Consider the following 55,012-nt stretch of genomic DNA (forward strand, 5'->3'; position numbering starts at 1 on the left):
GCGCGGGGGCGGGTTGGGCGACGGGTTCTTCCTTCTTGCCGCAGCCGGCGACGAACGCGGCGGCCAGGGCCAGGGCCAACAAGCGCTTCTTCATGTCCACACTCCAGTCGAGAGTTTGAGGGGGTAAACGCAGAACGATTGCCAAGCAACAAACAGGCCGGTGCGGACTTGACCCACCACGACGCCCCTGGATGCTCGCGTGGGATTCTAGGGCACCCCCCGCTCAGGTTTTGCCTTGCCGTCGCAAATCTGCCAGCGTGGCGTCGAGCGCGGTGCGGATGAGGCGGATCATTTCGTCGATATCGGCGCGGGTCATGACCAGCGGCGGGGCGATGATCATGCGGTCACCGACGGCGCGCATGACGACCCCCGTGTCGAAGCAGTGGCCGCGGCAGGTCATGCCCACGGCCCACTCCTCGGGAAAGCGCGCCAGCGTCGCCTTGTCCCGCACCAAAATGAGTCCCGCCACCAGGCCGCAGGTCTCGGCCACGCCGACCAGGGGGTGGTCGGTCAGCTCGGCAAAGCGCTGCGCCAGGTAGGGGCCGGTGTCCTCGCGCACGCGCTGGGGCAGCGCCTCGGCGGCCATGAGGTCCAGATTGGCCAGCCCCACCGCGCAGGCCACGGGGTGGCCGCTGTAGGTGTAGCCATGGGTGAACTCGCCGCCGCTGTGCAGCACGCGGGCGATGCGCTCGTTGACCAGCACCCCCCCCAGCGGGATGTAACCGCTGGTCACCGCCTTGGCAAACGTCACCAGATCGGGCCGGGTGCCAAAGCGCTCGTAGGCAAACCAGTGGCCCAAGCGGCCAAAGGCGCAGATCACCTCGTCGGAGATGAGCAGGATGCCGTAGCGGTCGACGATGCGCTGGATTTCGGGCCAGTAGGTCTCGGGCGGGATGATGACGCCGCCGGCGCCCTGCACCGGCTCGGCGATGAAGGCCGCGACCTTGTCCGGGCCGACCTCCAGGATTTTTTCCTCCAGCCAGCGCGCGGCGCGCACGCCAAACTCGGCCGGCGTCTCGCCCGGCTCGCGCAGATCCCAGTAGTAGGGCTGCTGGATGTGGACGATGCCGGGGATGGGCAGGTCGCCCTGTTCGTGCATGCCCCCCATGCCGCCCAGCGACGCCGCGGCGACGGTGGAGCCGTGGTAGGCGTTCCAGCGGCTGATGATGACCTTGCGCTGCGGCTGGCCCATCAGATCCCAGTAGCGGCGCACCAGGCGCACATTGGTGTCGTTGGCCTCCGAGCCGCTGCTGGTGAAGAAGACGTGCGAAAACCGCCGCCCGTCCACCGGCGGGGCCAGTTCGGACAGCCGCGCCGCCAGCCGCACCGCCGGCTCGGTGGTGGTCTGGAAAAAGGTGTTGTAGAAGGGCAGCTCCAGCATCTGGCGGTAGGCGGCCTCGGCCAGCGGGCGCCGGCCGTAGCCCGCGTTGACGCACCACAGGCCGCTCATGCCGTCCAGGATGCGGTGGCCCTCGGAGTCCCAGATGTAGATGCCCTCGGCGCGGGTGATGACGCGCGCGCCCTTGGCCGCCAGCGCCTGGTGGTCGGTGAAGGGGTGCAAAAAGTGCGCGCTGTCCAGCGCCTGCAGCTCGCGGGTGTGCGCGCTGGGCTGGGGCAGGCGGTCGGCGGGGGCATTCATGGGTGGACTCCTCGGGATGGTCGGTGCGGTCAGACGTGCAGCAGCAGGTGCTCACGCTCCCAGGGCGAGATCACTTTCATGAACTCCTCGAACTCGAGTTCCTTGATCTCGGTGTAAATCGTGATGAACTCCTCGCCCAGCACATGGTGCAAGTCGGGCTCGCGGCGCAGCCAGTCCAGCGCCTCGCCCAGGCTGCGCGGCAGCGCATAGGCCGAGAGGTAGGCGTCGCCGCGCATCTCGGGCTTGGGCTTGATCTTGTTGACGAGGCCGAGATAGCCGCACGCCAGCGTCATGGCCATGGCGACATAGGGGTTGGCGTCGGCGCCGATGACGCGGTTTTCGACGCGGCGCGCCTGCGGCGGCGCGATCGGCGAGCGGATGCCGACCGTGCGGTTGTCGTGGCCCCACTCGATGTTGATGGGCGCGGCGGTGTGGCGCGCCAGCCGCCGGTAGCTGTTGACGTAGGGCGCCACCAGCGCCATCGCGGCCGGGATGTAGCGCTGCAGCCCGCCGATGTAGTGCCCGAAGGCCTCGGACGGCGAGCCGTCCTCGTTGCTGAAGATGTTGCGCCCGGTGGCCTTGTCCACGATGCTTTGGTGGATGTGCATCGCGCTGCCCGGCTCGCCCGCGATGGGCTTGGCCATGAAGGTGGCGTACATGTCGTGGCGCAGGGCGGCCTCGCGCACGGTGCGCTTGAACAAGAACACCTCGTCCGCCAGCGCCAGCGGGTGGGAGTGGAAGAAGTTGATCTCCATCTGCCCGGCGCCGACCTCGTGGATCAGGGTGTCGACGTTGAGCTCCATCTTGTCGCAGTAGTCGTAGATCTCCTCGAACAGGGGATCGAACTCGTTGACCGCGTCGATGGAGTAGGCCTGGCGCGAGGTTTCGGCGCGTCCGCTGCGGCCGATGGGCGGGTGCAGCAGGGTGTTGGGGTCGGTGTTGCGCGCGGTGAGGTAGAACTCCAGCTCGGGCGCGACGACCGGCTCCAGGCCCATCGCCTCGTACAGGCCGCAGACGTGGCGCAGCACGCTGCGCGGCGCGTAGGGGATGAGCTTGCCGCTGTGGTCGAAACAGTCGTGGATGACCTGCGCGGTCGGGTCGCTGGCCCACGGGACGATGCGCGCCGTGGTCGGGTCCGGGCGCAGCTGCATGTCGCGGTCGGTGGGCTCGATGACGTCGTAGTACGGCCCGCTCTTGGGCTGCTCGCCGGTCACGCTCATGGCCACGATGGCCTGAGGCAGGCGCATGCCGCGGTCTTCGGTGAATTTCTCGCGCGGCAGGATCTTGCCGCGCGCCACGCCGGTCAGGTCGGGGACCAGGCACTCGACTTCGGTGACGCGCCGCTCGTTGAGCCACTGCTCGAGATCGTTGAAGGATTTGAGGTCTTTGGAACTGCTCATGGGTTGCTCCGTTGCCCGGGGGGTGGCGCCAGGGCCGGCAGGGCCTGCGGCGCCCGCGGGGGTTGCCCGGTCATTCTGGCCTCAAGCATGGCCGAAAACCAGAACCGGGCCCAGGGAACAGCCTAAGGGAGTTCGGGCGCGGCGGCAAAGGCGCGCGCATCGGCCTCGCGGCGCGCGCGGCGCTGGCGCAGCGCCTCGCCAAAGGCGCGGAAGATGGCGCTGGACAGCGGGTCGTCCCAGCAGCGCCACTCGGGGTGCCACTGGACAGCCAGCGCAAAGGCGTGCGCATGGTCGAATTCGACGGCTTCGATCAGCCCGTCGGGCGCATGCGCCACGGCCCGCAGGCCCGGCGCCAAACGGCGGATGCCCTGCCCGTGCAACGAATTGACGCGCACCGTGGGCGCGCCACCCGCCAACCGGTACAGCAGGCTGTCGGGCTGCAGCGTCACCTCGTGGCGCGGGCCGTACTGTTCGTCGAGCGGGGCGGCTTTGGGCTCGCGGTGATCCAAATGCCCGGGCAGGGCGTGGACCGCTTGGTGCAGGCTGCCGCCGAGGGCGACGTTGATCTCCTGAAAGCCGCGGCAGATGCCCAGCAGCGGGATGCCCCCGGACAGCGCATGGCGCACCACGGCCAGAGTGACCTCATCGCGCGCCTCGTCCAGCGGCAGCGACGGGTCGGCCACCGGCTCGCCAAAGTGACGCGGGTGCACGTTGGAGGGCGAGCCGGTCAGCACGACACCATCGACCAGCGCCAGCAGCCGCGCGACCTCGCTGGCGTCGGCCAGCGGAAACATCACCGGCTGGGCCTGCGCGCCCACCTTGACCGCGCGGGCGTATTTGTCGCCCAGCAGCAAAAACGGCATGGCGTGGTCGTGGTCGCCGAGCAGGCGGTGGTCCGCCGGCATCCAGACGAGGGGGGTGGACGGGAAGGCAAGCATGTTCAGAACCATTCTGGCGGCCGATTGGGTGCACAATTGGTGCCATTTGACCCCACGGCATGGGGCCAATTGACCGGGCGCAACGCCGGTGCCAGGACGTTTTCGTATGACCCAATCCTCCGCCCTGCTGGCCGATTTTTTGCTGACCGAAATGGCCCGCCCCGACGGCCCGGCCGGCCCCGGGGGCGGACTGCCGCTGAACCGGCGGCTGTACGAGGCGCTGCGCCGCGCCATGCTGGACGGGCGGCTGTCCGCGGGCGACCGTCTGCCCTCCAGCCGCGAGCTGGCGCAGGATCTGCGGCTGTCGCGCAACACCGTGGTGGCGGCGCTGGAGCAACTGGGGGCCGAGGGCTATCTGATCAGCCGGGTGGGCAGCGGCACCTATGTGCACGACCAACTGCCGCAGACTGTCCCGGTCGCCCGGCGCGGGGGGGCGGGTGCCACCACGCGGCTGCCGGGCCTGTCGGCGCGCGGACGGGTGCTGGCCGAGCACTACGGCGCGCGGGAGCTGGAGATCCAGCCCTTCACCCCGGGGACGGCGGATTTCAGCGCCTTTCCGGTGGCGCTGTGGCAGCGGCTGCAAAACCGGCACTGGCGCAGCGCGCGGCCCGAGATGCTGGACTACACCACCTCGGGCGGATACGGGCCGCTGCGGCGTGCGGTGGCGGACTATCTGCGCGTCTCGCGCAGCGTGCGGCTGGACCCGGAGCAGGTGCTCATCACCACCGGCACGCAGCAGTCGCTGGAGCTGTGCGCGCGGCTGCTGGCCGATGCGGGCGACACCGTGTGGATCGAGGACCCGGCCTACTGGGGCGCGATCAAGGCCTTCACCGCCTGCGGGCTGCGGCTGCAGCCCATCCCGGTGGACGCCGAGGGGCTGGCGCCCCCGGCGACGGCCGACGCCACGCCCCGGCTGATCTATGTCACCCCGTCGCACCAGTACCCGACGGGCGCGGTGATGTCGCTGGTGCGCCGGCGTGCGCTGCTGGCGCAGGCCGCGCGCGCCGATGCCTGGGTGCTGGAGGACGACTACGACAGCGAGTTTCGCTTCGACGGCGCGCCGATCGCGTCGCTCGCCGGACTGGACGACGACGGCCGGGTCTGTTACCTGGGCACGTTTTCCAAGGTGCTGTACCCGGGGCTGAAGCTGGGCTATCTGGTGGCCCCGCGCGGCCTGGTGGAGGCGTTTCGCCAGGCGCACTACGACCTGCACCGCCCCGGCCAACTGCCGCTGCAGGCAGCGCTGGCGGAGTTCATCGAAATGGGCCACTTCGCCGCCGCGCTGCGGCGCACGCGCCAGACCTACGCCGGCCGGCGCGCGCAGTTGCTGCACGCGCTGGCCCCGCTGCTGGATGCCGAGGGCGTGCACATCACCGGCGCGGCCCAGGGGCTGCACCTGTGCCTGCGGCTGCCGCTGACGGTGGACGACCGCGCCGTGGCGGACACCCTGGCGGCCGAGGGCATTTCGGTGCGGCCGCTGTCGGCCTATTGCCTGCAGCGGCGCGACCTGCGCGGGCTGCTGATCGGCTATGGCTACGCCCAGCCGGCGCAAATCGAGCCGAGCGCGCGCCGCATCGTGGCGGCGGTGCAGCGCGCGCTGCGCTGAGCGCCCCGCGGACCGGGCGGGCGCTCAGTGCCCCAGCGCATCGCGCCAGCGGTGCCACGCCATGCCGAGCGCCAGCACCGGGGTGCGCAACCACGGCCCGCCCGGAAAGACGTGGTGGCGCAGCCGCGCGAACAGATCGAAGCGCTCGGACTGCACCGTGATCGCCTCGGCCACCAGGCGCCCGGCCAGGCCGGTCAGCGCCACGCCGTGCCCGCTGAAGCCCTGCAGGTAGTACATGCGCTGCCCCACGCGGCCGAAGTCGGGGGCGCGGTTCATGGTGATGTCCACGAACCCCCCCCACAGATGGGCCGTGGGCGTGCCCGCCAGTTGCGGAAACACCGCCAGCAGGCGCTGCTGCATCGTCTCGCGCAGACGCGGCGGCGTCATGGTGGTGTAGCTGACGCGTCCCCCAAACAGCAACCGGTCGTCGGCACTGAGGCGAAAGTAATCCAACACCACGTTGTTGTCGCAGACGGCCGCGCGGCCCGGGATCAGGGACGCGGCCAGCGCGCGCGGCAGCGGCTCGGTCGCCAGGATGTAGGTGCCCACCGGCATGATGCGCGGGTGGATGTCGGCCAGCACCCCGGGGCCGTGTTCGGCCAGGGTGCAGTTGCCGGCGACGACGGCAAACTCCGCCTCCACCACGCCCGCATCGGTGTGGGCCGCCACGCCGTCGGCGTGGCGCTGCAGCCGGCGCACGGGGCTGTGTTCGTGCAGCACGGCCCCGGCCGACTGGGCCGCGCGCGCCAGCCCCAGCGCGTATTTGAGCGGGTGCAGATGGCCGGAAACGGTCTCGTACGCCGCAGCGACGTAGCGCGGGCTGTCGATGTGGCGGCGCACCTCGGCCCCTTCGGCCCAGGTCGTGGCCAGTCCGTAGTCGCGCGCCAGCGCCTCCATCTCGGCGCGCAGCGCGCGGGCCTTGCGCGGGCGATCGGCGACGTACAGGTAGCCGTGCTCGCGGTCGCAATCGATGCCGTGGCGCGCGATGCGCTCGTCGATCAAACGCACCGCTTCCAGCGACCCCTCCCAGGCGGCGCGGGCGGCGGCCCGCCCGAGCTGGCTCTCGAACACGCCCATGCCGCAGGCATAGCCGACGATGGCCTGGCCGCCGTTGCGCCCGCTGGCACCGGCGCCGATGCGATCGGCCTCCAGCAGGACCACGCGGCGCCCGCGCTCGGCCAGTTCCAGCGCCGCGCTCAGGCCCGCAAAGCCCCCGCCCACCACCACCACGTCGGCGCGCTGGCGGCCGGCCAGCGCGGGCTGTGCCGGTGGCCGCACCACGCTGGCTTCGTAGTAGCTGTCGGTGTTGAGCTGGGTGTCGGAACGCAGCAGGGAGGGGCGCAGCATGGGGCGGAGGAGTCATCGGCCCGACAGGGGCCCGGCGGGCAGGGACGATACCGCGCCCGCCCCGCGGGCCAGGGTGCCAATCGGCCCGGGCGGCAAGGCGCCAACGCCCCGGCCGTCACCGCGCGAGCGCCTCGCGGCGGCCGGCGTCTGCCTACGTCCGCAGCAGCGTCGCCGTCTCGTGCGTCAGCTCGTCCAAAAAGGCCCGCGTGCGCGCCGGCAGGTGGCGGCGGCTGGGCAGCGCGGCGTAGAGGGACCAGTGGTCCGTGACCCAGCCGTCGAGCACGCGCACCAGCTCGCCGCTGGCCAGCCGGTGCGCGACCAGATCCAGCGAGACCGCCAGAATGCCGCCGCCCTCCAGCGCCATGCGCAGCAGCGCCTCGACATGGTTGCTGCAGGCGACGGGCTCCACCGCCACCCGGCTGACGGCGTCCGGCTGGTCGGCGCGCCACAGGGTCCACGCGTGGGCGTGCTGCCCCGGGGGGCGGTAGCGCAGACAGTGGTGGTGCATCAGATCCTCGGGCCGGGTCGGCCGCCCGACGCGCTGCAGATAGGCCGGCGCGGCGACCAGCGCGCTCACCCCGCTGGCGATGCGGCGCGCGATCAGGCCCGTATCCACCGTGCCTTCCACGGTAAACAGCGCCACGTCGTGCTCTTCCACCGAGGGGACGGCGTAGCTCTCGACATCCACCTCGACGCGCAGGGCGGCGTGCCGCGCCGTCAGCCGCGGCACGACCGGGGCCACCAGCACGCTGGCCAGCACCGGCGTGGCCAGCACCCGCAGCACACCGGCCACCGTCTGGCTGCGCTGGCTCACCAGAGCGTCGGCCTCGTCCAAATCGGCCAGGATGCGCCGCACCCGCTCCAGATAGGCGGCGCCCTCGTCGGTCAAGGCCACGCGGCGCGTCGTGCGCTGCAGCAGGCGCACGCCCAGTTGCGCTTCGAGGTCGGCGACCATGCGCGTCACGCTGGCGGCCGACAGATCGAGGGCGCGCGCGGCGGCGGCAAAGCCACCGGCATCGGCCACCGCCTGGAAGACGCGAAGGGATTGAAGCCGGTCCATGGGTAGATTGTCGATGTTTATTTCTAAATCTGCAATATTGCATTGTTGGCAAAGAGGTTTATCGACAAATCTTTCGTTAGTACAGTTCATTCCACGGGCTGCATCAACGGCCCTCTCCAGCAATCTCTCTCTGTCCAGACGAAAGGAAACGCCATGAACCGCTTCTCTCTGCGCACCCTGATCGCCACCTCGCTGCTGGCCGCGACCGCCGCCGCATCGGCCGCGAGCTTCCCCGTCGCATCGGGCGAGTTCTCCGCCGCCGACGTGGCCGCCTCGAACACGGCCCAGCCGGTGCGCGCCGCCCGCGCCACGACCACCGAAGGCCGCACCCGCGCCGAAGTGCGAGCCGAGTTGGAAGCCGCGCGCTGCCGCGGTGAGCTGCCGTTCGACGGCGAGACGGGCCGCACCTACCGCGACGTCTTCCCCGACCGCTATCCGCTGCCGGGCTGCCGTTGACGCCGCGGCACACTGTCATCGGTCTGTCACGCCCTCGGTCGAAGATGGCGGCCTCTTCACGCAAGACGACGACGCACCATGGCCAAAGACTTCGACCTGATGGAAGACTCCAACCGCAGCGCCAACCCGACCATCCACGAGGTGTCGGACCCGGCGCGGCGCATTTTCGTGCGCGGCGCGCTGGCCAGCGCCACCGCCGCGCTGTTTGGCGGCGGCCTGCTGGCGGGCTGCGCCAGCACCGGTGGCCCCAACGCCGCGGCCCTGGGGCGCGGCATCGGCTTTGCCAGTGTGCCGATGCGCGACGTCGACGAGGTGCTGGTGCCCCCGGGCTACACCGCGCGCGTGCTCAACCGCTGGGGCGATGCGGTGGGCGTGGCCGGCAAGATGCCGGCGTTCAAGACCGACGGCTCCAACACCGCCGAGGAGCAGGCCCTGCAAGCCGGCATGCACCACGACGGCATGAGCTACTTCCCGCTCGATGGCAGCAAGCGCGGGCTGCTGGCCATCAACCACGAGTACACCGATGACGGCCTGCTGCACCCGGACGGCATGAAGACCTGGAGCGCCGAGAAGGTGCGCAAGGCGCAGGCCGCGCACGGCGTGTCGATCATCGAGATCGAAGCCGGCCCGAACGGCTGGCGCCAGGTGCTGCCGTCCAAGTACGCGCGCCGCATCACCGCGACCACGCCGATGCTGATCAGCGGCCCGGCCGCCGGCCACACCTGGATGAAGACCGCGGCCGACCCGACGGGCACGCGGGTGCTGGGCACGATCAACAACTGCGCCAACGGCCAGACGCCCTGGGGCACCTACCTGACCTGCGAAGAAAACTTCATCAACTACTTCCACGGCCCGGACCAGCCCGATGCGCACGGCAAGCGCTGGGGCCTGAAGAAAGACGGCGCCGGCTACCGCTGGCACGAATTCGACGAACGCTTCGACGCCACCCGGCACCCCAACGAGCCGAACCGTTTTGGCTGGGTGGTCGAAATCGACCCGATGGACCCGACCATGACACCGATCAAGCGCACGGCGCTCGGCCGCGCGGCGCACGAGGGCGCCGCGGTGGCGCTGACCGACGACGGCCGCGCCGTGGTGTACATGGGCGAGGACGCGCGCTTCGAATACATCTACAAGTTCGTCAGCCGCGACCGCGTCAAGCCGGGCGGCTTTGCGGCCAACCGCGACCTGCTCGACCACGGCACGCTGTATGTGGCCAAGTTCAACGCCGACGGCAGCGGCGAATGGCTGCCGCTGGTGCACGACCGCGGCCCGCTGACCGCCGCCAACGGCTTTGCCAACCAGGGCGCGGTGCTGATCCAGGCGCGGCAAGCCAGCGACGCCCTGGGCGCCACCAAAATGGACCGCCCGGAATGGACCGCCGTGGACCCGATCAGCAAAGAGGTCTATTGCACCCTGACCAACAACAGCAACCGCGGCCGCGACAAGAGCCCCGGTGCGGATGCGGCCAACCCGCGCGTCAACAACACCATGGGCCACATCATCCGCTGGAAGGAAAGCGGCGACCTGGACGCCACCCGCTTCACGTGGAACCACTTCGTGATGGCGGGCGATCCGTCGCTGCCGCGCGCCGAGGCCAAGGGCAACATCCGCGGCGACATCTTCGGCAGCCCGGACGGCCTGTGGGTCGATCCGCGCGGCGTGCTGTGGATCCAGACCGACGTGTCCACCTCGACGCTGGGCAAGGGCGACTATGCCAACCTGCCCAACAACCAGATGCTGGCCTGCGACCCGACCAAGGGCGAGATCCGCCGCTTCCTGGTCGGCCCGCGCGGCTGCGAGGTCACCGGCATCGCGATGACGCCGGACCTGCGCACGATGTTCATCAACATCCAGCACCCGGGCGAAAGCCCCAGCGAACGCAGCGACCCGGACGCGCCGACCAAGATCTCGCGCTGGCCGGACGGTGGCCGTCCGCGCTCGGCCACCGTCGTCATCACCAAGAACGACGGCGGCGTCATCGGCCTGTGACCACCGGGCGGACACCCGGTCCGTTCGCCCCGATCTGCTGGCCCCTCGGGGCCGGTTTTGTTGAGGAGCCCAATCCCATGCGTTTTCCCCTTTTGCCCCTGGCGTGGCGCGGCGCCGTCGCCGCCACGGCCGTGCTGCTGGCCGGCACCGTCGCGGCCCAGACCGTGCGCTTCGTCGCGCTGGGCGACATGCCCTATGGCCCCCCTGACAAGAGCTATCCGCCCTACCGCGCGCTGATCGAGCGCGTCAACGCGCTGCAGCCGGCCTTCACCGTCCACGTCGGCGACTTCAAGGCCGGCTCCACGCTGTGCAGCAACGAGGAGTTTTCCGCCCAGCTGGAGCACTTTGGCCGCTACCGCGGTGCCGTGGTCTATACCCCGGGCGACAACGAGTGGACCGACTGCCACCGCGCCAACAACGGCAGCTACGACCCGCTGGAGCGCCTGGCCACGCTGCGCCAGCGCTTCTACACCCCCGGCCGATCGCTCGGCCAGCAGCCCATCGCGGTGGAAAACCAGTCCACCGTCATGCCCGCCTTCGCGCCCTATGTGGAAAACCAGCGCTGGTGGGCCGGCGACGTGCTGTTCGTCGCCGTGCACATCGTCGGCAGCAACAACAACTTCGAGACACGCGACCCCAAGGCCGTGGCGGAGTTTTTCGAGCGCGACCGCGCCAACGTCGCCTGGCTGCGCGCTGCCTTCGAGCTGGCGCAGCAGCGCAACGCGCGCGCCATGGTGGTGGCCATGCAGGCCGACCCGTTCGACAACCAGCAGCCGGTGGAGACGTTCCCGCGCCACTCGGGCTTTGCCGCCAGCATCGGCGACACGCTGGTGCCGCTGGCGGCGCAGTGGGGCCGTCCGGTCCTGCTGATCCACGGCGACAGCCATGTGCTGGCCTTCGACAACCCCTTCAAGCACCAGAAAAAGCCGGTGCTGAACCTGACACGCCTGCAGGTGCCGGGCGCGGCCGACGTGCGCGCGGTGGAGGTGAGCGTCGATCCGGCGTCGTCGCAGCCGTGGACCATCCAGGTCTTTGACGCCCAGCCTTGAGGCGCGTGTGAAGCCCGATGACGTTGTTTATGAACAACATTCGGGTCATCACGAATTGACTTCACATCACCGTCATCAGGGGCCGGTGCAATAGCCCCTGTGGTTCGGCCCTCCGGGCCGCCCATCCCCAGTTGCAGCCCCCCCATCCGGGGCTGCCGCTTTCTGGTTCAACCCTAGGAAATCCGACGATGAAAAAATCCCTGATCGCCCTGGCCGCCCTGATGACCACCGGGGCCGCCCTGGCCCAATCCAACGTCACGCTGTACGGTCGCGTGGACCTGTCGGTGGGCAACCTCAAGGACAAGGTCAAGAACACCTCCACCACCCAGATGTTCCAGGGCGGCGACGGCGGTCTGACCACCTCGCGCTGGGGCCTGCGCGGCACCGAGGATCTGGGCGGCGGCCTGAAGGCGGCCTTCAAGCTGGAAAACCGCTTCAACCCCGACACCGGCGCGTCGCAAGACCCATACTTCAAAGGCGAATCCAGCCTGTCGCTGATGGGTGGCTTCGGCGAGGTCAAGCTCGGCCGCAGCAACACGGTGTACAAAGACGTGCGCGACCTGGGCGAGAGCCGCGATGTGTTCGACTCGGCCTTCACCGCTTCCAGCAACGGCGTGTTCAAGTCGGGCGGCGACTATGCCTCGCGCGTCGACAACAAGATCAGCTACTACAGCCCCAACATGGGCGGCTTCTACGCGGGCATCGACGTCTCGCTGGACGAGAAGGCCGGCGTCTCCCAGGACAAGTACGCCTTCAAGGCCGGCTACAAGCAAAAGGAATTCGAGGTCGCTCTGGCCCACCAAAACGAGAAGGACAAATCCGACAAGTACACCGCGCTGGCCGCGATGTATGACTTCGGCAGCTTCTCGGTGTCGGGCGCATACAACCAGCGCAAGGGCAGCGCCGCCAACGGCGACGACAGCGAATACGCGCTGGGCGTGACCGTGCCGGTCGGGGCCTGGGCCTTCTCCGGCGGCTATGCCTACAGCAAGACCAAGGACTCGGCCGGCGGCGCCAAGAACGGCAAGGCCAGCGGCTTCGCCCTCGGCGCCACCTATGCCCTGTCCAAGCGCACGCGCCTGTACGCCGGCTACCGCGACGTGGAGGTGAAGAACAACGTCGGGGCCAAGACCAAGGACGAGCGCCTGGTCGCCTTCGGCATGCGCCACGACTTCTGAGCGCGGCCCTGTCCGCACACGGGCGGTGACGGGCCGCCCGATCTCTCCAAAAACGCTCCTTGGGACGGGCTTTCTGCGGAAAGCCCGCTTTTTTTCTCAGGACAGGGCACGCTGGCGCCACGCGGCCAGCGCCCCCAGCCACAGCGCCCCCGCCGAGAACACCAACCCCCGCTCCAGCCCCCCGGGGCCGTCGCCGATCCAGCCCACCACGGCCGGGCCGACGATCTGGCCCGCCGCAAACACGATGGTGAAGGCGCTGATGCCCGCCGCCCAACGCGCCGCGGGCAGGTTGTGGCGCACCAACGCCGTGGTGGACGCAACCACGGACAAAAACACCGCGCCAAACAGCAGGCCCGACGCCAGCAGCACCGGCCAGGCGTGGGTCAGGGCCGGCAACACCGTGGCCAGTCCGAGCAATGCATTCAGCCGCGCCAGGGGCTGTCCGTCGCGGTGCCGATCCAGCAGCCCGGCCCACAGGCGCGACGACGCCATCACCGCCACCCCCAGCAGGGCATAGAACAGCGTGATTTCAGCCGCAGGGGTGCCGCGGTCGCGCAGCAGCGCGACCACGAACGTCATATAGCCGATGTAGCCCACCCCAAACAAGGCGTAGCCCGCCAGCGAGGGGGCAAACGCCCGCAGCAGCGCCCCGGTGTGGGCCGGCCCCCCGGCAGCGGCGGGCGCCGGCGAACTGGCCGGCGCCGGCGGGGCGGCGCCCCTCAGCCCCAGCGTGCCCAGGCCGCGCCAGGCGTGGACCAGGCCCCCGGTGGCCGCCAGACAGGCCACGGCCAAGGCCCACCAGGCCCACGCCCAGGCGTGCGGCCGATCCGCCGCCCAAGCCAGCACGGCCGGCACCGCCAGCGACGACAGCACGATGCCGCTGCCCACGCCACCATAGTACAGGCCCAGCATCAGGCCGGCATGGCGGGGCCAGACACTGCCCAGCCGGGCCGCCAGCAGCCCCCCGGCCACGAACACCCAGGCACTGGCGATGCCCGCCAGCCAACGCTGGATCAGCAGCGGCCCATCGGCCGTCAAAAAACCGCTGCCCGCCATGAACAGCGCCGCCAACGCCGACCCGCCCAGCAACACCGCCGCCGGACCATGGCGGCGCATCAGCGCAGGGACGGTGAGTGCCCCGACCAGATAGCCCACCGCATTGGCCGTGTTCATGGCGCCGGCGAGCAGATAGCTCCAGCCCAGATCCGCGCGCATCGGCGGCAGCAGCAGGCCATAGGCAAAGCGGGTGATGCCCAGTGACACCGCCGCCCCCAGCGACAGCCACAGCGCGAGCACCAGACCGCGGCGCAACGGCACCGGGCAAGCGGATCCCTGTTCGAGGCGAGACATGGCCCCGCATTGTGACGCGGGCCTTTCTATCCTGTCACACCATGCGCGACACCCGAATGCCCTCCCCTTCCGCCCCCGTATCCGCCGAGCGCCTGGCGGCGCTGCAAGCCGCCGAGCGCGAGCGCTTCCTGGCCGAACACCCCCGCTCGCGCGTGCTGGCCGGGCGCAGCGCGGCGCACTACCTGTTTGGCGTGCCGCTGCACTGGATGCGCGACTGGCCCAACCCCGTGACGCTGTTCGTGCGCAGCGCCCACGGGGCGGAACTCACCTGCGCCGACGGGCATGGCTACGCGGACTTTTGTCTGGGCGACACCGGGGCGATGTTCGGCCACTCCCCGGCCCCGGTGGCGCGCGCCATCGCCGAGCAGGCGGCGCACGGGCTGACCTGCATGCTGCCCACCGAGGCGGCAGCGGGCGTCGGTGAACGGCTGGCGCAATGCTTTGGCTTGCCGTTCTGGCAGTTGGCCCTGTCCGCGAGCGACGCCAACCGCTTCGTGCTGCGCTGGGCGCGCGCGGTCACCGGCCGGCCGCAGTTGTTGGTGTTCGATGGCTGCTACCACGGCGCGGTGGACGACACGCTGGTGGACCGCGACCCCGCGACCGGCAGCACGGTGCGCCGGCCATCGGTGCTCGGCGCGGTGCACGACCACCCCGATTTCACGCGGGTCATCCCCTTCAACGACCTGACCGCGCTGGAGCGCGCGCTGGCCGATGGGCAGGTGGCCGCCCTGCTGGCCGAGCCCGCGCTGACCAACTTTGGGCTGGTGCCGCCCGAGCCCGGCTTCTGGCCGGCGGCTCAGGCCCTGTGCCGCCGCTACGGCACCCTGTTGGTGCTGGACGAAACCCATACCCTGTCCAGCGGCGTCGGCGGCCATGCGCGGGCGCACGGGCTGGCACCCGACGTGTGGGTGGCCGGCAAGGCCGTCGCCGGGGGCGTGCCCTGCGCACTGTACGGCGTGACCGCCGATCTGGCGGCCCGCATGCAGGCGGTCAAACAGGGTGCACCCGAGGGGCACAGCGGCATCGGCACCACACTCACGGCCAACGCCCTGGCCATGGCCGCGCTGGATGCGGCCTTGCAGCATTTGCACACGCCAGCCAGCTATGCCGCCATGAACCGCGTCGCCGATGCACTGGAAGCCGGCTTGACCGAGCGCTTGCGCGCCCGTGCCCTGCCCTGGACCGTGACACGGCTGGGCGCCCGGTTGGAACTGCAGTTCATGCCCGAGACGCCGCGCAACGCCGACGATGTGCGCCGCCATGCCCAGCCGGCGCTGGAAGCCAGCCTGCACCTGTTCCTGCTCAACCGCGGGGTGCTGCTGACCCCGTTCCACGGCATGATGCTGTGCTCGCCGGCCACCTCCCCGGCGCATGTGGATCGCCTGCTGAACGCCTTCGACGACTGGCTGGCCGCCCTGGGTTTGTGAGGTCACGCCCCGAGGCCGATGGGCGCCGGGGCCACCTCCAGAATGCGGCGAAACAGCCGCTCGTAGGCCGGATCGGGCGCATAACGGCCCGTCAGCGGGTCGCGGTTGGCCTCGAACGCCTCGTCCAGCGCCCGCCAGTCGGCTTCGTCGAGCACGCGCTGGGCCGCGGGCAGGATTTCCTGCTCCTCCAGCCGCATGTGCTCCAGATAAAACCCGACGTAGCGCTCGCAGGCCTCGACGAAGGCGGCCTGGCGGTCGTCGCCCAGCCATTCCCAGGCCAGCAGCCGGTGCTGCAATTCGCGCACCTGCGACTCGCCCTTCATGTGGTCCTGCTCCAGCCGGGTGATGACGGGCAGCACGGCCGGCTCGCGCTTGGCCACGCGCGGAAAGAGCAGATCGGACTCTTTCGGATGGTGCAAGCGCTCCGGAAACTCGTCGATGTAGAACAGCATCGCGCGCAGCGTGTCGAAAAAGCGCGCGCGGTCATCGCCCGGGCCGCGGCGAACCAGCCACAGCAGGGACTGCAGCATGGCGGCCAGGGCCGCGTGCTCATCGCGAATGGTGCGCAGGGCGCTCGAGGGGTGCATGGGTGGCCTCCTGCCCAAAACATGGTCGATCTATCCCCAGACCGACGCTGGCCAAGCATGCCGCCAAACGCCCCCCCTGATCTTGACGCACGTCAAGACGGGGAAACCGTCTGGGAAATCGCGGTTACATGCGCGGGGCGCCAGCGCGTCAGCCACAAGGCATTGGACACCACGCTGACCGAGCTGGCCGCCATCGCCGCACCGGCGAACACCGGGTCCAGCACACCCAGCGCCGCCAGCGGGATCCCCGCGACGTTGTAGACGAAGGCCCAAAACAGGTTTTGCCGGATCTTGCGCACCGTTCGGGCCGAAATATCCAACGCCGCGGGCACCAGCGCCGGGTCGCCGCGCAGCAGCGTGATGCCGGCGGCGTGCATGGCGACATCGGTGCCGCTGCCCATGGCAATGCCCACATCGGCCGCCGCCAGCGCCGGCGCATCGTTGATGCCGTCGCCCACCATCGCCACGGCGCCGCCGCGCGCCTGCCAGCGCCGCACCACGGCGGCCTTGTCGGCGGGCATCACCTCGGCCTCGACCTCGCCGGCCTCGGGTCGCAAGCCCAGGCGGCGCGCCATGGCCTCGGCGGCCGCCCGCTGATCGCCGGAGATCATGACCACCCCCAGGCCCCGCGCACGCAGCTCCGCGATGGCCTGGGCGGCCCCGGGCTTGGGCTCGTCGGCAAAGGCCAGCAGCGCCAGCGGGCGCCAGACGTCACCCTGCTGCCAGGCCAGCACGGCCAGCGTGGCCCCGGCCGCCTGCTGCTCGGCCATGGCCGGTGCCCAACCGTCCGGCAGCCCGGCCCCTGGCTGCAGAGGGCAGCCCAAATCGGCCATCCAGCCCGGGCTGCCCAGGGCCAGGGTCACGCCGTCGACCGTGCCTTGCACCCCGCGACCGGGCACCGTCTGGGTGTCGGTGGCGGGGGCTGGCAACGCCTCCCCCCATGCGGCCAGCACCGCCTTGGCCAGCGGGTGGCTGCTGCCCATCTGCAGGGCGACGGCAGTGCGCAACGCGGCCGCTTCGTCCACGCCGGGGGCGGGCACCAAAGCGACCAGGCGCGGATGCCCGACGGTGAGCGTGCCCGTCTTGTCGAAGGCCACGGTGCGCACGCGCTGGGCAACCTCCAGAGCCTCGGCGTCCTTGACCAGAATGCCATGACGGGCCGCCGCCCCCGTGCCGGCCATGATGGCCGTGGGGGTGGCCAGCCCCAGCGCACACGGGCAGGCAATGACGAGCACCGCCACCGCATGGAGCACCGCCTGCTCGCCATCGGCCCCCCCGACGGTGACCCACAGCACCCCCGTGGCCAAGGCCACCAGCACCACGATGGGGACGAACACCGCCGCCACCCGATCCACCAGCCGCTGCACGGGCGCCTTGTGCGCCTGCGCATCCTGCACCAGGGCGATGATGCGCTGCAGCACCGATTGCGCGCCGATCGCGGTGACCCGCACCTCGATCGCCCCATCGCCATTGAGGCTGCCGCCGGTGACCACATCGCCCACCGCCTTGGCCACCGGCAGCGGCTCGCCGGTGAGCATGGATTCGTCCACCTGGGTGCGCCCCTGCGCCACGATCCCATCGGCCGGGATGCGCTCGCCCGCGCGCACCAGCACACGGTCGCCGGGCAGCAGTTCGGTGACCGGAACGTCCTGCATCGATTCGCGGCGCACGCCATCGGGCAGCAGGTGGGCCATCGGTGGCTGCAGCGCCTGCAAGGCGCGGATGGCCGCCGTGGTGCGGCGTTTGGCGCGCGCCTCCAGCCACTTGCCCAGGCGCACCAGCGTGATCACGACCGCAGCGGCTTCGAAGTACAGGTGCGGCATCTCGTCCGGCGGCGTGTGCCACCACAGCCAGACGCTCATGCCCCAGGCCGCCGTCGTCCCGAGGGCGACCAGCAGTTCCATGTTGCCGCTGCCACTGCGCAGCGCATGCCAGCCTGCGCGGTAAAACCGCGCACCCAGCCCAAACTGCACCGGGGTGGCCAACAGAAACTGCCACAGCGCCGGGACCATGAGGTGCACGCCAAACGCCATGGCGATCATCGGCAGCACCAGGGGCGCCGAGAGCACGGCCCCGACCAGCACCCACATGCCCTCACGACGCACGGCCTGCCGGGCCTGCGCTTCGTCGTCGTCGCCACTCGCCAGCGGGCGGGGCTCGTAGCCGGCGTCGCGCACGGCGCGCTGCAGACGGGCCGGCAGTTCGGCGGCGTGCGCGGCGTCGGCGCGCCACTGCACCCGCGCGGTCTCGGTGGCCAGGTTGACACTGGCGTAGGTGACGCCGGGCACGCGCTGCAGCGCCCGCTCCACCCGCGCCACGCACGACGCACAGGTCATGCCCCCGATGCCCAGATCGCATTGGCCGGTGGCCCCGGCTTCGAGCGGGGCGTCCGGCGGCGCCGCCGCCGAGGTGAGTTCGTCCGCCATGGAGCGAGTATGCCGCAGCGATCCAGGCGGCGTATGATGGAACGCTCGATCCACTCCCCCGCAACGCCATGAAACACGTTTTCACCGTCACGGGCATGTCGTGCGGCCACTGCGTCCGGGCGGTCACGCAGGCCATCCGCGCGCTCGATCCGCAAGCCACGGTCCAGGTCGATCTGGACGCCCAGCGCGTCGAAGTCGAATCGGAACAACCCCGCCCCGCACTGGCCGACGCCATCCGGGACGAGGGCTACACCGTCGTCGACTGACCGACGGCACCGGGGCGGGCCTTTGCGGCTCGCCCCGTCTCGTTTTTCTTCCCCTCTTTTCCCCCCTCGCTTCGCCCCGGCCGTCCCAACGGCCGGGGCGTTGTCGCATCTAGACCACGGCGGTGGCCGCACCACGTTTTGCACAAGCCTGTGGAAAAAAATCGGACAAGAGGCCTGTTATTCACAACCTGGTCGATGTTCGCCCGGGTTGTTCGCGTCCATCCCGGCGCCCACGCGGTGGGCACCCACAAGGTCATGAATGCCGCAACCGGCTGTCGCACCAGCAAAAACGGCGCTTGTCCACGGATGGCGGCGCGCTTCTACCTACGACGACTATCTTGTATGACGATCACAAAGAAAAACCGGGGACAACGCGAAGCGCGAACCGCAGTCCCCACCGCCCCAAAGGGCCGATCCGTTGCCCCGCGCTGCTAAGATGCGCACCGAGAACACGCCCCATGTCCAGCGCGCCCCCGTCGTCCCCCGCCATCGAAATCCGCCACGGCCAGATGCCGCTGGTGGTGGCCCGCTTGCGCGGGCCCGATGTGGACGCGGCCTTGGCGGAGCTGGAGCAGCGCTACGGCGATGCGCCGGGTTTTTTCGAAGACGAGCCCCTGCTGTTGGACCTGTCCGAATGGACGGGGACGGATCGCGGCCCAGCACCCCTGGAGCGCCAAGCCCTGCTGGACGGACTGCAGCGCATCGGCCTGCGGCCGCTCGCCTTCCACGGCGGCCCGCCCGGTTGGCAATCGGCGCTGCGCGAGCGGGGCCTGGTCGCAGGCGAGGTGCAGGGACCGGTGGCCGTGCGCGGCACATCCCCAAAGGCGGACAGCCCGGTCACCGCCGCAGCAACGCCGCCTGCGCCATCGACCTCCCCTTTGCCCAGCGCCGCCCTGGTGGTGGATCGGCCGTTGCGCTCCGGACAGCAGGTGTATGCGCGCGGACGCGATCTGGTCGTGCTGGCCATGGTCAACCCCGGGGCGGAAGTCATCGCCGATGGCCACATCCATGTGTACGCGCCCTTGCGCGGCAAGGCGATTGCCGGAGCACGCGGCTTGACCGAGGCCCGCGTCTTTGCCCTGGCCCTGGAGCCGGAGCTGGTCTCGATCGCCGGCGTCTACCGCACCGCCGAAACCCCGTGGCCCGATGCCGTGCGCGGCAAGCCGGCCCAGGTGCGGCTGGCCAGCGGGCCCGATGGCGACAAGCTGCTGCTCGAACCCCTTTCCTGAAACGCCCTCATTCCCAGACTGAAAGCGATCCATGGCCAAAATCGTCGTCGTCACCTCCGGCAAGGGCGGCGTGGGCAAGACCACGACCAGCGCATCGTTTGCCACCGGGCTGGCCCTCAAGGGGCACAAGACGGTGGTGATCGATTTCGACGTCGGTCTGCGCAACCTCGATCTCATCATGGGCTGCGAGCGCCGTGTGGTCTATGACTTCGTCAACGTCATCCATGGCGAGGCCAACCTCAACCAGGCCCTGATCAAGGACAAGCAGGTCGATCAGCTCTATGTGCTGGCCGCCAGCCAAACCCGCGACAAGGAAGCGCTCAAGCAGGAGGGGGTGGAGCGCGTCCTCAACGATCTGGCGGGCATGGGGTTCGATTACATCGTGTGCGATTCGCCCGCCGGCATCGAGACCGGCGCGCTGATGGCCATGCACTATGCCGACGAAGCGCTGGTCGTCACCAACCCCGAGGTGTCGTCGGTGCGCGACTCGGACCGGATTCTGGGCATGCTCAGCTCCAAGACCCGGCGCGCCATCGAAGGGCGCGAGCCGGTCAAGGAACATCTGCTGATCACGCGCTACAACCCCAACCGCGTGCAGGACGGACAGATGCTGTCGCTGCAAGACATTCAGGACATTCTGCGCATCCCGCTGATCGGCGTCATCCCCGAGAGCGAGGCGGTACTGCAGGCCTCCAACCAGGGCGTGCCCGCCATCCATCTGCAGGGCACCGACGTGTCCGAGGCCTACAAGGATGTGATCGACCGCTTCCTGGGCCACGACAAGCCGCTGCGCTTCATCGAGGCCGAAAAGCCCGGCTTCTTCAAGCGCCTGTTCGGGAGGTGAGCGCCGTGTCCTTCCTGTCCTTTTTGCTGGGCGAGAAGAAAAAGACCGCCACCGTCGCCAAGGAGCGGCTGCAGATCATCCTGGCGCACGAACGCGCCGGCCGCAATGCGTCCGAGCCGGACTACCTGCCGGCCCTGCAGCGGGAATTGGTGGCGGTGATCGGCAAGTACATCGCCATCAACCCCGACGACATTCGCGTCAACCTGGAACGCCACGACAACCTCGAGGTGCTCGAGGTCAAGATCGAGCTGCCGGACGCGCGCTGAAGCCCGAGCGTTGTCAGCCCAGTCAAGCCGCGGCGCGCTGCAGCCGGTCGCGCACGCCATCCCACGCGGCATCCGCCGGCGGGCGCTCGACCCAGATCAGCCGCGTCTGCCCGTCGTCCAGCTCGCGCAGCGCGGCGAACAACTCGCGCGCGGCCGCCTCGGGCTCCATCGGCATGGGGCGCAGCCGCACATGCGCGCTGACGCAGCGCAGCGGGCTGCGGTGGTAGACCGCCAGATCGCGCGCCTGCGCGCCGAGCAGGTCCAGCGCCGTCTGCAGCTCGGCGGCGTCCATTAGCCGCACCTTGGCCTGCGGCGCGTAGTGCGACGCCAGCGTGCCGGAGGCGCGCGGCGCGTGCGCGTCGCGGTCGCGCACCGGGCGGCCGAGCGTGCGCTCCAGCTGCGCGCGGCCGATCATGCCGGGGCGCAGCAGCACTGGCTCGGCGCGCGTGCAGTCGACGATCGTCGACTCGATGCCGACCGGGCAGGCGCCGCCGTCCAGGATCAGCAGCTCGGCGTCGGACAGCGCGCCCAGCTCCGCCGCCACGTGCGCGGCCTGCGTCGGGCTGACGCGGCCGAAGCGGTTGGCGCTCGGGGCCGCGAGCCCCCGGATACCGGCGCCGTGGCACTCGGCCAGCAGCGCCTGCGCCACCGGGTGCGCCGGGCAGCGCAGCCCGATCGACGCCTGCCCCCCGGCGGCGGCCTCGGCGACGCCCGGCTGGCGCGGCAGGATCAGCGTCAGCGGCCCGGGCCAGAACGCCGCCATCAGCGCGCGTGCGTAGTCCGGCACCGCCGCGGCGTAATGGGTCAGCGCCGCCTCGCGCTCGGGCGGCGTGGCGCCGCCGATGTGCACGATCAGCGGGTGGTCGCTCGGCCGCCCCTTGGCGGCGAAGATGCGCGCCACGGCCCCGGGCCGGTCGGCGTCCGCGGCCAGTCCGTACACCGTCTCGGTCGGCATGGCCACCAAATATCCAGCGCGCAGCCGCTGCACCGCGTCGGCCAAGGCCTCGGCGGCCTGCGGGCCGCGCGCGTCGCGAATCAGCGCCATGGCGCGATGCCCAGTCGCTCGGCCGCGGCCCGTGCGGTCTGTTGCGCGGCCTCGGCCGTGGCGGCCGTGATCGTCAGATGGCCCATTTTGCGCCCCGGCCGGGCGTCGTGCTTGCCATACAGGTGCAGGTGCGTTCCGGGCAGCGCCAGCACGCCCGCCCAGTCCGGCGTCACGGGCTGGCCGTCGCGCCACCACAGGTCGCCCAGCAGGTTGAGCATGATGGCCGGGCTGTGCTGCCGGGGCGTGGGCAGCGGCAAACCCGCCAGGGTGCGCACCTGCAGTTCGAACTGCGACACGTCGCAGGCGTCGATGGTGTAGTGGCCGCTGTTGTGCGGGCGCGGCGCCATCTCGTTGACCACCAGCGTGCCTTCGGCGCTGCCGTCGTCGACGACGAAAAACTCCACGCACAGCACGCCCACATAGCGCAACTGCGCGGCGATGGCGCCGGTGGCGGCGATGGCCTGCTCGGCCAGCACCGGCGAAACGCCGCCCGGGACCACCTCGGTGACGGCCAGGATGCCGTCGCGGTGCAGGTTGCGCTGGACGGGAAAATGCACCTGCGCCCCGTCGGCCCCGCGCGCGACGATGACCGACAGTTCGTCGCGCAGCGCCAGGCGCTGCTCCAGCACGCACGGCACGCGGCCCAGTTGCTCCCAGGCGGCGGCCAGTGCGGCACGGTCGGCCACGCGCACCTGGCCCTTGCCGTCGTAGCCCAGGCGCGCGGTTTTCAGGATGCCGGGCAGCAAGGCGTCAGGCACGGCGGCCAGATCGGCTGGCGACACGATGGCGGCATGTGGCGCCGGGCCCACCCCGCCCGCGCGGGCGCAGGCGGCGAAGTGCGCCTTCTCGGCGATGCGGTCCTGCGCCACGGCGACGGCCTGGGGCCCCGGCGCCACCGGCCGCTGCGCGGCCAGGGTGGCCAGGGCGCCGGCGGGCACGTTCTCGAATTCGGTGGTGATGGCCTCGCAGCGCTGCATCAGTTGCGCCAGGCCCTGTTCGTCGTCGTAGGCGGTGGCGACGTGGTAGTCGCTGACGCGTCCGGCGGGGCTGGTCGCATCGGGGTCCAGCACGGCGGTCTGGTAGCCCAGGGCCTGCGCCGCGTGGACGAACATGCGGCCAAGCTGGCCGCCGCCCATCACGCCCAGCGTGGCCAGCCGGCCGCCGCCCGCCACGGGGCCGGGCAGGATGGGGGTGGCACTCATGCGCGGCCTCCCGCGTTCGGTTCCACGGGCAAGGTCATGGCCCGCGCCATGGCGGTCTGCTCGGCGCGGAAGGCGTGCAGCCGCTCGCGCAGCGCCGCATCGTGGCGGGCCAGCATCGCCACCGCGAACAGGGCGGCGTTGGCCGCACCGGCCGCACCGATGGCAAAGGTGGCCACGGGAATGCCCTTGGGCATCTGCACGATGGAGTGCAGCGAATCGACCCCCTGCAGGTGGCGGCTGGGCACCGGCACGCCCAGCACCGGCACGGTCGTCTTGGCCGCCAGCATGCCGGGCAAGTGGGCCGCGCCGCCCGCGCCGGCGACGATGGCCTGCAGCCCGCGACCCTCGGCCGCCTCGGCATAGGCGAACATGTCGTCCGGCATGCGGTGGGCCGAGACGACCCGCGCCTCGAACGCGACGCCGAACTGTTGGAAAATGGCAGCCGCGTGCTGCATGGTGTCCCAGTCGCTGCTGGACCCCATGACGACACCGACCTGGACGTTGCTGCTGGACATGGCGACCCCGGGGGAAAATCCCGTCATTCTAGAGAATCGGACGCTGCCGACATGATCGACGTCACGCTTGCCAATTTCCAGGCCGAGGTGCTCGAGGCCTCGCTGACCACGCCGGTGCTGGTGGATTTCTGGGCGCCCTGGTGCGGCCCCTGCAAAGTCCTCGGCCCCATTCTGGAGAAGGTGGAGCAGGCCTATGCGGGCCGCTTCAAGCTGGTCAAGGTCAACACCGAGGACGAGCAGCAGCTCGCCGGCTACTTCCAGATCCGCAGCATCCCGACCTGCATCCTGTTCGTCGGTGGGCAGCCGGTGGATGGCTTCATGGGGGCGCTGCCGGAAGGGCAGATTCGCGCCTTTTTGGACCGCAACCTGCCCAGCGAAGCCGACCTGCAGGCTGAGGCCGAACGCGCCGAGGCCGAGGCGGCGGCTGCCCAGGGCGACGCCGACACGGCCCTGCAGCGCCTGCGCGATGCGCTGGCGCAGGCGCCCGACAACGACGATGTGCGCTTCGATCTGGTTCGGCTGCTGATCGGCTCGGGCCAGTTGGGCGAAGCGGCGGCCGCACTGGCGCCGGCGCTGGGCAAGATCCCGGTGCCGCTGCGCTTCGAGGCGCTGGCGCAGTGGCTCCATGCGCTGGAATTCGCCACCACCGATCCGCGCGGGCGGTGGCCGCTGGAGAAGTTCGACGAGCTGATCGCGGCCAACAAGCGCGACTTCGAGACGCGCTTTGCCAAGGCCCGGGTGCTGATTGCGCGGGGCGACTGGACCGCCGCGATGGACGAGTTGCTGGAGATCATCCTGCGCGACAAAAAATGGGCCGACGAAGCCCCGCGCAAAACCGTGGTCGCCCTGCTGGAACTGCTGACCCCGCCCAAGCGCGACGCCGGGGCCGCGCCCAAGTCCGCGGCCGGTCTGGAAATCGCCGGGCATGCCGCGGCGGCCGAAGATCCGCAGGCCGAGCTGGTCTCGCGTTACCGGCGCAAGCTCAGCATGGCCCTCAACTGAGCCGCTGGGGCCGCCATGATCACCGTGCGCTTCGTCACCCCCGGCCCGCAGGGGCCCGTGCAGGACCGCGAGGTCGAGGTGCCGGCCGACGGCCGCAGCCTGATGAAGGCTGCGGTGGACGCGGGCATCGATGGCATCGCCGCTGACTGCGGCGGCAGCCTGACCTGCGCCACCTGCCATGTCTTCGTCACCGAGCCGTGGCTCGCGCGGCTGCCGCCCGTGTCCGCCGATGAGGACACCATGCTGGACTACACGGCGGAGGAGCGCCGCGCCAACAGCCGCCTGAGCTGCCAGATCCGGCTGACCCCCGAGCTGGATGGTCTGACCGTGGAGCTGCCCGCGCGGCAGTACTGACGGCCGCGGCGGCGCGGGTTTCACAATTCTTTACGCGCGGACCAAGCGCCCTTCACGCGGGGACGGGACCATGGGCACCGTGGACGGCAACCCGCCGTCCCCTTCGATGCAAGGAAAGGAGTGTTCCATGTCCGCTACCGTTGCTTTCTCCACCCGCTGGCGCCCGCTGCTGCTGGGCGTGGCGCTGGCGGTCTCCGCCGCGGCCACCCCGCTGGTCTGGGCCCATGCCGCCCGCGCCGGGCACGGGCCCATGGGGGCCCCCATGGCCGGGGGCATGGGGCCGGTCCTGGCCGGACCGCTCGCCGACGATCCGGCCCGTCTGGACCGCTGGCTGGACCGCATGGCCCAGCATCTGCAACTGCAACCCGCGCAGCGCGACGACATCCGCCGCATCGCGCAGGCCGCCGCGCAGGACCTGCGGCCGCTGCGCGACGAGGCCCGCGCACTGCACGAGGAACGCCGGCGCCTGTGGGCCCAGCCCACGCTGGACGAGGCCGCGATCGAGGCGCTGCGCCAGCGCGCCCTCGCCCTGCACGAACGGCTGAGCGCCCGCATGCAGCAAGCGATGCTGGAGGCGGCCCGGGTGCTGACGCCCGAGCAGCGCCAACGGCTTGCCCAAGGCATGGACCGCCGCGGCGCCCACCGGCACGGGGGCCAGTGGGCCCCGCGCGGCGGTGAAAACGGTTGACCCCTGACCGACCACCGAACGACCCCCGAGTGGCATGGCGGCCCGGATTCTGCTCATCGATGACGACCTGCGGCTGACCGCGATGGTCGGCGACTACCTGCGGCAGGCGGGCTGGCAGGTGGAGACGGCGGCCTCGCTGAGCGCCGCCCGCCAGCGCCTGGGGCCCGGGCTGCCGCCGCCCGATGCGCTGGTGCTGGACCTGATGCTGCCCGATGGCGATGGCCTGGACCTGTGCCGCGATCTGCGCGCCCGGCCCGACACGCGCCACCTGCCCATCCTGATGCTGACCGCGCGCGGTGAGCCGACCGATCGCATCATCGGGCTGGAGCTGGGGGCGGACGATTACCTGCCCAAACCGTTCGAGCCGCGGGAGCTGCTGGCGCGGCTGCGCGCCCTGCTGCGCCGCGCCGGGGCGACGCCGCCAGCCGCCGGTGCGGCCGAGGTGCTGCGCTTTGGCCGGCTGGAGGTCGATCTGGCCGCGCACGCGGTGCGGCTGGACGGACGCGTGTGCGAGCTGACGGCTTACCAGTTCCAGTTGCTGGCGGTGCTGGCGCGGCACGCCGGGCGGGTGCTGTCGCGCGACCAGATCATGGACGCCCTCAAAGGCCATCCGCAGGAAGCCTACGACCGCTCGATCGATGTGCACATCTCGCGCATCCGCGCCGCGATCGAGGACGACCCCAAGCAGCCCCGCCGCATCCTGACCGTGCGCGGGGCCGGCTATCTGCTGGCGCGCCAGCCCGCGGGCGATGGGGAGCCTGCCCCGTGAAAACGCTCTACCTGCGCATCTACCTGACGGTGGTGGCGGTGCTGCTGCTGTTTGCCCTGCTGTCGGGCTGGCTGTTCCAGCGCAACATGGACCAGGTGCGCGCGCTGGACCGCGCGGCCTGGAGCGAGCGGCTGGCCGGCTGGGCCGAGCTGGCGCAGGAGGTGCTGCCGCCGCCCTCGGCCCCGCCGGCCGAACAGGCTGCCGTGCTGGAGGACTGGTCGCAACGCCTGCGCCTGCCGCTGGCGCTGGACGATGCCGCCGGGCAGCCGCTGGCCGCCAGCGCCGCCTTCGAGCGTTGGGCCGGTCACGGCGGGCGGCGCATTCGCCTGGCGCTGGCCGACGGCCGGACGCTGTGGGTGCTGCGCCCCCCCCGGCCCGAGGGGCGGCCGCCCGCCGCCGGTCCCCTGGGTCCCCTGCATGGCCCGGGCGTGCCCCGGGAGCCGCCGTGGTGGCTGGGCGGCGGGGGGCTGGCGGCCGCGCTGGTGGTGCTGTTCGTCGCCATCGCCGCCGGCGCGTACCCGGTGGTGCGGCGGCTGACGCGCCGCCTGGAGGCGCTGCGCCGCGGGGTGGAGACATTCGGGGATGGCCAGCTCAGCCACCGCGTGGCGGTGGACGGCCGCGACGAGGTGGCGGCCCTGGCGGCCAGCTTCAACCGGGCGGCCGAGCGCATCGAGAGCCTGGTGCGCTCGCACCAGTCGCTGCTGGCCAATGCCTCGCACGAATTGCGCTCACCGCTGGCGCGGCTGCGCATGGCGCTGTCGCTGTGGGACACCGATGCCCCCGAGGCGCGCCCCGCCCGCCGCGCCGAAATCGAGCGCAACATCCGCGAGCTGGATGCGCTGGTGGACGAGGTGCTGTTGGCCAGCCGCTTGCAAGCCGCGCCGGACTTGGAACGTGCCCCGGTGGATTTGCTCGGGCTGGCGGCGGAAGAGGCCGCGCTGCTCGGCGCCGAGGTGGAGGGCGAGGCGCTGGTGGTGCCCGGCGACGAGCGCCTGCTGCGCCGGGCCGTGCGCAACCTGCTGGAAAACGCCCGCCGCTACGCCCCGGAGCAGCCGCCCAGCGTGCAGGTGGTGCAATCGGGCGATGCCGCAGAGCTGCGAGTGTGCGACCGCGGACCCGGCGTGCCGGCCGATCAGCGCGAGCGCATCTTCGAGCCTTTTTATCGCCTGCCCGGGCATGCCGAACATGCCGGTGGCGTTGGTCTTGGCTTGAGCCTGGTGCGCCAGATCGCGCAGCGCCACGGCGGGCAGGCGCGGTGCGAGCCGCGCGACGGCGGCGGCAGCTGCTTCGTGCTGCGGCTGCCGCGGGGCTGATCAGCCGATCAGGCGCGCCAGCGCCTCGCGGTACTTGGCCGCGGTCTGTTCGATCACCTCCTTGGGCAGGCGCGGGGCGGGTGGCGTCTTGTTCCACGGCCGGCCGTCCACCCGGGCGTTCTCCAGCCAGTCGCGCAGGTACTGCTTGTCGAAGCTCGGGGGGTTGCTGCCTTCGGCGTAGGATTCCGCCGGCCAGTAGCGCGACGAATCGGGCGTGAGCACCTCGTCCATCAGCGTCAGCGTGCCGTCCGCATCCAGCCCGAACTCGAACTTGGTGTCGGCGATCAGGATGCCTTTGCTGGCCGCATAGTCGCTCGCGGCCTGGTACAGGCGGATGGAGATGTCGCGAATGCGCTCGGCCAGGTCGCGGCCGATGCGTGCGGTCATCTCGTCGAAGGTGATGTTTTCGTCGTGCTCGCCGACGGCCGCCTTGGCCGCCGGGGTGAAGATCGGCTGCGGCAGGCGGCTGGCGTTGCGCAGGCCCGGCGGCAGCGGCACGCCGCACACCGATTGCGTCTGCTGATACTCCTTCCAGCCGCTGCCGGCCAGATAGCCGCGCACCACCGCCTCGACCGGGATCGGGCGCAGGCGCTTGACCAGCATCGAGCGGCCGCGCACCTGCTCGCGCTCGGCCGGGGCGACCACGCTTTCCGGGTCCTCGCCCGTCAGGTGGATGGGGCACAGGTTGGCACCCTTGGGCCCCAGTTTGTCGAACCAGAACAGGCTCAGCGTCGTGAGCAGCTCGCCCTTGCCGGGGATGGGCTCGCCCATGATGACGTCGAATGCGCTGATGCGGTCGGTGGCCACCATCAGGATGCGGTCGTCGCCCACGGCGTAGTTGTCGCGCACCTTGCCGCGCGCCAGCAGCGGCAGGGACGTCAGGTGCGAGGTGTGCAGTGCGGCGGCCATGTCAGTGCACCACCTGCGCCAGCTCGCCGCGCGCATAGCGCTCGGCCATCACCGACAGCGGCAGGCCCTTGATCTTGCCGGCCATGCCTTCGCAGCCAAACTGCAGATAGCGCTGCTTGCACACCTGCTTGGCCGCCTCGCGCGCGGGCTTGAGCCATTCGCGCGCATCGAACTTGTCCGGGTTCTCGTGCAGAAACTTGCGCACCGCGGCCGTCATGGCCAGGCGGATGTCGGTGTCGATGTTGACCTTGCGCACGCCGTGCTTGATCGCTTCCTGGATCTCTTCCACCGGCACGCCATAGGTCTCCTTCATGGCGCCGCCGTACTGGCGGATCTGCTCCAGCAGCTCCTGCGGCACGCTGGACGAGCCGTGCATGACCAGATGGGTGTTGGGGATGCGGGCGTGGATCTCTTTGACGCGGCCGATGGCCAGGATGTCGCCCGTCGGCTTGCGCGTGAACTTGTAGGCGCCGTGGCTGGTGCCGATGGCGATGGCCAGCGCATCGAGCTGGGTGGCTTTGACGAACTCGGCCGCCTCCTCGGGGTCGGTGAGCAGGGCCGAGTGGTCGAGCACGCCTTCGGCGCCGATGCCGTCCTCCTCGCCCGCCATGCCGGTCTCCAGCGAGCCCAGACAGCCCAGCTCGCCCTCGACCGTGACGCCCAGGCGGTGCGCCATCTCCACCACGCGGCGGGTCACGTCCACGTTGTAGTCGTAGGGGGCGGGGGTCTTGCCGTCCTCGCGCAGAGATCCGTCCATCATCACGGACGTGAAGCCCAGGCGGATCGCGCTCTCGCACACCGCGGGGCTTTGGCCATGGTCCTGGTGCATGGCGACGGGGATGTGCGGCCAGGCCTCGACCGCGCCCTGGATCAGGTGGCGGATGAAGGACTCGCCCGCGTACTTGCGTGCACCCGCCGAAGCCTGCAGGATGACCGGGGCGCCGACCTCGTCGGCCGCCGACATGACCGCCTGCACCTGCTCCAGGTTGTTGACGTTGAAGGCCGGAATGCCGTAGCCGTGCTCGGCCGCGTGGTCGAGCAGTTCGCGCATGGAAACGAGCGCCATCGGGGTCTCCCACAGGGTGTGTTGGAACGGCCGGCGATTGTACCGGCGGGGCTTTAGCCGGTGTTGCGCAGGCCGGCGGCGATGCCGTTGATCGACAGGTGGATGCCGCGTTTGACCTTCTCCTCCTGGTTGCCGGCGCGGTAGCGGCGGATCAGCTCGACCTGCAGGTGGTGCAGCGGGTCGATGTAGGGGAAGCGGTGCGCGATCGAGCGCGCCAGCGCCGCGTTGTTGGCCAGCCGCTGCGCATGGCCGGTGATGGCCTGCAGCGCCGCGTGGGTGCGGTGCCACTCGGCCTCGATGGCGCCGAAGATGCGCCGGCGCAGGCGCGCATCGGGCACCAGCTCGGCGTACAGGGCGCCAAGCGCCAGATCGCTCTTGGCCAGCACCATGTCGATGTTGCTCAGCAGCGCGGCGAAGAACGGCCAGCGGGCGTGCATCTCGCGCAGCAACTCGTGCGCGGCGTCGCGGCCCAGGTCCGCCTCCAGCGCGGCCACGCCGCTGCCCAGCCCGTACCACCCGGGCAGCGTCAGGCGGCACTGGCCCCAGCTGAAGCTCCAGGGAATGGCGCGCAGGTCCTCGATGCGCTGCGTGGCCTTGCGCGACGCGGGCCGCGAGCCGATGTTGAGCTCGGCGATCTCCCGAATGGGTGTGGCGTGGAAGAAGTAGTCGGTAAAGCCCGGCGTCTCGTAGACCAGCGCGCGGTAGGCCGCCTGGCTGGCGCGCGACAGCGCCTCGGCTGCTTGCAGAAAGCGCGCCGGCACCGGCCGCCGGGGGGGCAGCAGGGTCGCCTCCAGGGTGGCGGCGACCAGCGTCTCCAGGTTGCGCCGGCCGATGTCGGGGTTGGCGTACTTGGAGCCGATCACCTCGCCCTGCTCGGTCAGGCGGATTTGGCCGCGCACCGTGCCGGCAGGCTGGGCCAGGATGGCCTCGTAGCTCGGGCCGCCGCCGCGGCCGACCGTGCCGCCGCGGCCGTGGAACAGGCGCAGCCGCACCGGGCGGCCGCTTTCGGCCCCCAGGCGGTCGAACAGCGCCGCCAGCGCCACCTCGGCCTGGTAGAGCGACCAGTTGCTGGTGAAGATGCCGCCGTCCTTGTTGCTGTCGGAGTAGCCGAGCATGATGTCCTGCTCGCCGTACTCCAGCGGGCCGCCGGCATGCACCAGCGCGGCCACGCCGGGCAGCGCGTAGTACTCAGCCATAATGGTCGGGGCTTGTTGCAGGTCTTCGATGGTCTCGAACAGCGGCACGACGATCAGCTCGGCGCGCGCATCCTCCCCCCAGTGCCCATGCAGCAGGCCGGCTTCCTTCTGCAGCACCAGCACTTCCAGCAGATCGCTCACCGACTCCGTGTGGCTGATGATGGCGTGCCGGATGGCCGCCGCGCCGTAGCGCCGGCGCGCATCGCGCGCGGCGCGAAAGATCGCCAGCTCGCGCTGTGTGACGGCGCTGTAGGGGGTATCGGGCAGGCGCAGCGGCCGCGGATCGGCCAGCACGTTCAGCAGCAGGCGACGGCGCGCCGCCTCGTCGAGCGCCGCATAGTCCGGCGCCACCCGTGCCTGGGCCAGCAGCTCGGCCACGGCCAGCTCGTGCTGGTCCGAGCTTTGGCGCAGGTCCAGCGTCGCGAGGTGAAAGCCAAACACCTCCACCGCCCGGATCAGGGGTTTCAAGCGCGGCTCCGTCAGGGCCGCGCAGCCCTGCTCGACCAGCGCGGCCTCGATCACGCGCAGATCGGCCAGAAAGGCCGCCGCGTCGGGGTAGGGGTGCTGCGGCGGCACCGCGTGGCGCGCCGCCTCGCCGCCGCTGAGGGCCTGCAGCGTCGCCGCCAGCCGCGCATACAGGCCCACCAGCGCGCGCCGGTAGGGCTCGTCGCGGCGGTGCTCGCTGGTGTCGGGCGAGGCGTCGGCCAGGGCCTGCAGGGCGGCCGGGGCCGGCAGCAGCATGGCGGACAGGGACAGTTCCGCGCCGAGCGCATGCACCTCGCGCAGGTAGTGGCGCAGGATCAGATCCGCCTGGCGCTGCAGCGCCAGCGCCAGCGTGTCCGCGTCCACGTTGGGGTTGCCATCGCGGTCGCCGCCGGTCCACTGGCCCAGCCGCAAGAACGGTGCCACCGGGGTGCCATCCAGCGCGGCTTCGATGTCGGCGTACAGCCGCGGCACCTCGGGCACGAAGGTGCGCTCGTAGTAGGCGAGGGCGTTGTTGATCTCGTCGGCCACGGTCAGCCGCGTGTAGCGCAGCAGCCGCGTGTGCCACAGCTGGGTGATGCGTGCGCGCAGCAGCGCTTCGTTGGCGGCCAGCTCGCGCTCGCTGACGTGGTCGCCGCGCCGGTTGCCCGCCGCCAGGGCGCGCGCCCGGATGGCGTCGCGCTGCGCCAGCAGCCGGGCGATGTCGCCCTCGGCCTCGCGGATGCTGGCGCGCTGCACTTCGGTCGGGTGCGCGGTCAGCACCGGCGACACCAGGGCATGGCGCAGGGTGTCGGCGATGGTCTGCCCGCCCACCCCGGCGCGGCGCAGGCGCTGCCAGGTGTGCGCCAGACTGCCCGGCTGCACATGGCCGGCGCGCTCGTGCACCTCGCGCCGGCGGATGTGGTGCCGGTCCTCGGCCAGATTGGCCAGGTGGCTGAAGAAGGTGAAGGCGCGGATCACGCTGACCGCCTGGGCATCGGTCAGCGCATGCAGCACGCGCTGCAATTCGCGGTCGGCGCGTGGGTCGGCGTGGCGGCGAAACGTCACCGAGAGCTGGCGGATGCGCTCGATCAGGGCGAAGGTGGCCTCGCCCTCGTGCTCGCGGATGACGTCGCCGAGCAGCCGGCCCAGCAGCCGGATGTCGTCCACCAGCGGTTGGTCTTTGGGCGGAATCGCGGTACGGCCGGCGGCATCGGCCGAGGGGGAGGGGGGCGGGTCGCGGCGGGACGTGGCCATGGGCAGAAAAAACGTCAAGGTGGAGGAAGCAAAAAGACAGGGGTCAGCCCGGGGCGCCGTCGTCGCGCGCCACGGTGCGCAGCAGCGTTTTGCCCAGCTCCACGCCCCACTGGTCGTAGGCGTGGATGTCCCAGATCGCGGCTTCGCAGAAGATTTTGTGTTCGTAGGCGGCCATCAGCGCGCCCAGCGCATGCGGATCCAGCCGTGGCAGCCACAGCAGATTGCTGGGCACGTTGCCGGGGAAGGTGCGGTGCGGAGCGAGCGTTTGCGCGGTCGCCGCATCCAGCCCCTCGGCCCGCAATTGGGCGCGGGTCTGCGCCTCGTCGCGGCCCAGCGCCAGGGCCTGCGCCTGCGCGAGCAGGTTGTCGCGCACCAGGCGGTGGTGCCGCTCGGCCAGGGGCAGTGGCGTGTCCTCGGTGTCGATGCCGATGAAGTCCACCGGCACCCGGTGGCGACCCTGGTGCAAAAGCTGGAAATACGCGTGCTGCCCTTCCAGCCCGATGCCGCCCCAGACGATCGCTTCGGTACCGACGGCGCACACGGTGCCGTCGCGGTGCACGCGCTTGCCGTTGGACTCCATCGCCAGTTGCTGCAAATAGGGGACGAAGTGGCGCAGCCGCTCGGCATACACCGCCACCAACTGGGTGGGGCAGCGCAAAAAGTCGCGGTTCCACACCGACAGCAGCGCCAGCGCCAGCGGCAGGTTGCGCTCCGGCGGTGCGTGCCAGAAGTGCTCGTCCATCGCGCGCGCGCCCGCCAGCAATTGCCGAAACGCCGCCGCCCCGATGGCCACCGCGAGCGGAAAGCCGATCGCCGACCAGACCGAATACCGGCCACCCACCCAGTCCCAGAACACGAAGGTGTGCGCCGGGTCGAACCCCTGTGCCCGGGCCAGATCGGGCCGCGCCGTCACGGCCACCAGGTGCGTGCCCTGGGCGTCCGGCTCCAGCCCCGCATCGGCCAGCCAGCGGCGGGCGGTGTCCGCCATCAGGCGGGTTTCGGGGGTGGTGAAGCTCTTGCTCTGCACGACGAACAGCGTGTCGTGCGGATTCAGGTCGCGCAGCGTGTCGTGCAGTGTCCAGGCGTCGGGGTTGGGCACATAGCGCACCGCCACCGCCGGCGTGGCCAGGGCGGCCAGCGCTGTGGTGGCCATGCGCGGCCCCAGGTCCGAGCCGCCGATACCCAGGTTGACCACCGTGCGGATGGGCAGCCCGCGGTGCCCGCGCCACGCCCCGCTGCGCACCCGCTCGGCCGCGGCCAGAAAGCGCTCCCGCTCGTCGCGCACGGCGGCGCTGATCGCCGCCCCCCAGGGAGCGGCCGGGTCGTCGTCACCCCGCAGGGCCGGGTGCAGGGCGGCACGCCCTTCGGTGGCGTTGACGGCTTCGCCGCGCCGCAGGGCGTCGGCCTGTCCGGCCACGTCCGCCTCGCGTGCCAGCGCCAGCAGGGCCTGCCAGATGGGCAGGTCCACGGCCTGTCGCGTGGCATCCAGCCGCAGCCCGACGGCGTCGAAGCGCAGCGCGGCGCTGCGCGCCGCATCCGCCGTGGCCAACCGGTCCCGCAAGGGCGGCTGGGGGGTGGCCGCCAGGGCCTGCAGCCGGCCCCAGGCGGGCAGGCACGCGGGCCGGTGCCCGCCGACGGGTGCGCCGGCAGGGTCGGCGGAGTCGGCTAAGGGGCGGGGCGAGGACGTCGAGGCGTGCATGGGCCAGGGCGGGGAGCGGACCATCCGCGATCATACGGCCCAGGCCGGGCCGCCCCGCCCCGGACGGGGCAACAAAGAGCGGGGCAACAAAAAGCCCACCGGCACGCCGAAGATGCCGGCCGAGATCGGCTGGATGCCCCACCAGAGCTGCACGGGGTCGGTCACACCGAACACGCTACGCAGCCACGGCTGGGAGGTGGCCATGTAGTAGAAGGTGATGCCAAAGCCGGCGATCATGCCGAGGATCGCCCCCCACTTGGTGGCCCGCTTCCAGAAGATGCCCAGCGTCAGCGCCGGGAAGAAGCCCGCCGCCGCCAGCGAGAACGCCGCCGACACCAGGAACAGGATGTCCGCCGGCTTTTGGGCGGCCACGTAGGCCGCCATCAAGGCCACGACCAGCAGCAGGACCTTGGAGATCATCACCCGGCGCGAGGTCGGGGCGTTCGGGTCCATCATCTTGTAGTACAGGTCGTGCGACAGCGCGTTGGCGATGGTCAGCAGCAGGCCGTCGGCGGTGGACAGCGCCGCGGCCAGACCGCCCGCGGCCACCATGCCCGACACGACGTAGGGCAGGCCCGCGATCTCCGGCGTCGCCAGCACGATGATGTCGCCGCCGATGCGCATCTCGCCGAGCTGGAAGATGCCGTCCTTGTTGACGTCGGTGACCGACAGCAGCGCCGGGTCGACCTTGGTCCAGTTGGCAATCCAGGCCGGCAGCTTGTCGAACGGCGTGCCCACCATCAGGCAGAACACCAGTGCCAGGAAGTCGCGCCGCGACTCATCGAAGGTCTTCTGCGCCTTCTCATCGCCGTTGGGGTCGCCGGCAAACTGCTGCGCATGGCCCGGCATGCCGGCCAGCGGCTTGGCGCGGGCCTCGGCCGCGGCCTTGGCCTTGGTCCAGGCGTCCTTGGCGGCGGCGCGGTCGGCGGCCAGCGCGGCCGGCACGTCCTTGAGCTTTTCGCCCAGCGCGGCCGCCTGGGCCTGGAAGGCGGCGATGACCTCTTTTTCCTTCGGGTCGTCGATGAGCTGCTTCCCCCGCTCCGTGACCTTCTGCAACTGGTACACGAAGGACACGAAGATCGCGATCAGGATACCGACCAGACGCGCGATGGTGCCCTCGTACCGCGCCCCGAGGAAGTCGGGGATGGTGAACTGACCGAACTTGCGCAGATACGGCGCCAGGAACAACGCCACCAGGCAGTAGCCGCCGGTCTAGCCCATGATGAAGGCCAGGCCCCCGTAGCCGGTCAGGTACAGCGTGCCGGCCATGCCGTTGTAGACCGCGGGCACGCGCCGGCCGGCGACGTAGTACTCGGCGGCGTCGTTGGTGCGGCTCATGATGCCGATGCCGGCGTAGAGCATCACCGTGGCGAACAGGAAGATGTAGCCCACCCACGCCTTGGGCAGCCCGAACTGCTCCAGGATCGCGAGCGTGACCACGAACACGAAGAAGCCGCCCGTGTACCAGGCGTAGACCTTGTTGAGTTGCTTGCGGAAGGCGGCGTTGCTGCCGGCGCTGAAGACGCCGCCGGCGCTTTCGGGTGCGAGTCCGGCTATGTCAGTCCTCCTGTTCGGCGACACCGTGCTCGATGTCGAGTTGGTTCATGTACCGGGCGTAAAAACCGATGATCAGCACGTAGACCACCAGCGCGCCCTGCGCGCCCACCCAGAAGCTGAAAGGCCAGCCGAAGAAGGTGAAACTCAGGTCGCGGGCAAAGAAGCCGACGACGAACGTCACCACGAACCAGATCGCCAGCAGAATCCCCGTGATGCGCAGGTTCTTCTGCCAGTATCGCTGTTGCGATTCCGTCAGTTGCATGGAAGTTGTCTCCTTTCGGTCTAGGGGCTGCGGACGGGCACGGCGGCCCGCCCCCACCCAGGGCTTGTTGAGCACCTGGAACAGCTGGTAGACGAAGTTGCTCTCGCGCCGCGCACCGGCGATGATGTACAGCACGCCCTGACCGAGCAGGGCGAGCAGTCCGATGTACAGGACCAGTTGAGCCGCGTTGAGCCAGAACAGCATGGCAGGATGGGCGAATGTGGCGCGATGGTCACTCGCGTTGACTTACCAAACCCTTACAAAACAGGGCGGTCAGGGAAAATTCTGACGATAACCTGACCGACAGTGGGGTTGTCGAGGCGGCGACCCCGATCCCCGCACCGACCGGAGGATGCGCTTGGACACGACGGAACACGACGAATAGACAGGTTTTGCGGACCTACCCGTCCATGGCGCTGGAGACCATGAGCGAGCGCGGCGCATCCGCCATGTGCCGGTCCTGCAGGACGGCCGCGTGGTCAATGTCATTTCCGAGCGCGACCTGTTCGCGCTGCAGCGGCTGTCGATCAAACACCTGGGCAGCGCCATCGCGCACGGACGCACGCTGGCCGATTTTCAGCGGGTGGCGGCCGACATCCGCGCCTATGCGCGCCACCTGATGGCGCAGGGGGTACAGGCGCGGCAGTTGACGGCGCTGATTTCGCGCCTCAACGACCAGCTCACCCAGGGGCTGCCAGCCACCGGCACGCGCGAGCGCCTGCTGACGGCCGGGCGGGCCATGGGGGCGCCCGCGCCCGAGGTGGAGGGCTGGGTCGCCGCGTTCGATTTTTTGCAGACGCTGCGCCTGACCCGGCAGAGCGATTCCTCGGCCGATCCGCAGCAGCCCAACCGCATCGACCTCAACATCCTCAACCCGGTGGACGAGCGCGTGCTCAAAGCCTCGCTGCGCGCCATCAAGACGCTGCAGCAACGGCTGCAATTGGACTATCTGCGCTGACGCGGCATCAGTCCACCTGCCCGACCTTGAGCATGTTGGTGCCGCCCGGGGTGCCCATCGGCTCGCCCGCGGTGATGACGTAGCGGTCGCCCGACTGCAGCCGGCCGCGCGCCTTGAGCTGCTGCTCCGCCTGCATGAGGGCGGTGTCGCGGTCGGCGCTGCCCCCGGTGATGCGCAGCGCGTGCACATTGCGGTAGAGCGCCAGCCGGCGCGCCGTGGCCAGCCGCGGCGTGATCGCGTAGATCGGGATGTCGATCGTGTGGCGGCTCATCCACAGCGGCGTGGAGCCGGACTCCGTCAGCGCGATGATGGCGCGCGCGTGCAGGTGCGAGGCGATGAACAGCGCCCCCAGCGCGATCGACTGGTCGATGCGGGCAAACGTCTTGCCGACGAAGTCGTGGTCCAGCGCGTCGTGGTAGGCCTGCTCCGCCGCCAGGCAGATGCGCGCCATCTCCTGCACCGTCTGCAGCGGGTACCTGCCGGCGGCGGTCTCGGCGCTGAGCATCACGGCGTCGGTGCCGTCCAGCACGGCGTTGGCCACGTCGCTGACCTCGGCGCGCGTCGGGATCGGCGCATGGATCATGCTCTCCATCATCTGCGTGGCGGTGATCACCAGCCGGTCGTGCTCGCGTGCCAGGGCGATCATGCGCTTTTGCAGCGCCGGCACGGCGGCGTTGCCGACCTCCACCGCCAGGTCGCCGCGCGCCACCATGATGCCGTCACTGGCCTGCAGGATCGCCTCCAGCTCGGGGATGGCCTCGGCGCGCTCGATCTTGGCGATCAGGCCCGGGCGGTGGCCGTTGCGCGCGGCCTCCTCGCACAGCCGGCGCGCCAGCCGCATGTCGTCGGCGTTCTTCGGAAAGCTCACCGCCACGTAGTCGGCCTGCAGCGCCATCGCGGTGGCGATGTCGGCCATGTCCTTCGGCGTCAGCGCCGGGGCGGTCAGGCCCCCGCCGCGCTTGTTGATGCCCTTGTGGTTGGACAGCTCGCCGCCGGTCACCACGCGCGTGTGCACCGCCGCGCCCTCCACGCGCTCCACGCGCAGCTCGATCAACCCGTCGTTGAGCAGCAGCACGTCGCCCGGCACCACGTCGCGCGGCAGCTCCTTGTAATCCAGCCCCACCGCGTGCTCGTCGCCCGGCTCGGTGCGCGCGGCGTCCAGCGTGAAGGCCGCGCCCTCCACCAGCGTCACCTTGCCGTGGGCGAACTTGCCGACGCGGATCTTGGGCCCTTGCAGGTCGACCATCACGGCCACCTCCTTGCCGGCGCGCGCGGCGGCCTCGCGCACCGCGTCGGCGCGGCGGCGGTGGTCGTCGGCCGTGCCGTGCGAGAAGTTGAGCCGCACCACGTCCACGCCGGCGCGCACCATCGCTTCCAGCATCTCGGGCGTGTCGCTGGCGGGGCCCAGGGTGGCGACGATTTTGGTGGCGCGCAGTGGCATGGGGTCTCCTGGCTGGGGGTGGGGGAAGGGCGCCGGGCGCGGGTCTGCCGCCGCGCGCGCTCCGGACCCGCCTATCGTAGTACGGTAGTACGGCAGTACGGGTGCGGTACGGACGGGGGACGTCGGGGTGCCGCAGCGGCGGTCCCGCGCGGCTTTGCTAGAGTCCCGCCATGTCCCCCGCGCGTCGCACCCCCACCGCCGACCGGCCGCTGGCCGGCACCCACGTCGTCAGTCTGGCCCTCAACCTGCCCGGTCCAGCGGCGCTGCAACGCCTGCGGGCGCTGGGCGCGCGCTGCACCAAGGTCGAGCCGCCCGCCGGCGACCCGATGCGCGGCTACTGCGAGGCCGCCTACGCGCAGATGCACCGCGGCGTGCGCACCGTCGCGCTGGACCTGAAGGTGCCGGCCGGCCAGCGCCGGCTGCAGCGGCTGCTGGCGGGGGCCGATGTGCTGCTGACCTCGTTTCGCCCCTCGGCGCTGGCCAAGCTGGGGCTGGACGCCGCGGCCTTGCAGGCGCGCCACCCGCGCCTGTGCGTCGTGCGCATCGTCGGCGCGGCCGGCGCGCGCGCCGAGGAAGCCGGCCACGACCTCACCTACCAGGCCGAGGCCGGGCTGCTGGATGGCCTGAACCTGCCTCCCAGCCTGCTGGCCGACATGGCCGGCGCCCTGCTGGCCAGCGAGGCGGTGCTGGCCGCCCTGCTGCAGCGCGCCGCCACCGGCCGCGGCGCGGTGCGCGACGTGGCGCTGGCCGATGCCGCCGCGTGGCTGGCGCAGCCGCGCGCGTGGGGCCTGACGGCCCCCGGCGGCCTGCTGGGCGGCGCGCACGTCGGCTACCGTGTCTACCGCTGCGCCGACGGCCGGGTGGCCGTGGCGGCGCTGGAGCCGCACTTCGCGCGCCGGCTGGGCGAAGTCGCGGGCCTGGGGCCGCTGGCGCCGGCCGACTGCCTGCAGCCCGCCGCCGCCGCGGCTCTGGCGACGTGGTTTGCCGCCCGCCCGCGTGCCGAGCTGGACGCGCTGGCGCGGCGGCACGATTTGCCCTGGGTGACGTTGGGGGCTTGATGGGTCACCGCAGCGGCTGGATCCCGCCCCGACGCTCAGACGGCTAGGGGCTCGATCCGTGCGATGGCCTCGCCTTTCTCGCGCATCACGGCTTCGGTGTCGTAGCTGGCCTGCAGCGCCAGCCAGAAACCCGGCGTCTTGCCCAGCGCGCGCGCCAACCGCAGGGCCGTGTCGGCGGTGATGCTGCGCTTGCCCGCGCAAATCTCGCTGATGCGCATGGCCGGCACCCCGATCTGCTTGGCCAGGCGGTATTGGCTGATGCCCATCGGGATCAGGAACTCCTCCCGCAGCACCTCGCCGGGGTGGATGTTGGGCAGCGTGTCCATGCGTGCTCTTCAGTGGTATGCAGGCGCGCTCAGCTTGCCTGCATCGCCCGCTGCGCGGCCTGCGCCAGAAAGCCCGAGCGCGTCATGCCGTGCGCGCGGGCGTACTCGTCCACACGCGCCAGCAGCCGGCGTGGCAAGGTGATGTTGATCTTCTCGGCCTTGCCTTCGAAGCGCGACGTGTCCACCTCCACCAGACCCCAGACCCAGCCGGCGAACTGCGGATCGGCCTGCCAGTGATCCAGCGGACGCGGCAGCGCAATGTCCAGGCCGTCCTCGGCCAGCAGCTCCAGATGGGCCTCGATGGCCTCGATGGCGTTGGCAAACGCCTGCTCGGCGGTGTCGCCCGCCGAAAAGCACCCGGGTAGATCAGGCACGACCACGCCCCATGCCGTCGTGTCGGTGCCGGGTTCCAGCGCGATGGGGAATTTCATGGTTCAGCTCCTTGGATCAGGTATGCCGGCTTGCTTGAGCAGCTTGTGCACCAGCCCTGCGCCGAGATCCTTCTTCGGATGCGGGACGCTGAGGTGACCTGGGCGCTCCGCATGCCGAAAGACGTGGTGACTGCCCTTGACGGAGCGCAGCGTCCAGCCGTGCGCCTCGAGCAGTCGGATGAGTTCTCGGCTGTTCATGGTGTGGATTGTATCCACCCAAGCCTGAGCGATCAACACCATCCCCACCGATGACCCGCATCGTCATTCCACCCTTGCAGCTTCACCCAGGCCAGCAGGCCATCGAGGCCAGCCCCGCGCGGTTTGAGCGTCAGATGGTTCCACGCGACTGACGCGCTGTCCGCTGTGCAACCGAGCTTTGGATCCGCCCACGGCAACAGCGTGCGCTGCAAGCGGCGTTGGCTGGGCGCAGCCGGCAGGCCAAGGAGAAAGCGGCAGCACGCGACGATGCTACCCTCGCGCCATGACCCCGCAAGCCTTCACCGCCAAATGGGCCGCCGGCGGCGCGGCAGACGGCCTGTCCGAGCGCGCCGGCGCGCAGGCGCACTTCATCGACCTATGCCGGCTGCTGGACGTGCCCGAGCCCGCCGACCCCGAGGCCTATTGCTTCGAGCGCGGCCTGAAGAAAACCGGCGGATCAAGCGGCTGGGCCGACGTCTGGAAGCGCGGCTGCTTTGCTTGGGAATACAAGGCGCCGGGGCGGGACCTGGCCGCCGCGCTGCGCCAGCTCATGACGTATGCGCTGGCGCTCGACAACCCGCCGCTGCTCATCGTCAGCGACCGCCAGCGCATCGAAATCCACACCCACTTCACCGGCACGCCCAGCGAGTGCCACGTCTTCGAGCTGGCCGACCTGCTCGATCCGAGCGCGCGCCAGCGCCTGCGCAGGGCCTGGACGGAGCCGGAGCGCTTTCGCCCCCGCCGCACCACGCAGGACGTCACCGCCGAGGCCGCCGCGCGCTTTGCCGAGCTGGCCCAGCGCCTCACCGCGCGCGGCCACGACCCGCAGACGACGGCGCACTTCCTCATCCAGTGCCTCTTTTGCCTCTTCGCCGAAGACGCAGGGCTTTTGCCGGCGCGGCTGTTCGAGCGCATCCTCGACAAAAGCGCCGCCGCGCCCGAGAAGCTCCAGCAACGCCTGGGCGAGCTCTTCGCCGCCATGCGCGGCGGCGGCGACTTCCTGCTCGAAGACATCGCCTGGTTCAACGGCGGGCTGTTCGAGACCATCGCGCCGCTGCCGCTCCAAGCCGAGGAGGCCGCCATCCTGCGCGACGCGGCGCGCATGGACTGGTCGCAGATCGAGCCCTCGATCTTCGGCACGCTCTTCGAGCGCGGGCTGGATCCGGCCAAGCGCAGCCAGTTGGGCGCGCACTACACCGACCCGGCCACCATCGGCAAGCTCATCGAGCCGCTGATCGTGCAGCCGCTGGCCCGCGAATGGGCAAGCGCGCGCCAGCGCATCGCCGAGGCCATGGCGCGCTTCGAGGCCGGCGGCAAGGGCTCGCAGACCGCGCGCAAGGCCGCGCAGGCGGCCTTCCTCGGGTATCTGGAGCGGCTGAAGAACTTCCGCGTGCTCGACCCCGCCTGCGGCTCGGGCAACTTCCTCTATCTGGCCCTGCGCGCGCTCAAAGACCTGGAGCACCGCGCCAACCTCGACGCCGAGGCGCTGGGCTTACAGCGCCAGCTTGGCATCGAGACGAGCCCCGCCAACGTGCTCGGCATCGAACTCAACCCCTACGCCGCGGAGCTTGCCCGCGTGACGGTGTGGATCGGCGAAATCCAGTGGATGCTCAAGCACGGCTACGCCATCCGGCGCAACCCCATCCTGGCCAAGCTCGACCACATCGAATGCCGCGACGCGCTGCTCAACCCCGACGGCAGTGAAGCCGACTGGCCCGAGGCCGACGTCATCATCGGCAACCCGCCGTTTCTGGGCGACAAGAAGATGCGTTCGGAACTCGGCGACGCCTACACCGAGCGGCTGCGCGAGACTTACGCCGGACGCGTGCCGGGCGGCGCGGACCTGGTGACCTACTGGTTCGAGAAAGCGCGCGCGCAGATCGAGGCGGGCAAAGCCAGCCGCGCGGGGTTGGTGGCGACCCAGGCGATTCGCAAGGGGGCCAGCCGCCGCGTGCTCGACCGCATCGTCGAGGCCCTGCCGATCTTCGAGGCGTGGAGCGACGAGCCCTGGTTCAACGACGGCGCGGCGGTGCGCGTCTCGCTCGTCTGCTTTGGCCGCCACGACGGGCCGGTGCGGCTGGACGGGCGGGAGGTTGCGGCGATTCACGCCGATTTGACGGCTGGCGGAAGTGGCGTTGATCTGACTACGGCCACGCTGATAAAAGAGAATGTCGGTGTTTGTTTCATGGGCACCAGCAAAGTAGGGGCCTTCGATGTTCCAGGCGCACTAGCCCGCCAGTGGCTTGCGTTGCCCAATCCGAACGGCAGGCCGAATGCGGACGTAGTGCGGCCCTGGGCTAATGGGCAGGATTTGGCCGGCCGGCCTTCTGATACGTGGATCATCGACTTCGGTGTGGATATGAGCGAGGCCGATGCAGCCCTCTATGAGGCACCGTTTACACATGTGCAGACTTTCGTTCGCCACGAGCGCTCGAATCAGAAGCGAGATGCCTACAGGTTGCGGTGGTGGATCCATGCCGAAGCGCGTCCTGGTCTGCGTGCGGCAATAAGTTTGCTCGCCCGCTACATCGCCACCCCCCGCGTGGCCAAACACCGCTTTTTTGTCTGGCTGCCAGTAGCCGTGCTGCCCGATTCGCGCCTATATGCCATCTGCCGCGAGGACGACGCCACCTTCGGCGTGCTGTCCTCGCGATTGCACACCGCATGGGCGCTGGCGAATGCCTCGCGGCATGGCGTTGGTAATGACCCTACCTACAACGCCCGCGACTGCTTCGAAACCTTCCCCTTCCCGCAAGGGCTCACGCCTGCCGACACCGCGCACCAGCGCACCGAGGCGTTCGCGGACGGCGCGCGCATCCCCGCGGGCCTGCCGCCTGCCGTGCGCATGCATGCCGAGGCGATTGCCCGCGCCGCGCACCGCCTCCACACCCTGCGCGAGGCGTGGCTGAACCCGCCCGAGTGGGTCGATTGGCAGCGCACGCCGCAGGAAGAGCAAGCCGGCTTCCCGCCCCGGCCCGTGCCGAAGCCGGGCTTTGAGGCGCAACTCAAGGCCCGCACGCTGACCAACCTCTACAACCAGCGCCCGGCGTGGCTTACCCAGGCGCACGCGGCGCTGGATGCGGCGGTGGCCGCCGCCTACGGCTGGGCGGACTACACGCCCGAGACACCCGACGAGGAAATCTTGGCGCGGCTGCTGGCGCTGAACCGGGCGCGGGCCGGCGGGCAAGGGGGCTGAGTGGCAGCTTGTCCCTTGCCGCGGGCCGCGTTTTTCATGGTGATGGCTCGACCACCCCGATGCGCTCACCCAGCAGCTTGTGAGCATCGGCATCGCCGCGCAGTCTGACGATCACCGCCTCATCCAGCCAGGCGCCGTCTTCGCCCAGCAGCTCGCGGGTCGAGGCGTAGTTTTCCGTGTTGATCGACAGGATGTATTGCATGCCGCTGCCGGCCAGCTCCGCCCGAACCCGGCGCAGCCAGGCGGCGCGCTGGTTGGGGTCGATGGGGTCGAACAGGCCGTTGTCGTGCCACAGGTGGCGCATGGTGTGGTGCGCGCCGTGGCGAAACACCAGCCAGTCAAAGGCCATGATGCGCGCGGCGTTGATGCCGTCGGATCCTTGACCTTGCACCTGCACCTTGAGGTCGTAACGCAGCTTGTTGTCCCCGGTGTTGTTGCCGAGCACAATGCCGGCGGCTTCGCGCGGATACAGGGCATGGATCAGCTCGCGAAAGCGCCGGTCGGCCCACGCCAGCGGCTGCTCGGCCACATAGTCGGCGGCCAGCCGGTCGTCTTCGGCCAGATTCCGACGCAGCTCCAGCTCTTCGGCATCCCAGGCTTCGCTGGCGCTGCGGTAGCGTTGCAGCAGGTCCAGGTCGGCCTGCATGCGCGCCAGCTCCGCCGCCACGGCCTGGTAATCGTCCAGCGCGTGGTGGCTGCCCAGATAGGCCAGCCGCTCGTCGCGCTGCCGGGCCAGCTGGGCGCGCTCGTCTTCGGTGCGGCGTCGCGCCTCCTCCAGCATCAGCCGGTCGCGTAACAGGCGGTGGCGGCGCTGCTCGGCCAGCGAGCGGTGAAACGCCTCCACCGCCTCGAAGTCGGCCAGGGCCTGTGGCTTGAACACGTGCTCCAGGCCGCGATAAAACGCCAGCAGCGCTTCGCGCTCAATATCGGCGCGCCGCTGCAAGGCCTGCTCGATGCCGGCGAGCTGAAAGTCGATCTGCGCCAGGCGGCTCTCCCGCTGCCGCAGCTGCTGCGTGAGCGCATCGGCCTCTTGCCGCATGCGCTCGTAATCGTCGGCCACCTGCATGGTCTGCAAGCGGCTGCGCAGGGTTTGGATGCGCTCGCTCAACTCGGCGATCTGGGCCCGCGCGTCCATGCCGGTGCGCAGCAGCTCGCGCAGGCGCGTATCGCTTTGTCTGAGCAGCTTGCGCGCGCTGTCGATGGCGATGACGCGCTCGCGCTGCTGTGCTTTCCGCAGCACCAGGGTGATGTCGGCGCCGAGCAGATAGAGCGTGCGCGCCAGCGCTTCGTGCGCCGCTTCCCGGTGCAGCCTGATGGGGTCGGTGCGATCCTCGCGCTCGCGCCGGGCAAAGCGCGCATACAGCGCGCGGAAACTGAAGCCCGGCGCCTGCGGCAGTACGAAGGGGCCGCGGCCGTCGAGCCAGGCGCGCAGCGCGGCCTCCGCGATTGGCTGTCCATCGAGGGTGATGTCCGAGCCGTCGCCGTTGCGCTCGATGCGGTGCGTCTGGCTGGCCAGCTCAAACTCCAGCGCAAAGCGCCACTCGCCCACGCCCTGAGCCAGCAGTCGATCGCGCCGCGCGCCCAGGCAGTGATGCACGAGCTTGAGCGCCAATGTCTTGCCCACGCCGTTGGCGCTGCCTTCGCGGTCGCTGGCGTCGCCCACGATCACCGACACCCCCTCCGGCCGGAACAGCAGCGGCTTGAAGGTGTTGCTGTCGCATTCCAGCGTGAGCAGCCTCATGGCGATACGGCCTCGATGCGGTCGTCCTGAACCCGGCGCACGGCGCCGATGGCCGCCAGCAGCGTCACCGCCAGCGCCACCTGTTCGAAGCGCGGCCGCCGGGGCCAGCCGCTATCGTCGCGCGAGACGGCTGCAAACAGCTCATCCAGCGTGCGCGGCCCGTGCGCAAGCTGCACGCGCAGCCAGCCGGCCAGCCCGACCAGGCTGTCGGCAAAGCCTACGTGCTCATGCGGCGCCACCGCCAGGGCCAGGTTGTGCATAGATGTCGCAGCTCTCGAAGTATTTGGCCAGCACCACCTCGGCGGCCTCCCGGTAGGCCTTGAGGCTGTGCGGGTGCGCGCGAGCCGGCGCGGGGATCAACTGCTCAATGAGCCACACATAGCGCAGCGCCGGTGGGTCGTCGGGGTCATCGGCGAACTTCTCCAGGCTCTGCGCGTAGAGCTGGCGCAGCTCCTGCGCGACAGCCTGCGCCAGATGCTGCCCGCGCAACGCCAGAAATTCCTCCACCATGCCACACTGGTAAGACATGGCGCGCAGGCGGCTAGCAACGAAAGCCGGCAAGCCATTGAAGCGGATTTTCTCATCAAAATCTGGCGCAAGCGAGCGAGCCGGATCGAAGCGGGCATCGGCATCGGCCAGGCTGGACAGAACCTCACCGACCGCGCGCGGATCGACCCACTCCGGAGGATCGACCGGAATGCCGCGCAAAATGACTTGGCGCGTGTCCTCGGGCAGCATCATGAACCAGTCGGCCAGATCACTGCCCAAGACCACGTCGCAAGCCACCCCCGTCTGCGCCTGCAAGTCCCGCAACGCGTCGAGTAGACCTTTTGGCTCCCCGAGGTAGCGATCATTGAAGACGAAGCTGTAGCGGCGAAGATCGGGATAGTTGTCGCGCAGCTTGGCGAAGTCCTCCCGGGCCTTGCGCACCACCGCGGCAGGCCGCCAGCTTGAACCCGCCTGTGGGCCGTACACCTGGAAGTACCAGCCCTGCTGCGGCACGAAGCCATCGTTGCCACCATCGCCCAGCCGCCCAGCGGGAGCCACTGGAACAAAGCCTTCGAAGCGTGCGTGCAGGATGTCGGAGACCAGCCGCTGAAAGGCGCTTCCGTCTGACTCGTACAGACGAACCTTGAAATGAAGCCGGTACCAGTACGCCTCACTCATCCCAAAATGATAGCAGTGAATATCTGAGTGGGGCTTTGCGCCCAGTAGCGGGGTTTGTGGTGTTCTCCCGGCAACATGCTACAGACGCGGCTGGCGCGACACGTCCTCCGGCCCGTGGCGACGCCGTCATCGCCGTGCTACGATGCACCGACTGTGTCACACGTCAGGAGGCGCATCGTGAGCGGACGACCTTCACCTTCCGGGTCGATCCCGCGCTGAAGGCGGCCTTCTCCGCCGCCGCCAAGAGCCGCGACCGCAACGCCGCGCAGCTGTTGCGCGATTTCGTGCGGCAGCAGCAGCAAGCCGCCGATCATGACGCGTGGTTCCGCCGCCAGGTGCAGGCCGGCCTGGACTCGGCCCAGGCAGGCCGTCTGATCCCCGCGGCCGAGGTCGAAGCCCAGTTCTCGGCCCGCCGCGCCGCAACCCGCCGCCGGCTTGAGGCTGCAGCCGAGTGATGCGGCTGCTCTGGACGCCCGAGGCGATCCGGGATCGCGCCGCCATCGACGACCACATCGAAGCCGACAACCCCGCCGCCGCCTTGGCCATGGACGAGCTGTTGGCGGAAAACGCGGCGCGCCTGCTCGATCACCCGCGCTTGGGCCGGCCTGGGCGTGTTGCAGGCACGCGCGAGCTGGAGGCGCACCACAACTACATTCTGATTGACGACATCGCCGGCGAACGGGTGCGCGTGTTGCGCGTGCTGCACGCAGCCCGGCAGTGGCCACCTGACGTGAAATAGGCCGCCAGCAGAGCTGACCATACTCGGATGCCGAGCGGTCTTTGATGCGCTGCAGCACGTTCACGCACAATCACCCGAATGGATTCAGTTGCCTGTACGTCGAGGAAGCCAGAACTGGACGCAACACGCTAGCCGCCGTGTCGCTGCGCAAGAAAAAAGGCGCTTGGACAGCGCCATGAGAGACCCCGCGACGAGTGCATGCTGCCTTGCGGCCCCTTCTCTCAACGTCCGAAATGCCTTCGCGGGTATCCTGTTTATAGCAGTAAGTGCGCCGGTGGCGGAACGATGCCGAAGCCCCGCCCTTTACGTCCGCAACGTGTCCACCGGACCGCGCCGCAAACGGTAGCACGAACAGGTATGCGGCGCAACAGATTCGACGAACCCGTTCACCCCGACATGGACAGCACTGTCCGCCACCGGCAATAGAGAAGCCCGCACGCGCCGACTCGCTGCGGGCATGGGCGGTTCTGGTTCGCCAGTCGGGACTTCGCCACCGCCAAACACGAGACAGGCCGCCTCGGCAGCAAGCGACCCTGTCGAGAAACCGGGAGTGGAAATGCGCAGCGAGCTTTGGCGTGCAGCGCAAAAGAACGCGCCCCGCCGGGGATCTTACCGTCCTACTCCGCCCCACAAGGGGTTCAGACAGCCCAGCCGACCACGGGGCGCTTCGTCAGTATACGGGAATTGCTGCGCGGCGCCAAGCTGCAGGACGGGCGCGACTACGCATTGCGCTGAGCTGCGGCAGCAAGCCAGATGCGCCGCGACGCGATCGCTGCCGACGAACCCGTTCACCCAGACGCGCCGCGACCCGCTCGCCACCATCGGCGAGCATGGAGTCACACAAGCGCCTGCACACCCTGACCTTCGCCGTCCGCCCTGCGGACAAGGACGGCGGCGCACTGCGCTTTGAGGGCGTCGCCTACTCCGGCGGCGTGGTGCCGGCCTACGGCTGGCACGGCGACGTGGTGATCGACCTCTCGGGCCTCAAGAACGCCGACGGCGAGGAGCTGCCGGTGCTGGTGGACCACCAGGCCAGCGTCGAGGCGATTGCCGGCAAGGGGCGGATTTTCCGCTTTGCCCAGCCTGACGGCACGACCGGCCTGCGCATCGAGGGCGAGGTGATCGACGCCACCGACGCGGGCCGCCAGATCGCCGCGCTGCTGAAGGCGGACTTCCCGCTGCAGATGTCGGTCGGGATGAACGCCAGCTTCCGCGAGGTGGCCGAGCCGCTCGTGGTCAACGGCCGCGAGGTGCGCGCCCCTGACATACCAAACGCAACTCATTCTCATTACGGTTCGCTACAATGGGTGGGTCGCGGGTTTTAGCGTCAAGTCGCGCCGGGCTGGCTGCTTGGATGCGCACATGCCCGCTTGTCACCGATGGAGATGAATCGATGCAGCGCGCCACGCTTGACCAATGTCCCCAGGCTCAGCCCTACCGCGTCGCGGCGGTGCGCCCGCCGCAGCCGGCGCCGCACTGGGCGCAGCAGCTGGCCGAGCTGGGTTTTCTGCCGGGTGAGCCGGTCATGCTGATGGCGCGCGCCCCCGGTGGCGATCCGCTGGTGGTGCGGGTGGGTGCCAGCACCTACGCCTTGCGTCGCGCGGAGGCGGCGTGTGTGCAGGTCGTGCAGGAAGGGGATGTGGCATGAGCCCGGCCTGCCATGTCGGTGCGCGAAAGGCACAGCCCCAGCCCCAGCCCCAGCCGATCCACCTTTACCGCGGTGGGCCGCTGGTGGCGCTGGTGGGCACGCCCAACTGCGGCAAGACGGCCCTGTTCAACGCCCTGACCGGCAGCCGGCAGAAAGTGGCCAACTACGCCGGGGTGACGGTAGAACGCAAGGAAGGACTGTTCGTCGCCGCCGATGGCCGCAAGGTGCGCATGTTGGACTTGCCCGGCATCTACAGCCTCAACCCGCGCTCGCCGGACGAGCGGGTGGCGGTGGAGGTGCTGCGCGGTCAGGCTCGCGGCGAGAGGCGCCCTGACCGCGTGATCTGCGTGGTGGATGCCACCAACCTGCGCCGCAACCTGCGGCTGGTGCTGGCGGTCAAGCGCCTGGGCATCCCCTGCGTGGTGGCGCTCAACATGATGGACTTGGCCGAGCGGCGCGGCATCGTCATCGATGCGCCACGGCTGGCCGCGGAGCTGGGGGTGCCGGTGGTGCCGACGGTGGCGGTGCGCAAGGGCGGTACGGAGGCGCTGCGTGCGTGGTTGCAAGCGCCGGCAGACGCATGGGGCGCCGTCGCAGCGCCGCAACCCGAAACCTCAGCCACGCTTGAGGCCGATCACGACGCCGTGCAGCGCATCTTGTCCTCGCTGGGCTTGGATCGGCACCTGCCGCCGACGCGGTCGGATCGCATCGACCGCGTGGTGCTGCACCCGGTGTGGGGGCTGGCGCTGTTGGCGGTGGTGCTGTTTCTCATGTTTCAGGCGGTGTTCGCCTGGGCCGAAGCGCCGATGGAATGGATCGAGTCGGCCACCGCCTGGCTTGGCGAGGCCGTCGCCGACGCGCTGCCGGCGGGGTGGCTGACCAGTCTGCTGGTGGAGGGCGTCATCGCAGGCGTCGGCGCGGTGCTGGTGTTTTTGCCGCAGATCCTGATCTTGTTCTTTTTCATTCTGGTGTTGGAGGAGTCGGGTTACCTGCCGCGCGCGGCCTTTTTGCTCGATCGCTTCATGGCCGGCGTGGGGCTGTCGGGCCGTTCGTTCATCCCGCTGCTGTCGTCGTTTGCCTGCGCGGTGCCGGGCATCATGGCCACGCGCACCATTGCCAACCCGCGTGACCGGCTGCTGACCATCATGATCGCCCCGCTGATGACGTGCTCGGCGCGGCTGCCGGTCTATGCGCTGTTGATTGGCGCCTTCATCCCCGAGCGCAAGGTGGCCGGCCTGTTCGACTTGCGGGGGCTGGTGCTGTTTGGCCTGTATCTGGCGGGGATTGTCAGCGCGATGGCGGTGGCTTGGCTGGTCAAGCTGGTGACCGATCGCAACCTTCCGCGGCCACTGATGATGGAGCTGCCCGCCTACCACTGGCCAGCGCCGCGCAACATCGTCATCGGCCTGTGGCAGCGGGCCGAGATCTTTTTGAAGCGCGTCGGCGGCGTCATCCTGGCGCTGACGGTGCTGATGTGGTTTCTGGCCAGTTTTCCGGCGCCGCCGCCGGGCAGCAGTGCCCCAGCCATCGAAACCAGCCTGGCGGGCACGCTGGGCCGGCTGCTGGCGGTGGTACTGGAGCCGATTGGGTTTAACTGGCAGATCAGCATCGCCCTGGTGCCGAGCATGGCCGCGCGCGAAGTGGCGATTTCGGCGCTTGCCACGGTGTATGCCCTGTCGGCCAGTGGCGACGACACGGCGCAAGCTCTCACGCCGCTGATCGCCGAAAGCTGGAGCCTGGCTACGGGGCTGTCGCTGCTGACGTGGTTTATCTTCGCCCCACAGTGCCTTTCCACCTTGGCCGCCGTGCGCCGCGAAACCGGCAGCTGGACGTGGGTGGGCGCGATGGCACTGTATCTGTTTGGCTTGGCGTGGCTGGCCTGTTACGCGGTGTATCACCTCGCCGTCGCGCTGGGTTGGGGGTGACAACGCAGCGCCACGCCACAGGGGGCGTGCGGTGGCCTGCGATGAGGGTCGGCACGGGCCAGCCCGCCATTGCAAATGAGAATCATTCGTGTTATGGTGTGGATGTGTGGTTGATGCGATCGCCCTCGACCGCACTGCCGGCGCGAGCCCTTGCGCCGGTGACGCCAACCGCCACCAAAAGGAGCCCATGCCATGATCTCATTCACCGACCACGCCCCGCTGGAGCCGCTGTTGGCCGGCACGCTGGCGCTGCTGCACCATCAGGCGACGCGTGATACGCAGCGCCCGCTGTGCCCGTACGCGGCACACAAGCTCGCGCTCAACCTGCACCGACTGGCCAACCACCCGGCGCTGTCGGAACCAATGGCCGTCGTGCTGGCGCGCCTGTCGGCCGTCTGGCGTGAGCGCGCCCATATGGCGGCTGCCCAGACCCGTGACGAGGGCGATGACGAAGGTGCCGCCGCGCGGGCCTGGTTGCATTGAAGCGGCCTTTGCGCGCGGAGCGGGAGGGCATGCGATGGTGGGCCTGATCGACGAATACGCCGTGCTGTGTCGGCAGTGGGCGCGTGCGCAGCACCATGCCGAATGTGGTTTGCGTCTGTGGCGGCAACGTTGCGCGGCGTTGGAAGGCGAGGCGATGCGCCTGCGCGGACGGCTGCTCGCCCTGCGCACCGCCCTGCTGTGGGGGTTGCCGGTGCCTTGGACCTTGACTGCGTGCATGACGGATTCGGCGCGTCGCTGCGATGCCGACCCAACCAAACCGCAGGACGATGCCGAACGCTTGCTGTGTCAGGTCGGCTGCCAAGGGCATGCCCATCGCGTACTGGACGACGATGGGACGTGCCGTTGGCGCGGGGTGGCATGCCATGTCTCGGCTGGGGGTGAATCGGAAAAACAATCTATCGAATAAACAACATCGATTGCTTTTATCCTGTTTCGGCCCTACCATGGATTCCAGCATTTACCCAAGGAGCACACCATGGCCCGCCTGCGTCGCATCGCCCACACCCACCGCCTGGCGCTGATGAAGACCGCCACCTACTACGTCATGCACGTGACGGTGGCGATGGCAGTCGCCTACGCCGTCACTGGCAGCTGGCTGGCCGCGTTGACGCTGAGCCTGCTGGAGCCGACCGTGCAGGCGGTGGCGTACTTCTTCCACGAGCGTGCCTGGGCGCGCGTGGCGCAACGGCCCGCCGCCGAAGCGCGGCCGGCCGCACTCGCCGCCGCTCAGCCCTGAGCGCGGCGCTGCAGCACCTCGAAGGCCGGCAGCGTCTTGCCTTCGAGCACCTCCAGGAAGGCGCCGCCGCCGGTGGAGATGTAGCCCACGCGGTCGGTGATATGGAACTTGGCGATCGCCGCCAGCGTATCGCCGCCGCCGGCGATGGAGAAGGCATCCGAGTGCGCGATCGCCGAGGCCAGCATCTTGGTGCCGCCCGCGAACTGGTCATACTCGAACACGCCCAGCGGCCCGTTCCAGACGATGGTGCCCGCGTGCGCGATGATCTCGGCCAGCCGCGCCGCGCTCTTGGGGCCGATGTCCAGAATGCGGTCGTGCGGGCCGACCTCGTCCACCGACACGCGGTTGGCGCGCGCCAGCGACGAGACCTCGTCGGCCACCACCACGTCCACCGGCAGCGGCACCTCGGCGCCGCGCTCCTTCATCAGATCCATCACCTGCTGGGCTTCGCGCACCATCTCGGGCTCGGCCAGCGAATCGCCGATGCGCTTGCCCGCCGCGAGCAGAAAAGTGTTGGCGATGCCGCCCCCGACGATCAACTGATCCACCTTGGCGGCCAGCGTCTTGAGGATGGAGAGCTTGGTGCTGACCTTGGAGCCGCCGACGATCGCCACCAGTGGGCGGCGGGGGTTTTCCAGCGCGCGGCTGATGGCGTCCATCTCGGCGGCCAGCAGCGGCCCGGCGCAGGCGATGGGCGCCGTTTCGGCGATGCCGTAGGTGGTGGCCTCGGCCCGGTGCGCGGTGCCGAAGGCGTCGTGCACGAAGATGTCGCACAGCTTGCCCAGCTTGGCGGCCAGTTCCGGGCTGTTCTTCTTCTCGCCCTTGTTGAGGCGGCAGTTTTCCAGCAGCACCACCTCGCCCGGCGCGACCGAAAAGCCCCCGTCCACCCAGTTCGTGATCAGCGGCACCGGCCGGCCCAGCAGCTCGCCCAGGCGCTGGGCCACCGGCGCCAGCGTGTCTTCGGGGCGCGGCTCGCCCTCGGTCGGCCGCCCCAGGTGCGACGTCACCATGACCGCCGCGCCGGCGTCCAGGGCCATCTGGATCGCGGGCACCGAGGCGCGGATGCGCGTGTCCTCGGTGATGCGGCCGTCGTCGTCCTGCGGGACGTTGAGATCGGCGCGGATGAAGACGCGCTTGCCGCGCACTTCGCCACGCGCGCACAGATCGGAGAAGCGGAGGAATTGCATGTCGGCTCCGGAGGGGGGTGAAGACATTGCCGTGCCCCGGCCGGTTCGGTCGCCGGTTGCGATGCGGCAGGGGGATTGTAAGAAGCCGCATGCCCCTGTCATCCCCCCGTCGGCCGTGCGCCGAGCGCGCAGCGGGCGGGCGAAAGGGCAGGCATGGCAGGACGAATCCGGTGGTGGCCACGGGCCGCGTGGCCCCCGCCCGCGAGACGACGCTGGCCAGCACCCTGACCGGCCGCGTCGTTGCCACCCCGGTGGCCGATGGCGTGCTGTTGGCGCGACTGGTGGAGGTGGGCGATGGCGTCACCCCCGGCAAGGCGTTGCTGCGCTTTGCGGTGGCGGGCACGCCCCGCATCCTGCTGGATCTGGACGAGCGCGACCTGGGCGCGCTGGCGGTGGGCCAGCCCGCTGCGGTGCGGGCCGACGCCTGGCCCGATCAGCGCATTGCCGCCCGGTGCAGCTCTCGGGCGGGCAGCAGCAGCGCGTGGCCATCGTGCGCGCGCTCATGAACCGCCCGCGCCTGGTGCTGGCCGACGAGCCGACCGGCAACCTCGACACCCACACCGCCCAGGAGGTGTTCGCGCTGCTGCGCGAGCTCAACCGCGAAGAGGGCACCGCCTTCCTCATCGTCACGCACGACCCCGGGCTGGCGGCACGCTGCGACGGGCAGATCCACCTGCAGGACGGGCGATTGATCGAGCCGGATGGGGCGGGGGTGGTCACCGCTGCGGCCACCGCACCCCTCACCGCTCAATAGGCGGTCGCGGCGCGGGCGGCCTGGTCGTAGCGGCCGCTGAGCTGGCGCAGCGTGCGCGCCACGTCGGCCAGGCGCTGGTTCTCGTCCTCCGCCCCGGAGAACCCCGGCATCAGGCAGGCCTCGCGCACCGCGCGGTAGCGCAGGCACAGCGCATGGCCGGCGTCGGTGGTGGCGTAGAACACCTCTTTGCCGCGTTTGGTGCCGGCCACCAGCCCCATGCCTTGCAGCTTGCGCACCGAGTACGACACGACGTGCGCGTCCTCGATGTTGAGCACGAAGGCGATGTCCGACAGGCGCTTCGGCGTGCGGCGGTGGTTGATGTGGTGCAGCACCAGCACGTCGGTGGGCGTCATGTCCTTGACGCCGGCGGCGCCCATGCAGCGGATCAGCCAGCGGTTGAAGGCGTGCGCGGCGATGATGAGGCCGAACTCGAACTCCGACAGCTCCGGCGACTTCTCGGAGACCAGGTGCGCGGACGAGACGATCGGCCGGTCCGGCGAGGGGGGCTCGACGGCGGGTAGCGGCGCGGCGGGGTCGGCGCGGGACGAAGGGCGGACGGAAGAGCGAGCGCGTGTCATGGCGCCGATCCTACCCCCGGCCGCCCGGGGTTACCCGGGCACCGCGGGTAAACCATAACGACGTGACGT

General features: G+C 70.3%; 53 protein-coding genes and 2 pseudogenes. 28 read left to right on the top strand and 27 right to left on the bottom strand.

Features of this window, described 5'->3' with window-relative positions; genetic code table 11:
- Window positions 1-223: 223 nt before the first annotated feature.
- The 3 genes from Tfont_RS09410 to Tfont_RS09420 form a co-directional block, all read right to left on the bottom strand.
- The gene (locus Tfont_RS09410; protein ID WP_143969247.1) at window positions 224-1,639 is read right to left on the bottom strand and encodes an aspartate aminotransferase family protein; all 1,416 of its coding nucleotides are present in this window, start codon (window positions 1,637-1,639) and stop codon (window positions 224-226) included.
- A gap of 29 nt (window positions 1,640-1,668) precedes the next feature.
- Window positions 1,669-3,039 (bottom strand): glutamine synthetase family protein, encoded by a 1,371-nt coding sequence (locus Tfont_RS09415; RefSeq protein WP_068608013.1) that lies wholly within the window; start codon window positions 3,037-3,039, stop codon window positions 1,669-1,671.
- A gap of 122 nt (window positions 3,040-3,161) precedes the next feature.
- Window positions 3,162-3,977: a gamma-glutamyl-gamma-aminobutyrate hydrolase family protein gene (locus Tfont_RS09420; protein WP_143969248.1), complete on the bottom strand. Its 816-nt coding sequence runs from the start codon at window positions 3,975-3,977 to the stop codon at window positions 3,162-3,164.
- A gap of 124 nt (window positions 3,978-4,101) precedes the next feature.
- Here Tfont_RS09420 and pdxR point away from each other — a divergent pair, with 124 nt between their 5' ends.
- Window positions 4,102-5,583 carry a MocR-like pyridoxine biosynthesis transcription factor PdxR gene (gene pdxR, locus Tfont_RS09425; RefSeq protein WP_143969286.1) on the top strand — a complete coding sequence of 494 codons (1,482 nt, stop codon included), beginning with the start codon at window positions 4,102-4,104 and terminating at the stop codon, window positions 5,581-5,583.
- Window positions 5,584-5,607: 24 nt separating this feature from the next.
- On the opposite strand, the gene Tfont_RS09430 is transcribed toward pdxR, so the two are convergent.
- Entirely contained in the window at window positions 5,608-6,930 is a 1,323-nt protein-coding gene (locus Tfont_RS09430) for an NAD(P)/FAD-dependent oxidoreductase (protein WP_143969249.1), read from the bottom strand.
- A gap of 151 nt (window positions 6,931-7,081) precedes the next feature.
- Window positions 7,082-7,990, bottom strand: a complete 909-nt coding sequence (locus Tfont_RS09435; protein ID WP_143969250.1) for a LysR family transcriptional regulator — start codon at window positions 7,988-7,990, stop codon at window positions 7,082-7,084.
- A gap of 153 nt (window positions 7,991-8,143) precedes the next feature.
- Here Tfont_RS09435 and Tfont_RS09440 point away from each other — a divergent pair, with 153 nt between their 5' ends.
- The 4 genes from Tfont_RS09440 (at window position 8,144) to Tfont_RS09455 (ending at window position 12,665) form a co-directional block, all read left to right on the top strand.
- On the top strand, window positions 8,144-8,446 hold the full coding sequence (locus Tfont_RS09440; RefSeq protein WP_143969251.1) for a DUF4148 domain-containing protein: 303 nt from the start codon (window positions 8,144-8,146) through the stop codon (window positions 8,444-8,446).
- Window positions 8,447-8,524: 78 nt separating this feature from the next.
- Window positions 8,525-10,438, top strand: coding sequence for a PhoX family protein (locus tag Tfont_RS09445; protein WP_143969252.1), 1,914 nt, complete (start codon window positions 8,525-8,527; stop codon window positions 10,436-10,438).
- 77 nt (window positions 10,439-10,515) lie between these two features.
- Window positions 10,516-11,487, top strand: a complete 972-nt coding sequence (locus tag Tfont_RS09450; RefSeq protein ID WP_143969253.1) for a metallophosphoesterase — start codon at window positions 10,516-10,518, stop codon at window positions 11,485-11,487.
- Between the two features lie 188 nt (window positions 11,488-11,675).
- Entirely contained in the window at window positions 11,676-12,665 is a 990-nt protein-coding gene (locus Tfont_RS09455; RefSeq protein ID WP_143969254.1) for a porin, read from the top strand.
- 96 nt (window positions 12,666-12,761) lie between these two features.
- Here the strand turns inward: Tfont_RS09455 and Tfont_RS09460 are convergent, their stop codons facing one another.
- Window positions 12,762-14,015, bottom strand: coding sequence for a YbfB/YjiJ family MFS transporter (locus Tfont_RS09460; RefSeq protein WP_143969255.1), 1,254 nt, complete (start codon window positions 14,013-14,015; stop codon window positions 12,762-12,764).
- A gap of 41 nt (window positions 14,016-14,056) precedes the next feature.
- On the opposite strand from Tfont_RS09460, the gene Tfont_RS09465 reads away from it, so the two are divergent.
- Complete coding sequence (locus tag Tfont_RS09465; RefSeq protein WP_260682341.1) at window positions 14,057-15,442, top strand: aspartate aminotransferase family protein; 1,386 nt, start codon at window positions 14,057-14,059, stop codon at window positions 15,440-15,442.
- Between the two features lie 2 nt (window positions 15,443-15,444).
- On the opposite strand, the gene Tfont_RS09470 is transcribed toward Tfont_RS09465, so the two are convergent.
- Entirely contained in the window at window positions 15,445-16,029 is a 585-nt protein-coding gene (locus Tfont_RS09470) for a hemerythrin domain-containing protein (RefSeq protein ID WP_082955375.1), read from the bottom strand.
- Window positions 16,030-16,121: 92 nt separating this feature from the next.
- The gene (locus Tfont_RS09475; RefSeq protein WP_143969257.1) at window positions 16,122-18,455 is read right to left on the bottom strand and encodes a heavy metal translocating P-type ATPase; all 2,334 of its coding nucleotides are present in this window, start codon (window positions 18,453-18,455) and stop codon (window positions 16,122-16,124) included.
- 68 nt (window positions 18,456-18,523) lie between these two features.
- Between Tfont_RS09475 and Tfont_RS09480 the strand changes: the two genes are divergently transcribed.
- From Tfont_RS09480 to minE, 4 genes are all read left to right on the top strand, one after another.
- The gene (locus Tfont_RS09480; protein WP_068607995.1) at window positions 18,524-18,721 is read left to right on the top strand and encodes a heavy-metal-associated domain-containing protein; all 198 of its coding nucleotides are present in this window, start codon (window positions 18,524-18,526) and stop codon (window positions 18,719-18,721) included.
- Window positions 18,722-19,179: 458 nt separating this feature from the next.
- A complete protein-coding gene (minC, locus tag Tfont_RS09485) occupies window positions 19,180-19,950 on the top strand; it encodes a septum site-determining protein MinC (protein ID WP_143969258.1) in 771 nt (256 codons plus the stop codon).
- Window positions 19,951-19,981: 31 nt separating this feature from the next.
- Window positions 19,982-20,794 carry a septum site-determining protein MinD gene (gene minD, locus Tfont_RS09490; RefSeq protein ID WP_143969259.1) on the top strand — a complete coding sequence of 271 codons (813 nt, stop codon included), beginning with the start codon at window positions 19,982-19,984 and terminating at the stop codon, window positions 20,792-20,794.
- A 5-nt stretch (window positions 20,795-20,799) separates the two neighbouring features.
- Window positions 20,800-21,060, top strand: a complete 261-nt coding sequence (gene minE, locus Tfont_RS09495; RefSeq protein WP_068608294.1) for a cell division topological specificity factor MinE — start codon at window positions 20,800-20,802, stop codon at window positions 21,058-21,060.
- A gap of 22 nt (window positions 21,061-21,082) precedes the next feature.
- Here the strand turns inward: minE and Tfont_RS09500 are convergent, their stop codons facing one another.
- Genes Tfont_RS09500 through purE form a run of 3 tightly spaced genes read right to left on the bottom strand, consistent with a single transcriptional unit; the run spans window position 21,083 to window position 23,822 of the window.
- Window positions 21,083-22,099, bottom strand: a complete 1,017-nt coding sequence (locus Tfont_RS09500; protein ID WP_390612416.1) for an L-threonylcarbamoyladenylate synthase — start codon at window positions 22,097-22,099, stop codon at window positions 21,083-21,085.
- Window positions 22,096-23,307 carry a 5-(carboxyamino)imidazole ribonucleotide synthase gene (locus Tfont_RS09505; protein WP_068607989.1) on the bottom strand — a complete coding sequence of 404 codons (1,212 nt, stop codon included), beginning with the start codon at window positions 23,305-23,307 and terminating at the stop codon, window positions 22,096-22,098. Before Tfont_RS09505 ends, Tfont_RS09500 begins: the two co-directional genes overlap by 4 nt.
- On the bottom strand, window positions 23,304-23,822 hold the full coding sequence (purE, locus tag Tfont_RS09510) for a 5-(carboxyamino)imidazole ribonucleotide mutase (protein ID WP_068607987.1): 519 nt from the start codon (window positions 23,820-23,822) through the stop codon (window positions 23,304-23,306). The genes Tfont_RS09505 and purE overlap by 4 nt, the downstream gene beginning before the upstream one ends.
- A gap of 51 nt (window positions 23,823-23,873) precedes the next feature.
- Here purE and trxA point away from each other — a divergent pair, with 51 nt between their 5' ends.
- From trxA to Tfont_RS09535, 5 genes are all read left to right on the top strand, one after another.
- Window positions 23,874-24,824: a thioredoxin gene (gene trxA, locus Tfont_RS09515; RefSeq protein WP_068607985.1), complete on the top strand. Its 951-nt coding sequence runs from the start codon at window positions 23,874-23,876 to the stop codon at window positions 24,822-24,824.
- Window positions 24,825-24,839: 15 nt separating this feature from the next.
- On the top strand, window positions 24,840-25,178 hold the full coding sequence (locus tag Tfont_RS09520) for a 2Fe-2S iron-sulfur cluster-binding protein (protein WP_143969261.1): 339 nt from the start codon (window positions 24,840-24,842) through the stop codon (window positions 25,176-25,178).
- Between the two features lie 127 nt (window positions 25,179-25,305).
- On the top strand, window positions 25,306-25,866 hold the full coding sequence (locus Tfont_RS09525; protein WP_068607979.1) for a Spy/CpxP family protein refolding chaperone: 561 nt from the start codon (window positions 25,306-25,308) through the stop codon (window positions 25,864-25,866).
- 34 nt (window positions 25,867-25,900) lie between these two features.
- Window positions 25,901-26,635, top strand: coding sequence for a response regulator transcription factor (locus Tfont_RS09530; protein ID WP_068607976.1), 735 nt, complete (start codon window positions 25,901-25,903; stop codon window positions 26,633-26,635).
- Window positions 26,632-27,948: a HAMP domain-containing sensor histidine kinase gene (locus Tfont_RS09535; protein ID WP_068607974.1), complete on the top strand. Its 1,317-nt coding sequence runs from the start codon at window positions 26,632-26,634 to the stop codon at window positions 27,946-27,948. The genes Tfont_RS09530 and Tfont_RS09535 overlap by 4 nt, the downstream gene beginning before the upstream one ends.
- Here the strand turns inward: Tfont_RS09535 and Tfont_RS09540 are convergent, their stop codons facing one another.
- The 7 genes and pseudogenes from Tfont_RS09540 to Tfont_RS09565 form a co-directional block, all read right to left on the bottom strand.
- On the bottom strand, window positions 27,949-28,857 hold the full coding sequence (locus Tfont_RS09540) for a phosphoribosylaminoimidazolesuccinocarboxamide synthase (protein ID WP_068607971.1): 909 nt from the start codon (window positions 28,855-28,857) through the stop codon (window positions 27,949-27,951).
- A 1-nt stretch (window position 28,858) separates the two neighbouring features.
- A complete protein-coding gene (fba, locus tag Tfont_RS09545) occupies window positions 28,859-29,923 on the bottom strand; it encodes a class II fructose-bisphosphate aldolase (RefSeq protein WP_143969262.1) in 1,065 nt (354 codons plus the stop codon).
- A gap of 53 nt (window positions 29,924-29,976) precedes the next feature.
- Entirely contained in the window at window positions 29,977-32,838 is a 2,862-nt protein-coding gene (gene ppc / locus Tfont_RS09550; RefSeq protein WP_143969263.1) for a phosphoenolpyruvate carboxylase, read from the bottom strand.
- A gap of 43 nt (window positions 32,839-32,881) precedes the next feature.
- Complete coding sequence (gene pgi / locus Tfont_RS09555; RefSeq protein ID WP_143969264.1) at window positions 32,882-34,561, bottom strand: glucose-6-phosphate isomerase; 1,680 nt, start codon at window positions 34,559-34,561, stop codon at window positions 32,882-32,884.
- A 6-nt stretch (window positions 34,562-34,567) separates the two neighbouring features.
- Window positions 34,568-35,695, bottom strand: a pseudogene (locus tag Tfont_RS09560) (sodium:solute symporter family transporter); the annotation flags it as partial.
- Window positions 35,696-35,749: 54 nt separating this feature from the next.
- Window positions 35,750-36,118 (bottom strand): hypothetical protein, encoded by a 369-nt coding sequence (locus Tfont_RS15050; RefSeq protein ID WP_068607958.1) that lies wholly within the window; start codon window positions 36,116-36,118, stop codon window positions 35,750-35,752.
- The gene (locus tag Tfont_RS09565; RefSeq protein ID WP_068608288.1) at window positions 36,096-36,356 is read right to left on the bottom strand and encodes a DUF4212 domain-containing protein; all 261 of its coding nucleotides are present in this window, start codon (window positions 36,354-36,356) and stop codon (window positions 36,096-36,098) included. The genes Tfont_RS15050 and Tfont_RS09565 overlap by 23 nt, the downstream gene beginning before the upstream one ends.
- 475 nt (window positions 36,357-36,831) lie before the next feature.
- Between Tfont_RS09565 and Tfont_RS09570 the strand changes: the two genes are divergently transcribed.
- A complete protein-coding gene (locus Tfont_RS09570) occupies window positions 36,832-37,314 on the top strand; it encodes a putative nucleotidyltransferase substrate binding domain-containing protein (protein ID WP_143969265.1) in 483 nt (160 codons plus the stop codon).
- Window positions 37,315-37,321: 7 nt separating this feature from the next.
- Here Tfont_RS09570 and pyk read toward each other — a convergent pair whose 3' ends face one another.
- Complete coding sequence (gene pyk, locus Tfont_RS09575) at window positions 37,322-38,755, bottom strand: pyruvate kinase (RefSeq protein WP_143969266.1); 1,434 nt, start codon at window positions 38,753-38,755, stop codon at window positions 37,322-37,324.
- Window positions 38,756-38,925: 170 nt separating this feature from the next.
- Between pyk and Tfont_RS09580 the strand changes: the two genes are divergently transcribed.
- Window positions 38,926-39,813, top strand: coding sequence for a CoA transferase (locus Tfont_RS09580; RefSeq protein ID WP_143969267.1), 888 nt, complete (start codon window positions 38,926-38,928; stop codon window positions 39,811-39,813).
- A 35-nt stretch (window positions 39,814-39,848) separates the two neighbouring features.
- Here the strand turns inward: Tfont_RS09580 and Tfont_RS09585 are convergent, their stop codons facing one another.
- The 3 genes from Tfont_RS09585 to Tfont_RS09595 are packed head-to-tail and all read right to left on the bottom strand — an operon-like array spanning window position 39,849 to window position 40,768.
- The gene (locus tag Tfont_RS09585) at window positions 39,849-40,139 is read right to left on the bottom strand and encodes a HigA family addiction module antitoxin (protein ID WP_143969268.1); all 291 of its coding nucleotides are present in this window, start codon (window positions 40,137-40,139) and stop codon (window positions 39,849-39,851) included.
- A gap of 29 nt (window positions 40,140-40,168) precedes the next feature.
- On the bottom strand, window positions 40,169-40,570 hold the full coding sequence (locus Tfont_RS09590; RefSeq protein ID WP_143969269.1) for a type II toxin-antitoxin system HicB family antitoxin: 402 nt from the start codon (window positions 40,568-40,570) through the stop codon (window positions 40,169-40,171).
- A 3-nt stretch (window positions 40,571-40,573) separates the two neighbouring features.
- Entirely contained in the window at window positions 40,574-40,768 is a 195-nt protein-coding gene (locus tag Tfont_RS09595; protein WP_143969270.1) for a type II toxin-antitoxin system HicA family toxin, read from the bottom strand.
- Between the two features lie 283 nt (window positions 40,769-41,051).
- Here Tfont_RS09595 and Tfont_RS09600 point away from each other — a divergent pair, with 283 nt between their 5' ends.
- Window positions 41,052-43,964, top strand: coding sequence for a class I SAM-dependent DNA methyltransferase (locus Tfont_RS09600; RefSeq protein WP_143969271.1), 2,913 nt, complete (start codon window positions 41,052-41,054; stop codon window positions 43,962-43,964).
- Window positions 43,965-43,998: 34 nt separating this feature from the next.
- On the opposite strand, the gene Tfont_RS09605 is transcribed toward Tfont_RS09600, so the two are convergent.
- From Tfont_RS09605 to Tfont_RS09615, 3 genes are read right to left on the bottom strand one after another with little or no spacing between them, the layout of a single operon-like run.
- The gene (locus Tfont_RS09605; RefSeq protein WP_143969272.1) at window positions 43,999-45,705 is read right to left on the bottom strand and encodes a DUF2326 domain-containing protein; all 1,707 of its coding nucleotides are present in this window, start codon (window positions 45,703-45,705) and stop codon (window positions 43,999-44,001) included.
- Window positions 45,702-45,965, bottom strand: a complete 264-nt coding sequence (locus tag Tfont_RS09610; RefSeq protein ID WP_143969273.1) for an ABC-three component system middle component 6 — start codon at window positions 45,963-45,965, stop codon at window positions 45,702-45,704. Before Tfont_RS09610 ends, Tfont_RS09605 begins: the two co-directional genes overlap by 4 nt.
- Window positions 45,931-46,872, bottom strand: coding sequence for an ABC-three component system protein (locus tag Tfont_RS09615; protein WP_143969274.1), 942 nt, complete (start codon window positions 46,870-46,872; stop codon window positions 45,931-45,933). The genes Tfont_RS09610 and Tfont_RS09615 overlap by 35 nt, the downstream gene beginning before the upstream one ends.
- A 134-nt stretch (window positions 46,873-47,006) precedes the next feature.
- Here Tfont_RS09615 and Tfont_RS09620 point away from each other — a divergent pair, with 134 nt between their 5' ends.
- The 8 genes from Tfont_RS09620 (at window position 47,007) to Tfont_RS09655 (ending at window position 52,424) form a co-directional block, all read left to right on the top strand.
- Window positions 47,007-47,327 (top strand): hypothetical protein, encoded by a 321-nt coding sequence (locus Tfont_RS09620; protein ID WP_143969275.1) that lies wholly within the window; start codon window positions 47,007-47,009, stop codon window positions 47,325-47,327.
- Window positions 47,327-47,611: a type II toxin-antitoxin system RelE/ParE family toxin gene (locus tag Tfont_RS09625; protein WP_143969276.1), complete on the top strand. Its 285-nt coding sequence runs from the start codon at window positions 47,327-47,329 to the stop codon at window positions 47,609-47,611. Before Tfont_RS09620 ends, Tfont_RS09625 begins: the two co-directional genes overlap by 1 nt.
- An 830-nt stretch (window positions 47,612-48,441) precedes the next feature.
- Window positions 48,442-48,936, top strand: a complete 495-nt coding sequence (locus tag Tfont_RS09630) for a hypothetical protein (protein WP_143969277.1) — start codon at window positions 48,442-48,444, stop codon at window positions 48,934-48,936.
- A gap of 68 nt (window positions 48,937-49,004) precedes the next feature.
- Window positions 49,005-49,259 carry a FeoA family protein gene (locus Tfont_RS09635; RefSeq protein WP_143969278.1) on the top strand — a complete coding sequence of 85 codons (255 nt, stop codon included), beginning with the start codon at window positions 49,005-49,007 and terminating at the stop codon, window positions 49,257-49,259.
- Window positions 49,256-51,184 (top strand): ferrous iron transporter B, encoded by a 1,929-nt coding sequence (feoB, locus tag Tfont_RS09640; RefSeq protein WP_143969279.1) that lies wholly within the window; start codon window positions 49,256-49,258, stop codon window positions 51,182-51,184. Before Tfont_RS09635 ends, feoB begins: the two co-directional genes overlap by 4 nt.
- Window positions 51,185-51,376: 192 nt before the next feature.
- Window positions 51,377-51,667 (top strand): hypothetical protein, encoded by a 291-nt coding sequence (locus tag Tfont_RS09645; protein WP_068607946.1) that lies wholly within the window; start codon window positions 51,377-51,379, stop codon window positions 51,665-51,667.
- 34 nt (window positions 51,668-51,701) lie between these two features.
- Window positions 51,702-52,094 carry a hypothetical protein gene (locus Tfont_RS09650; protein ID WP_068607944.1) on the top strand — a complete coding sequence of 131 codons (393 nt, stop codon included), beginning with the start codon at window positions 51,702-51,704 and terminating at the stop codon, window positions 52,092-52,094.
- Between the two features lie 69 nt (window positions 52,095-52,163).
- Window positions 52,164-52,424: a DUF2061 domain-containing protein gene (locus Tfont_RS09655; protein WP_068607941.1), complete on the top strand. Its 261-nt coding sequence runs from the start codon at window positions 52,164-52,166 to the stop codon at window positions 52,422-52,424.
- Here Tfont_RS09655 and Tfont_RS09660 read toward each other — a convergent pair.
- On the bottom strand, window positions 52,415-53,611 hold the full coding sequence (locus Tfont_RS09660; RefSeq protein ID WP_068607938.1) for a phosphoglycerate kinase: 1,197 nt from the start codon (window positions 53,609-53,611) through the stop codon (window positions 52,415-52,417). The genes Tfont_RS09655 and Tfont_RS09660 overlap by 10 nt on opposite strands.
- 170 nt (window positions 53,612-53,781) lie before the next feature.
- On the opposite strand from Tfont_RS09660, the gene Tfont_RS14775 reads away from it, so the two are divergent.
- Both Tfont_RS14775 and Tfont_RS14780 read left to right on the top strand, forming a co-directional pair.
- Window positions 53,782-54,117 carry an efflux RND transporter periplasmic adaptor subunit gene (locus Tfont_RS14775; protein ID WP_260682347.1) on the top strand — a complete coding sequence of 112 codons (336 nt, stop codon included), beginning with the start codon at window positions 53,782-53,784 and terminating at the stop codon, window positions 54,115-54,117.
- Window positions 54,039-54,365 (top strand): annotated as a pseudogene (locus Tfont_RS14780) (ATP-binding cassette domain-containing protein); the annotation flags it as partial. The gene Tfont_RS14775 and the pseudogene Tfont_RS14780, both read left to right, overlap by 79 nt.
- Here the strand turns inward: Tfont_RS14780 and Tfont_RS09670 are convergent.
- Window positions 54,359-54,943, bottom strand: a complete 585-nt coding sequence (locus Tfont_RS09670; protein WP_082955371.1) for a winged helix DNA-binding protein — start codon at window positions 54,941-54,943, stop codon at window positions 54,359-54,361. The pseudogene Tfont_RS14780 and the gene Tfont_RS09670 sit on opposite strands and share 7 nt — an antisense overlap.
- Window positions 54,944-55,012 lie beyond the last annotated feature (69 nt).

This window comes from Tepidimonas fonticaldi (assembly GCF_007556755.1).
Classification (GTDB): Bacteria; Pseudomonadota; Gammaproteobacteria; order Burkholderiales; family Burkholderiaceae_C; genus Tepidimonas; species Tepidimonas fonticaldi.

Coding starts and splice junctions, on each gene's coding strand:
- Tfont_RS09470 (WP_082955375.1), bottom strand. CDS start 16,029: ATGCACCCCTCGAGCGCCCTGCGCACCATTCGCGATGAGCACGCGGCC.
- Tfont_RS09585 (WP_143969268.1), bottom strand. CDS start 40,139: ATGGACACGCTGCCCAACATCCACCCCGGCGAGGTGCTGCGGGAGGAG.
- Tfont_RS09525 (WP_068607979.1), top strand. CDS start 25,306: ATGTCCGCTACCGTTGCTTTCTCCACCCGCTGGCGCCCGCTGCTGCTG.
- Tfont_RS09650 (WP_068607944.1), top strand. CDS start 51,702: ATGGTGGGCCTGATCGACGAATACGCCGTGCTGTGTCGGCAGTGGGCG.
- Tfont_RS09420 (WP_143969248.1), bottom strand. CDS start 3,977: ATGCTTGCCTTCCCGTCCACCCCCCTCGTCTGGATGCCGGCGGACCAC.
- Tfont_RS09670 (WP_082955371.1), bottom strand. CDS start 54,943: ATGACACGCGCTCGCTCTTCCGTCCGCCCTTCGTCCCGCGCCGACCCC.
- pgi (WP_143969264.1), bottom strand. CDS start 34,561: ATGGTCCGCTCCCCGCCCTGGCCCATGCACGCCTCGACGTCCTCGCCC.
- Tfont_RS09410 (WP_143969247.1), bottom strand. CDS start 1,639: ATGAATGCCCCCGCCGACCGCCTGCCCCAGCCCAGCGCGCACACCCGC.
- Tfont_RS09455 (WP_143969254.1), top strand. CDS start 11,676: ATGAAAAAATCCCTGATCGCCCTGGCCGCCCTGATGACCACCGGGGCC.
- Tfont_RS09635 (WP_143969278.1), top strand. CDS start 49,005: ATGCAGCGCGCCACGCTTGACCAATGTCCCCAGGCTCAGCCCTACCGC.
- Tfont_RS09465 (WP_260682341.1), top strand. CDS start 14,057: ATGCGCGACACCCGAATGCCCTCCCCTTCCGCCCCCGTATCCGCCGAG.
- Tfont_RS09645 (WP_068607946.1), top strand. CDS start 51,377: ATGATCTCATTCACCGACCACGCCCCGCTGGAGCCGCTGTTGGCCGGC.
- Tfont_RS09480 (WP_068607995.1), top strand. CDS start 18,524: ATGAAACACGTTTTCACCGTCACGGGCATGTCGTGCGGCCACTGCGTC.
- Tfont_RS09435 (WP_143969250.1), bottom strand. CDS start 7,990: ATGGACCGGCTTCAATCCCTTCGCGTCTTCCAGGCGGTGGCCGATGCC.
- Tfont_RS09460 (WP_143969255.1), bottom strand. CDS start 14,015: ATGTCTCGCCTCGAACAGGGATCCGCTTGCCCGGTGCCGTTGCGCCGC.
- purE (WP_068607987.1), bottom strand. CDS start 23,822: ATGTCCAGCAGCAACGTCCAGGTCGGTGTCGTCATGGGGTCCAGCAGC.
- Tfont_RS09520 (WP_143969261.1), top strand. CDS start 24,840: ATGATCACCGTGCGCTTCGTCACCCCCGGCCCGCAGGGGCCCGTGCAG.
- Tfont_RS09610 (WP_143969273.1), bottom strand. CDS start 45,965: ATGCACAACCTGGCCCTGGCGGTGGCGCCGCATGAGCACGTAGGCTTT.
- Tfont_RS09590 (WP_143969269.1), bottom strand. CDS start 40,570: ATGAAATTCCCCATCGCGCTGGAACCCGGCACCGACACGACGGCATGG.
- Tfont_RS09625 (WP_143969276.1), top strand. CDS start 47,327: ATGCGGCTGCTCTGGACGCCCGAGGCGATCCGGGATCGCGCCGCCATC.
- Tfont_RS09540 (WP_068607971.1), bottom strand. CDS start 28,857: ATGGCCGCCGCACTGCACACCTCGCACCTGACGTCCCTGCCGCTGCTG.
- Tfont_RS09530 (WP_068607976.1), top strand. CDS start 25,901: ATGGCGGCCCGGATTCTGCTCATCGATGACGACCTGCGGCTGACCGCG.
- Tfont_RS09430 (WP_143969249.1), bottom strand. CDS start 6,930: ATGCTGCGCCCCTCCCTGCTGCGTTCCGACACCCAGCTCAACACCGAC.
- pyk (WP_143969266.1), bottom strand. CDS start 38,755: ATGCCACTGCGCGCCACCAAAATCGTCGCCACCCTGGGCCCCGCCAGC.
- Tfont_RS09505 (WP_068607989.1), bottom strand. CDS start 23,307: ATGAGTGCCACCCCCATCCTGCCCGGCCCCGTGGCGGGCGGCGGCCGG.
- Tfont_RS09630 (WP_143969277.1), top strand. CDS start 48,442: ATGGAGTCACACAAGCGCCTGCACACCCTGACCTTCGCCGTCCGCCCT.
- Tfont_RS09615 (WP_143969274.1), bottom strand. CDS start 46,872: ATGAGTGAGGCGTACTGGTACCGGCTTCATTTCAAGGTTCGTCTGTAC.
- Tfont_RS09655 (WP_068607941.1), top strand. CDS start 52,164: ATGGCCCGCCTGCGTCGCATCGCCCACACCCACCGCCTGGCGCTGATG.
- Tfont_RS09605 (WP_143969272.1), bottom strand. CDS start 45,705: ATGAGGCTGCTCACGCTGGAATGCGACAGCAACACCTTCAAGCCGCTG.
- trxA (WP_068607985.1), top strand. CDS start 23,874: ATGATCGACGTCACGCTTGCCAATTTCCAGGCCGAGGTGCTCGAGGCC.
- Tfont_RS09415 (WP_068608013.1), bottom strand. CDS start 3,039: ATGAGCAGTTCCAAAGACCTCAAATCCTTCAACGATCTCGAGCAGTGG.
- Tfont_RS09445 (WP_143969252.1), top strand. CDS start 8,525: ATGGCCAAAGACTTCGACCTGATGGAAGACTCCAACCGCAGCGCCAAC.
- Tfont_RS09660 (WP_068607938.1), bottom strand. CDS start 53,611: ATGCAATTCCTCCGCTTCTCCGATCTGTGCGCGCGTGGCGAAGTGCGC.
- fba (WP_143969262.1), bottom strand. CDS start 29,923: ATGGCGCTCGTTTCCATGCGCGAACTGCTCGACCACGCGGCCGAGCAC.
- Tfont_RS09440 (WP_143969251.1), top strand. CDS start 8,144: ATGAACCGCTTCTCTCTGCGCACCCTGATCGCCACCTCGCTGCTGGCC.
- feoB (WP_143969279.1), top strand. CDS start 49,256: ATGAGCCCGGCCTGCCATGTCGGTGCGCGAAAGGCACAGCCCCAGCCC.
- minC (WP_143969258.1), top strand. CDS start 19,180: ATGTCCAGCGCGCCCCCGTCGTCCCCCGCCATCGAAATCCGCCACGGC.
- Tfont_RS09450 (WP_143969253.1), top strand. CDS start 10,516: ATGCGTTTTCCCCTTTTGCCCCTGGCGTGGCGCGGCGCCGTCGCCGCC.
- minD (WP_143969259.1), top strand. CDS start 19,982: ATGGCCAAAATCGTCGTCGTCACCTCCGGCAAGGGCGGCGTGGGCAAG.
- ppc (WP_143969263.1), bottom strand. CDS start 32,838: ATGGCCACGTCCCGCCGCGACCCGCCCCCCTCCCCCTCGGCCGATGCC.
- Tfont_RS09580 (WP_143969267.1), top strand. CDS start 38,926: ATGTCCCCCGCGCGTCGCACCCCCACCGCCGACCGGCCGCTGGCCGGC.
- Tfont_RS09600 (WP_143969271.1), top strand. CDS start 41,052: ATGACCCCGCAAGCCTTCACCGCCAAATGGGCCGCCGGCGGCGCGGCA.
- Tfont_RS09595 (WP_143969270.1), bottom strand. CDS start 40,768: ATGAACAGCCGAGAACTCATCCGACTGCTCGAGGCGCACGGCTGGACG.
- Tfont_RS09565 (WP_068608288.1), bottom strand. CDS start 36,356: ATGCAACTGACGGAATCGCAACAGCGATACTGGCAGAAGAACCTGCGC.
- Tfont_RS09475 (WP_143969257.1), bottom strand. CDS start 18,455: ATGGCGGACGAACTCACCTCGGCGGCGGCGCCGCCGGACGCCCCGCTC.